Here is a 55,026-nt window from a genome sequence, read left to right as displayed (position 1 = left end):
GCGGGCAAGCCTTGCTCCCACATAGGCCAGCGTTAAAGCGCACACAAACAAAAAGCCCACCTTTCGGTGGGCTTCGTGTTTCAGTCTTCAGGCATCAAATCAGAACAATTTCATCTTCGGCGCTTCTTCTTTCACCGGTTCGTTCTTGCCCGTCTCGGCATTCCAACCACCGCCGAGTGCCTTGTACAGATTGACCTCACTGGTCAGTTGCGCAAGACGGTCAGTGATCAGCGATTGTTGCGCGCTGAACAACTGGCGTTGGGCGTCGAGGAAGGTCAGGTTGCTGTCGACGCCGATGCGGTAGCGACGCTCAGCCAGGCGGTAGTAGTCCTGGTTGGCGGCGACAAAGTCAGTCTGGGCCTGCAACTGTTCGTTGTAGGTCTGGCGCGCGGCCAGGCCGTCGGAGACTTCCTGGAACGCCGTCTGAATCGACTTCTCGTACTGCGCGACGTTGATGTCTTTCTGGATCTTGGCGTAGTCCAGGCTCGCACGCAGGCTACCGGCGTTGAAGATCGGCAGGTTGATTTGCGGCGCGAAGGTCCAGGTGCCCGAACCACCCTTGAACAGGCCGGACAGGTCCGGGCTCAGGGTGCCAGCGTTGGCCGTCAGGCTGATGCTCGGGAAGAACGCGGCCCGTGCGGCGCCGATGTTGGCGTTGGCAGCCAGCAGGTTGCGTTCGGCCTGGAGGATATCCGGACGACGCTGCAGCAGGTCCGACGGCAGCCCGGCCGGCACTTCGCTGAGCAGGTCATCGCTCAGCGGTTGCGAGTTCAGGTTGGCCGGCAGGCCGGTGCCCAGCAGCAGGGTCAGGCTGTTTTCGTCCTGTGCGACCTGGCGGGTGTAGCGGGCCAGTTGCACACGGGCGTTTTCCACGGCGGTGCGGGCCTGGCTCAGGTCCAGGGCCGAGGCCACGCCGACTTCGGCGCTGCGCGAGGTCAGCTTGAAGCTTTGTTCGTAGGCACCGAGGGTTTCCTGGGTCAGCTTGAGCAGTTCCTTGTCGGCTTGCCAGGTCAGGTAGGCATTGGCGACGTTGGCCACCAGGCTGATCTGGGTGCTGCGACGGGCTTCTTCGGTGGCGAAGTAGCTTTGCAGCGCTTGCTCGCTCAGGCTGCGAACCCGACCGAACAGGTCCAGTTCATAGGCGCTGATGCCCAAGGTCGCCGAATACGAACTGCTGATCGCCGCTTCACCGGTTTGCGAAGCCCGTGCCGGTACCCGCTGGCGGCTGCCGGAGCCGGTGGCCGAGACCGCCGGGAACAGGTCCGCACGCTGGATACGGTATTGCGCGGCATAGGCATCGATGTTCAGCGCCGCGACACGCAGGTCGCGGTTGTTTTCCAGGGCGACCTGGATCAGCTGTTGCAACGCCGGGTCATGGAAAAACTGTTTCCAGCCTTGCTCGGCGGCGGCCTGGCCGGGCGCATTGGCCGCCTCGTAGGCCGGCCCTTGCGGGTATTGCGCCGCGACCGGTGCTTCGGGCCGCTGATAGTCGGGGATCAGCGAGCAACCGCTGAGCACGACGGCGGCGATGGTCAGGGAGAGTAGCGACTTGCTCATTGGCCAGCCTCTTTGGAAGTTTCAGGAGTGTCGTGCTCGTCGGTGTTTTTTCGACGGCCTATCGACGACACGGTCACGAAGAACAATGGCACCCAGAAGATCGCCAGGATGGTAGCGGTGATCATACCGCCAATCACCACGGTACCGATGGCGTGTTGGCTTCCCGAGCCGGCACCCGTGGAAATGGCCAGTGGCACCACCCCGAGAACGAAGGCCAGGGACGTCATGATGATCGGGCGCAAACGCATGCGGCAGGCCTCAATGGCGGCCTCCTGCAAACTCCTGCCCTGTTCATGCAGGTCTTTGGCGAACTCGACGATCAGAATGGCGTTTTTCGCTGCCAGACCGATGGTGGTCAACAGACCTACCAGGAAGTACACGTCGTTGGAAAGACCACGCAGGCTGGTCGCCATCAACGCACCGACAATCCCGAGTGGCACCACGAGCACGACCGCAATCGGAATCGACCAGCTTTCATACAGCGCCGCCAGACACAGGAACACCATCAGAATGGACAGCGCGAACAACGCTGGTGCCTGAGAGCCTGCCAATCGTTCTTCGTAAGACAGGCCTGTCCAGGAAATACCAACACCGGCTGGCAGCTTCTTGGCCAGTGCTTCGACTTCGGCCATGGCTTCACCGGTGGAGTAACCTGGTGCCGGAGTCCCGAGGATTTCCATGGCTTCCACGCCGTTGTAACGAGCCAGCTTCGGCGATCCGTAGACCCACTCACCCTTGGCGAATGCGGTGAACGGCACCATGGTCCCGGCGCTGTTGCGTACGTACCACTTCTTCAGGTCTTCGGGGCTCATGCGCGCGCCTGGCTGGCCTTGCACGTACACCTTCTTCACCCGACCACGGTCGATGAAGTCGTTCACATAGCTACTGCCCAGGGCAATCGACAGGGTGTTGTTGATGTCCGACAAGGTGATGCCCAGCGCGCTGGCCTTCTCGTCATCGATCTCCAACTGGTATTGCGGTTCGTCGTTCAGGCCGTTCGGACGCACCTGGGCCAGCACCTTGCTCTGGGATGCCATGCCCAGGAACTGGTTACGGGCTTCCATCAACTTGTCATGACCGATACCGGCACGGTCCTGCAGGAATACGTCGAAACCGGTGGCGTTACCCAGTTCCATCACCGCCGGCGGTGCGAAGGCGAACACCATTGCGTCGCGGAAGGTGAAGAAGTGTTGCTGGGCGCGGCCAGCGATCTTGAACACGGAGTTGTCAGCGTTACGCTCTTCCCACGGTTTGAGCATGATGAATGCCAGGCCGGAACTCTGGCCTCGACCGGCGAAGTTGAAGCCGGTCACGGTGAACACCGAGGCCACGCCATCACCTTCACCGCCGTCCTTGCTCGGACGCAGCAGGAACTCCCGCATCTTGTCCACCACCACCTGGGTACGCTCGGCGCTGGACCCGGCCGGTGTCTGCACTTGGGCAAACAGCACGCCCTGGTCTTCTTCAGGGAGGAACGAGGATGGGATGCGCATGAACAGCCAGATCATGCCGGCGAAGATGATCACGTAGACCAGCAGATACGGCGCCTTGTTGCGCAGAATATTGCCAACGCCACGTTCGTAGCTCATCACGCTGCGATCGAAGTTGCGGTTGAACCAACCGAAGAATCCGCGTTTTGGTACGCCGTGCTCGCCTTTTGGAATGGCTTTAAGCATGGTGGCGCACAGGGCAGGAGTGAAAATAAGCGCCACCAGTACCGACAGGGCCATGGCCGAGACGATGGTGATGGAAAACTGCTTGTAGATCACACCGGTGGAGCCGCCGAAGAACGCCATCGGCAGCAGTACTGCCGAGAGCACCAGGGCGATACCCACCAGTGCGCCCTGGATCTGCCCCATGGATTTCTTGGTGGCTTCCTTGGGCGACAGGCCTTCTTCGCTCATCACCCGTTCGACGTTTTCCACCACGACGATGGCGTCGTCCACCAGCAAACCGATGGCCAGCACCATGCCGAACATGGTCAAGGTGTTGATGCTGAAACCGAACGCCGCGAGGATCCCGAAGGTCCCCAGCAGTACCACCGGCACGGTCATCGTGGTGATGATGGTGGCGCGGAAATTCTGCAGGAACAGGAACATCACCAGGAACACCAGCGCGACCGCTTCGACCAGGGTTTCAACCACACCCTTGATCGACTCGCTCACTACCGGCGTGGTGTCGTAGGGGAACACCACTTCCAGGCCTTGCGGGAAGAATGGCTTGAGGTTTTCCACGGTCTGGCGCAGAGCCTTGGCCGTATCGAGGGCGTTGGCACCGGTCGCCAGTCGCACCGCCAGGCCGGAGGCCGGGGCGCCGTTGAACTGGGCATTAATGGCGTAGCTCTCACCGCCCAGGCCAACATCCGCCACATCGCCGACGCGCACTTGCGAGCCGTCCGGATTGACCTTGAGCAAAATGGCCTTGAACTGCTCGGCGGTCTGCAGGCGGGTCTTGCCGATGATGGTGGCGTTCAATTGTTGACCGGGCATGGCCGGCAGGCCGCCGAGTTGGCCGGACGAGACCTGGACGTTCTGCGCGGAAATGGCCGTGCTCACATCCACCGGGGTCAGGTTGAAGTTGTTCAACTTGGCCGGGTCGAGCCAGATCCGCATCGCGTATTGGGCACCGAAGACCTGGAAGTCACCAACGCCCTTGGTGCGCGAGATCGGGTCCTGCATGTTGGACACGATGTAGTTGGACAGGTCTTCCCGGGTCATGCTGCCGTCGCGCGACACCACGCCGATCACCATCAGGAAGTTTCTCACTGACTTGGTCACGCGGATGCCCTGTTGCTGCACTTCTTGCGGCAGCAGCGGGGTGGCCAGGTTCAGCTTGTTCTGGACCTGGACCTGCGCGGTATCGGAGTTGGTGCCTTGCTCGAAGGTGGCAGTGATGGTCATGCTGCCGTCGGAGTTACTTTCCGACGATACATAACGCAGGTTGTCGATGCCGTTGAGCTGCTGCTCGATGACCTGAACCACGGTGTCCTGCACGGTTTGCGCGGACGCGCCCGGGTAGGTCACCTGGATCGCAATGGCCGGCGGCGCAATGCTCGGGTACTGGTTGATCGGCAACTTGAGAATCGATAGAGCCCCGACCAGCATGATCACCAGGGCGATCACCCAGGCGAAAATCGGACGGTCGATAAAGAATTTCGACATGGTTTACTCCCCTTTGCCGCCGGCGGCTTTTTCAGCTGCCTGTGCGGGGGCCGGGTTCTTGGTATCGACGTTGGTGGCCTCGGTGGCTTTGACTTCCACGCCCGGGCGTACGAACTGCAACCCTTCGGTGATCAGGCGATCGCCGGCCTTGAGCCCGTCTTCGATCAGCCATTGGCTGCCAACGGTGCGGCTGGCCTTGAGCTGACGCAGTTCGACCTTGTTGTCAGCGCCAACGACCAAGGCGGTCGGCGTACCCTTGAGGTCACGGGTCACGCCTTGCTGCGGGGCGAGGATCGCCGCGCTGTTCACGCCGGCCTGCAGTTGTGCATGGACGAACATGCCCGGCAGCAGGGTGTGGTCAGGGTTGGGGAACACGGCGCGCAAGGTCACCGAACCGGTGGTCTGGTCAACCGACACTTCGGAAAATTCCAGCTTGCCCTCGTGCGGGTACAGGCTGCCATCTTCCAGGGTCAGCTTGACCATGGCGGCGTTATCGCCGGCCTTTTGCAGACGGCCGCTTTCCAGCTCACGGCGCAGTTGCAGCAACTCGACCGAACTCTGTGTCACGTCGACGTAGATCGGGTCCAGTTGCTGGATGGTTGCCAGGGCATCGGCCTGACCATTGCTCACCAACGCGCCCTCGGTCACCGAGGAACGACCGATACGGCCGGAGATCGGCGCGTAGACTTTGGTGTAGCGCACATTGATCTGGGCAGTTTGCAGATTGGCTTCCGACTCCAGGCGGTTGGCCACGGCGGTGTCGTATTCCTGACGGCTCACCGCCTGTTCGTCCACCAATTGCTTGTAGCGATCGGCAATCGACTTGGTGGAACGCAGGTTGGCCTCGGCGCTCTTGAGAGTCGCTTCATAGACGGCTGGGTCGATCTGGTACAGCTGCTGGCCGGCCTTGACGTCGGCGCCTTCCTTGAACAGGCGCTTGAGAATGATGCCGTTGACCTGTGGCCGCACTTCCGCGACGCGGAACGCGCTGGTGCGCCCCGGAAGCTCCGACGTCAGGGTGAAAGGCTGGGTCTTGAGGGTTACGACGCCGACCTGAGGAGGCGGAGGAGCAGGTGCAGCCTCTTCCTTTTTGCATCCGCTGAGCAGCGATGCCAGGGCGATGGCAGTAACCAGGGCAGTAACAGCTGGCTTGAATTGCATGGAAATCCTCGGGTCCAGGCGCGCAACTGGCGCACTCGAAAGGTGGAAAGGTAAAAAGGCGCACTATTTCAATTAGTAGGATGCTAAGAAATATACTTACGTACATGGTTGTTTGTAAACAGCCAAATTGCGTAACATCCGGATTTACAAAAGCCTGACAAAGGCCAGCGTAGATCGGGGACGCGTTCCAAGAGACGTCGCCTCATATTTTGTTCCGTTGATTCTTACGCATTGCTGACGTGTTGCTGTCGCGTTGCTGACGCATCCTGATTGAGGTGTTTACTGCCATGGTCCGTCGTACCAAAGAGGAAGCCCTGGAGACTCGCAGCCAGATACTCGAAGCCGCCGAAAAGGCGTTTTTCGAGCGAGGCGTGGCGCGTACGACCCTGGCCGACATCGCGACACTGGCCGGAGTGACGCGCGGCGCCATCTATTGGCATTTCAGCAACAAGGCGGACCTGCTCCAGGCCATGCTCGATACCCTGCACGAGCCGCTCGATGAGTTGGCCCGTGCCAGTGAGAATGAGGAGGAGCTTGACCCGCTGGGCTGTATTCGCAAGCTGCTGGTCCGGTTGTTCCAGCAAGTGGCCCTGGACCCGAAAACCCGGCGCATTAATGAGATCCTGTTCCATAAGTGTGAATTCACCGATGAAATGTGCGATTTGCGCCAGCAGCGACGCGAGGTCAGCCTCGACTGCAATGTGCGCATCGCCCTGTCGTTGCGCAATGCGATGAAACGCGGCCAGTTGCCGGATGATCTGGATCCCGAAAGGGCGGCAGTTGCCATTCATGCCTACATCGACGGCATCTTGTACCAATGGCTACTGGCCCCCGACAGCTTCGCCCTGGCGGCTGAGGCCGAGCGCTGGGTGGAGATCGGGCTGGACATGCTGCACTTGAGCCCCAGCCTGCGCAAATGAAACAAAACGCGTAATTGCGTCGGTTTGTGTCAATACGTCCGCGTAAGGATGCTTTTATAAACCGACACTGGCGCGGTTGGTAGGCAATTGGCGGCGAATTTTGTAGGAAATTTGTTTCGCGCGGGTGAATGTGCAGGAAGAATCCGCTCGGCAAGGTCATCCGACCGGGCCGCCAGATGCCTCGCCAGACGGCCCTGGCGAGGCTGTAATACTGTTCTTAAGAAAAACTATGAACCTGTGGCGAGGGAGCTTGCTCCCGCTTGAGTGCGAAGCGCTCACAAGAAAGGGCTGCTACGCAGCCCAGCGGGAGCAAGCTCCCTCGCCACAAGGATTCAGGCAAGCCTTAAGTGAACAGCATTACGGGCGAGGCCGAATGGTTTAGCTCAGCGTGAGTTCCACAGTAAAACCATAGGGCTCTTCACTGGCGGTGCGAGTGATTCGAGTCGTGCATTGGATCGGGCTTGTTCCAATAGAAGTCAATATGTGGGTCCGGACGGGTGTCAGCGTCGGTGAAATAACACCGAAGGATGTATTGACGCGCAAACCAAAGTCAAAGCGAAAGCCAAACTCTTTATCGCCGAATACAATGAAGTGTTTGAATATCTCCCTACTGGGACTGCCCAGGCGTCGGGTATAAGCGAAGTCGAACTTCCAGGTTTGGATATCCCAGGGAAGAATCAGTGTGGGGTGTTGCTCGTGCGCATTCAACGGCAAGTTGTGTTCGCCGACTTCAAAATCCAAATCGGTATGATTGATCAACTTTACGATGAGACGGGTGCGGTTTGGGTTGATGCGCTCCTGTTCCCAGGCTTGAACCTGCTCGTTGACCTTGTCGTTCAGGTTCGCTTTCTCTATCAGTGCCGTGAGCATCGGCATGTATTCTTGCGTATCGAGTGACTTGAGGTATTGGTACAACACGGCCAACGGTGCCCAACTGAATTGAGAGGCGATGAGTTCATAAATGCCATTGTTGGTCTGTTGACTGTTTTCAGGGGAGGCGTTCATTTGAAATCCTTTTCAAAGAGAGTGACTGCAAGCAAGACGTTTTGTCTTGTTGCTGGCGATAATAGGAAGGGTTGAACGGCTTTTAGAAGTTTGGATGTTTGACTGGATATTTAGCGCAAATAAAAAAGCCCTGGCTCTTTCGAGGCAGGGCTTTTGTTTTTTACGACTTACATCACGGGATAATCGATATAACCCACCGGACCTTTACCATAAAAGGTTTCCGGATGCGCCTCGTTCAACGGTGCATCGGCTTGCAAGCGTGCTGGCAGGTCCGGGTTGGCGATGAACGGCACACCGAAGGCCACGGCATCGGCCTTGCCCTCGGCCAGCCAGGCATTGGCGCTGTCCTTGGTGAAGCGTTCATTGGCGATGTACGGGCCGCCGAAAGCCTGCTTGAGTTGCGGGCCGATGCTGTCGTCGCCTTCCTTCTCACGGGAGCAGATGAAGGCGATGCCACGCTTGCCCAGCTCGCGAGCCACGTAGCTGAAGGTTTCCAGGCGGTTCTCGTCACCCATGTCATGGGAGTCGGCGCGCGGTGCCAGGTGCACGCCAACCCGGCCGGCGCCCCAGACTTCAATGGCCGCGTCGGTCACTTCCAACAGCAGGCGGGCACGGTTTTCCAGGGAACCGCCGTAGCTGTCGGTGCGCTGGTTGGTGCTGCTTTGCAGGAACTGGTCGAGCAGGTAGCCGTTGGCGCCGTGGATTTCCACGCCGTCGAAACCGGCAGCCTTGGCGTTCTCGGCACCGACTCGGTAGGCGTCGACGATGTCGGCGATTTCAGCGGTTTCCAGTGCGCGTGGGGTCGGGTAGTCGGCCAGCGGACGCACCAGGCTCACGTGGCCCTTGGGCTGGATCGCGCTGGGTGCCACCGGGGTTTCGCCGTTCAGGTACGACGGGTGGGAGATCCGGCCCACGTGCCACAGTTGCAGGAAGATCTTGCCGCCAGCGCCGTGGATCGCCTTGGTGACGTTGGACCAGCCGCGCACCTGGTCGTTGGACCAGATGCCCGGGGTGTCCGGATAGCCCACGCCCATCGGCGTGACCGAAGTTGCTTCGCTGAGGATCAGGCCGGCGGAGGCGCGTTGCACGTAGTACTCGGCCATCAGCGCGTTGGGCACGCGACCTGCGTCGGCGCGGCAGCGGGTGAGCGGGGCCATGATGATGCGGTTTTTCAACTCGATGTCGCCGAGTTTGATGGGGTCGAAAATAGTCGCCATGAAAACAACCTCGAAAGTGGAAGGGGTTAAAAGTCAGTGAGTCGCCGGGGCCAGGTCGGCATTGCCGCCCTGGCGGAAAGTGATCAGGGTGACCAGCAGCGCCAGCACGGCCAACGCGCCGGCGGCCAGCGGCACGGAGGTCAGGCCCAGGCCATGGTCGATGACACTGCCGCCGACCCAGGCGCCCAGGGCGTTGCCGATGTTGAAGGCGCCGATGTTCAGGGTGGAGACCAGGTTGGGCGCATCTTTGCCGAAGGTCACCACGTTGACTTGCAGGGCCGGCACGGCGGCGAAGCAGGCGGTGGCCCAGAGGAACAGGGTGATTTCGCTGGGGATCAGCGCCACGCTGGTCCAGCTCAATACGGTGGACACCACGGCCATGGTGAGGAAAACGCCCATCAGCGTGTTCGCCAGGCTCTTGTCCGCCAGCTTGCCGCCGATGATGTTGCCCAGGGTCAGGCCCAGGCCGATCAGCACCAGGGTCCAGGTCACGCCGCGGGGCGATACGCCGGTCACTTCACCCAACAGCGGGGCGACATAGGTGAACAGGGTGAACACCGAGGCGGAGAACAGCGCGGTCATGCTCAGGGACAGCCACAGGCCGGCCCCCTTGAGCGCCATCAGTTCCGAGCGCATATCGAGCGTTTCTTCATCGCGCTTGGCCGGCAGGAAGCGGATCAGGCCGATCAGCGCAATTACGCCAATGACAGTCACTGCCCAGAAGGTCGAACGCCAGCCGGCTTCCTGGCCCAGTGCGGTGCCCAGCGGTACGCCGAGTACGTTGGCCAGGGTCAGGCCGGTGAACATCAAGGCCACGGCTGAAGCGCGCTTGTTGGGCGCCACCAGACCGGCAGCCACCACCGAACCGATACCGAAGAACGCGCCGTGGCACAGGGCCGTGACGACCCGGGCAAACATCAGCACGTTGTAGTCGCTGGCAATGGCGCAGAGCAGGTTGCCGACGATGAAAATCCCCATCAACACCACGAGGGCGGCCTTGCGCGGCAGTCGCGCAGTGGCCAGGGCCATGAACGGCGCACCGATGGCCACGCCCAGGGCGTAGCCGGTCACCAGCCAGCCGGCGCCAGGAATCGACACGCCCAGGTCGGCCGCCACGTCGGGCAACAGGCCCATGATGACGAACTCGGTGGTGCCGATGGCGAAGGCGCTCAGGGCCAGAATCAGGAGTGAGAGGGGCATGATGAGGTCCTTGTCAGGTCAGAGCTCTTGGCTCATTTGCTTGAGGAACTGCTGGATCACTTCCTCGTTGCGCTTGAAGAAGTGCCATTGACCGACCTTCTGGCTGGTGATCAGCCCCGCCCGTTGCAACACCGCCAAATGCGCAGACACCGTCGATTGCGACAGGCCGCAACGCTGGTCGATCTGTCCGGCGCAAATGCCGAATTCGTGGTTGTGCAACTGTTCCGGGAACTGGACCTTGGGGTCTTTGAGCCAGTTGAGGATGTCTCGCCGTACTGGGTGCGCCAGGGCTTTTATTATTTCGTCGAGGTCAAGGGTCATGGGTGGCAAGCTCGGGGTTGATAAAACGCTATATCGCGATGGAGCGAACCTTAAATCGTTATTTCGCGATATACAAATATGGATTTGATCTGAATGCCGAACAAATCGCTATATCGGGTTATAACGATATTGGCGGGGTGGTGCTAAGCTGCGGGCCATGAACTATCTCGCGCACCTGCACCTCGGCGGCCCTGGCCGGGAACAACTGCTCGGCAGTCTCTACGGCGATTTCGTCAAGGGACCGCTGCAAGGGCTCTACGACCCACGGATCGAAGCGGCGATCGCCTTGCATCGGCGCATTGACATGTACACAGACCGCCATCCCTTGGTGGACATCGCCCTGTCGCGCTTTTCCACGGTGCGACGGCGCTATGCCGGAATCGTGCTCGACGTGTTTTTCGACCACTGCCTGGCCCGGGACTGGGCGTTGTACGGCGAAGGGCCGCTGGTGGATTTCACGGCCCGGGTGTACCAGGTGCTCGGCACCGAACCGCAGTTGCCGGGGCGCCTGGCGCACATCGCACCGCATATGGCGGCGGATGACTGGCTGGGGTCTTATCAGGAGTTCGAGGTGCTTGGGCAGGTGCTGCGCGGCATTTCCCGCCGGCTGTCCCGGCCCGAGGAACTGGCCGGGGCGATGCCGGAGCTGATCAGGCTCTATGAGCCGTTGAGCGAGGATTTTCGGTTGTTCTACCCACAGCTGCAGGATTTTGCTCAAAACCAAGTCACGCCGCAGGACTAATTGTGGGAGCGAGCTTGCTCGCGATAGCGGAGTATCAGCCAGCGCATCTGCTGAATGTTAAGCCGCTATCGCGAGCAAGCTCGCTCCCACAAGGGGGGGCTGCGCTGAGATCGGATCAGGCCGCAATCGCAGCAGGTCGCATCGGCGCTTGCTGTTTCTCTGGAAGCACCCCGAACAATGCCTTGTGCACCGCCTGTTGCGCCTGGAATGCCAGTGCCGCGCGTTCCTGGCCGTGGCAGGCAATCGGTTCCAGCAGATGGATTTCCACCTCACCCCGATCATTGGCAAACAAGCGCATCAGGTGCGACAGCAAATCATCATCGCCAATGAACGGTGCCAGCGAATCCGGTTCACCGTTGCGCAGGTAACGGATCGCCACCGGCTGCAACGCGACATCGGCGTCGATGGCCGCTGACAGCAGGCGACCGTGGAAGGTGCGCAAGGTCTGGCCATCGGTGGTGGTCCCTTCGGGGAACATCAACAGCGAATGGGCCTGTTCCAGATGGCGGCTCATCTGCTTGCGGATCAATTGGCTGTCACCCGAACCGCGCCGGATAAACAGGCTGCCGGCCTTGGCTGCCAGCCATCCGGCCACCGGCCAGGTGCGCACTTCGGCCTTGGACAGGAACGACAGCGGCGTGAGCATCCCCAGCAACGGGATGTCGGTCCAGGACACATGGTTGCTGACCCACAGCATCGGCCGTTGCGGCAGGTGACCGTGGACGGTGACTGAAAAGGGCAGGGCACGGCTCAGCCGTGCCATGAAGAACCGCGACCAGCGCTGGCGGCGGACCATCGAGTTGGCGATCCCCAGGCGTTCGAACAGACCGAAGACACTGGCCATGCTCAGGCCCAGCGCCACCACCAGCAATACTCGCGCGATTCGCGCGTACACCCGCAGCCGGCTCATCAGACCGCTGCCTTGAAGTGGCGGGCGTAGCGCGGGCAGAGCTCGTCGCGCTTGAGCAGGATGAACACGTCGGCCACCTGGAAATCCTCGTCCCAGCACGGCTCGCCGCAAATCTTCGCGCCCAGGCGCATGTAGGCCTTGAGCAGCGGTGGCATCTCGGCGATGACGTTGGACGGCACGTCCAGGGTCGGCAAGGGTTTTTTCGGTACGGCTTGCAGGTGTTCGGTGCACAGGTAGCGTTCGCGCAGGCGCTGCATGATCGCCTGGGCCTGGATCCCGCCGTCCTGCATCGGAATGCTCGCGCAGCCCATCAGGTAGCTGTAGCCGCCTTCGTTCAGGACTTCGGCCAGCTCGCCCCAGAGCACCGCGATGGTGCCACCGTTGCGATAGGCCGGGTCGACGCAGGTACGGCCGATTTCCAGGATCGGGCCCTTGAGATGGACCAGGCCGTGGAGGCTGAATTCTTCTTCGCTGTAGAACCGACCCAGGCTGCTGGCGGCCTGGTGGTCGAGCAGGCGAGTGGTTGCCACGAGGCGGCCGGTGTTCAGGTCGCGTACGCCGATGTGGGCGCAGTGAACATCATAGTCATCCATGTCCAGACCCATTTCCGCGCCCTTGAGCTTGGCGTTGAATTCGCCGCTGAAGACGTTGAAACGCAGGGCCTGTGCTTCTTGCAAGGCTTGGGCGCCGATCAGGCGTTCGGCTTGCAGGCGGCGTTCATTGCCGGTGTCGCTGATGCGGGCGATCTGGGTCATAGCGAATCTCCGTGCGGGCTGTTCAGTTGCAGCCAATCGACTTTCTTTATGCAGCCATGTTGTGCAAAGTCAGGCTATGTAGCCCCGGTGTCATCGCCATGAAGCTTTGGTGATGCTTATATGACAGCCCTCGAGGAGCTCCCCATGCCCTGGCACACCCTGATCGAACGCGGCGAGCGCCTGCCCGCCCATCCGGACCTGGCCGAAGGTTATGCCGCGTTGTTGCAACGCCTGGGGCCGGTGACGCCGTTCGAGCTGGCCGTAACCGGAGCGCGGTTGATGGCGACACCGGGGCTGGCGTTCCTGGTGGGGTATCAGGCGGCGCTGCGGGTGCTTTGGCCCAGTGCGCCGCAGAGCCTCGGCGCCTTGTGTGCCACCGAACAGCGCAGCCTGCGCCCGGCGGACATGCAAACCCGCCTCGACGACTTGCGCCTGAGCGGACGCAAGGATTTCGTCACCGCGGGCGATGCCGCCGAGTGGCTGTTGATTGCCGCTCGCTGCGAAGCACCCGGTGAAACGCCACGGCTGAACCTGGCAGTGGCCTATGCGGGCGAGCCCGGCGTGACCCTGGAAAAACTCCCCGCCATTGCCCTGATGCCGGACATCAGCCATGGCCGCGTGCTGCTCGACGGCGCGTTGTGCGAGTTGCTGGCAGGCGACGGTTGGGACGCCTACGTCAAACCGTTCCGCACCCTGGAAGACCTTTATGTGCTCAGCGCGATGACTGCCTGGTTGTATGGCGTCGGGCAGGAATGTGCCTGGCCCCAGGCGTTGCAATTGCGCCTGCTGGCGTTGCTCGCCGGCTGCGCGCAGGTGAGTCGGCATAACCCGTCCAGCGCTGCCGGGCACGTGCTGCTGGGCGGGTTGTTCGCTCAGTTCCAGGGGCTCGACGGCGAACTCAACGTTGCCCTGGCCGCCGGACCTGCGGCGTGGCGCGAGATGTGGACACGGGATAAAGGGGTGATGGAGATTGGAGCGGGGGCGCGGGCCAAGCGGCTGGCCAAGGCGTTGGGCTAGTCCCTCAAGCGACTGCCCCCTGTGGGAGCGAGCTTGCTCGCGATAGCGGAGTGTCAGCTAAGCATATGGCGACTGACAAACCGCCATCGCGAGCAAGCTCGCTCCCACAGGGGAGCACACAAGCCTCGAAACTGTCATCAAGTCTGAATAGGCTCTGAAGGTTCAATCCTGCGAGCCCCGAGCATGTCCAAAGGCTGGTTCCTGATCCCGCTGCTGTTGCTCAACCTGAGCGCCCACGCCGAAGACTGGCCCGGCGAGCAATGGCCAAGTGGCCCGACCCCGAGCGGGCCGGCCATCGAAGCCTTGGAGCGATACGCCTTCCCACCCCGGGACGATGCGAGCCGCGAGGGCATCCGCACCGATGCGCTGCTGGTGATCCAGGACGGTCGGCTGGTCTACGAACGCTACGCCGGGCCGACCACTGCCCAGACCCCGCACCTGACCTGGTCCATCAGCAAAAGCCTGCTGGCGACGGTGTTTGGCGTGGCCTACGGGGAAAAGCTGTTTGGCCTGCAAGACCCGGCCGCCAAGTACTACCCACCACTGAGCCGGCACCCGGGCCTGACCCTGGCCGATCTTTTCCACTGGGCCTCGGGCCTGGATTGGCAGGAAGACTACGAATACGCGCCGCTCAACTCTTCGGTGGTGGCGATGCTCTATACCCGCGGGCGTCATGACATGGCGGCGTTCACTGCGCAGCATGAAAGCGCCAGCCCGCCGGGGCAGGCGTTCCGTTATTCCAGCGGTGACAGCAACTTGCTGGCGGCGGCCTTGAAAACCATCGTCGGCCCGGTGCGCTACCCCGACTTCCCCTGGACGGCCTTGTTCGAGCCCCTCGGTATCCGCCACGCCATCTGGGAAACCGACGCCAGCGGCACGTTCGTGGGATCGTCCTATGCCTACCTCACCGCGCGAGACCTGGCGCGTGTCGGGTTGTTGATGCAACGGGACGGTCGCTGGGGCGAACGGCAACTGCTACCCAAGGCATGGGTCGCGTTCAATCGCCAACCTTTTGCCCACTTCCAGGCCGGCCAGGACGAAGCCGTGCCCGGCGGGCATTGGTGGCTCAACCGCGCCGCCGATCCGGCAATCCAGCCTTGGCCCGATGCGCCGCCGGATACCTTTGCCGCGTTGGGTCATTGGGGCCAGGCGCTGTACGTCATCCCCAGCGCCAAACTGGTGATCGTGCGCTACGGCGACGACCGCGACGGCAGCTATCGCCATAACGAACTGCTCAAGCGCGCCATGGAGGCGTTCACCGGGACGGTGCAGCCATGAAGCGCAGAGTGTTGCTCAGCCTGTTGTCGATGCTGCTCATCGCCCTGTTCACTTGGGTCTGGCTGGAGCGGGTGGCATTGCGGGCCTTCCCCGACATCATCAGCGCCTACACCGCCAAGGAATATTGCTCATGCCGCTATGTGATGGAGCAATCGGCCGACTACTGCCGTGGCTATGTGAAGCAGTCGGTGCCTATCAGCGAATTTCTCGAGACCGCTGAAGCGAAACGCATCACTGTCAGCGGGTTGGGGCGTAGCAACAGCGCGCGGTGGGTGGGGGAGCGGCAGGGGTGTCGGTTGGAGCCCTGAACTAACCGTTGGCAACAAGGCCTTGCTCCCACAGATAAACCCCTTCACCCCAGGAAGCCTTGCTCCCACAGATAAAACCCTTCATCTCAGGTTCTCTGTATTCCTGATCGTTGTTGCAACAGACAGTTTGCAAGCGCCCTCGGCCCGGTTAAGGTTCGCCACAGGTTTATCTACCCTCCGAGTGTGTATGTTCAAGCGGTTTTTCCCTCACGCTGCCGCCAGCTTGCTGCTGGCCTGCGCCGCGCTGCCAGCCCAGGCCGACTGGTACCTGGACGGCGAGTCGTCGCGGCTGTCGTTTATCAGCAGCAAAAACGGCAATGTTTCCGAGGTCCAGCGTTTCCTGGTGCTGCACGGTCAAGTCCAGCCCGAGGGCTTGGCGCGCCTGGAAGTGGAGCTGGAGTCCGTCAACAGCGGCATTCCCCTGCGCGATGAGCGCATGCGGGCCGAGCTGTTCGAGATCAAGCAGTTTGCCGAAGCCACCGTCACCGCCAAGATCGACCTGGCGCCGATCCAGGACCTGGCCAGCGGCGCGCAGTTGGAATTGCGCCTGCCGCTGACGGTGAACCTGCACGGCAAGCAGCACGAATACAACGTCGAACTGCTGGCGACGCGCCTGGACGAACGCCGCTTCCAAGTGGTGACACTGGAACCGGTGGTGCTCAACGCGGCGGATTTCGATCTGGCACCGGGGCTGGAAAAGCTGCGAAACCTGGCCGGGTTGTCGGCCATCAGCCTCTCGGTGCCGGTGAATGCGGTGCTGATCTTCACGGCGCGCTGACATGAGCGGCCCGGTATTTCCCTGGCGTGAAGGCAATCGCTTCGAGCTGTTGATCGATGGCCCGCAGTTCTTCCCGCGCATGCTGGTGGAAATCGCCCGTGCCCAGGAACAGGTCGAGCTGGAACTCTATCTGGTGGAGGCGGGCACATGCGCCGAGGCGATGGTCCAGGCGCTGGTGCAGGCCGCCGAGCGTGGCGTTCGCGTGCGGTGCCTGTTCGATGACTACGGCAGCCTGGCGTTTACCCTGGCCCTGCGCAAGCGTCTGACCGAGGCCGGGGTGGAGTTGCGTTTCTACAATCGCCTGAGCTGGCGTCGCTGGGTGCGCAACCTTTACCGGGATCACCGCAAGCTGCTGTTGGTGGACCAACGCCTGGCCGTGGTCGGCGGCACCGGGGTGACCGATGAATTCTGGAACCCCCTCGACGACCGCAGTGAGTGGCACGAAGTGATGGTGGAAATCGTCGGCCCGCTGGTGCTCGACTGGCAGTTGCTGTTCGACCGCCAGTGGCTCGCCAACCGCCATCGGCGAGCCTGGAAACCGGCGTCCAACTTCGGCTTGCCGCGCCTGCCGCGCGTACCGCCAGTGGGCGAGGGCATGGGTCGGGTGGCGTATGCCGACGCCCGCCAGCATCGCGACATCCTGCAATCGCTGTCGCGGGCATTGAACAGCGGCCAGAAACGCATCTGGATGGCGACGCCGTATTTCCTGCCGACCTGGAACGTGCGCCGTTCCTTGCGCAAGGCCGCCGCCCGCGGCATCGATGTGCGCCTGCTGCTGACCGGCCCGCGCACCGATCATCCGTCCGTGCGCTACGCCGGGCACCGTTACTACCCGCGATTGCTCAAGGCCGGCGTGCAGATTTTCGAATACCAGCCATGTTTCCTGCACCTGAAGATGGTGCTGGTGGACGACTGGGTCAGCATCGGCTCCTGCAACTTCGATCACTGGAACCTGCGCTTCAACCTGGAAGCCAACCTCGAAGCCCTGGATTCCAGGCTCAGCAGTGCAGTGGCGGCCAGTTTCGAGCGGGACTTCACCCAGAGCCTGCAAGTCAGCCTCGACGCCTGGCAGCGCCGGCCATTGTGGAAGCGCTTCAAGCAGCGGCTGTGGGGGTTGGTGGATCGGGTAGTGGTGAACTTGCTGGATCGACGCGGCTAGCCCGAACACCCAGATACAACTGTGGGAGCGAGCTTGCTCGCGATGGCGGTCTGACATTCAACATCTGAGTTGAATGTTAAGCCGCTATCGCGAGCAAGCTCGCTCCCACATGGGGTTTGTGTTGCCTGGGGATCAGAGCAACTCAAAACTCTGCTGCTTCACGTCCTGGGAATCCAGGCCGATCTGCACGTTGAACTTGCCCGGCTCTGCCGCGTACTTGAGTTGGGCATTGAAGAACTTCAGGTCGTCTTCGGTGATGGTGAAGTGGATGACTTTCTTCTCGCCGGCCTTGAGCATCACCTTGCGGAAGTTCTTCAGTTCCTTCACCGGGCGAATGATCGAGCCGGTCACGTCCTGGATGTACAGCTGCACCACGGTTTCGCCGTCCCGCTTGCCGGTGTTTTCCAATGTCACGCTGGCATCGAGCTTACCGGTCTTGTTCAGCGTGGTCGACGACAGGGCCATGTCCGACAGGCTGAACTCGGTGTAGCTCAAGCCGTAACCGAACGGATAGAGCGGGCCGGTGGTGTCATCGAAGTACTGCGAGGTGTAGTTGCCCGGCTTGCCTGGCGTGAATGGCCGGCCGATGCTCAGGTGGTTGTAGTAGGTCGGAATCTGCCCCACCGAGCGTGGGAAGGTGATCGGCAGCTTGCCCGACGGGTTGTAGTCGCCGAACAGCACATCAGCGATGGCGTTGCCGCCTTCGGTGCCGCTGAACCAGGTTTCCAGGATCGCATCGGCCTGCTGCTTCTCGTCCAGCAACGCCAGCGGACGGCCATTCATCAGCACCAGCACCAGCGGTTTGCCGGTGGCCTTCAGGGCCTTGATCAGTTCGCGTTGGCTGGCCGGGATGTTCAGGTCGGTACGGCTCGACGATTCATGGGACATGCCACGGGACTCACCCACGGCGGCCACCACCACATCGGCATCCTTGGCGGCTTTTACCGCTTCGTCGATCAGCACCTGGGCCGGACGCGGGTCGTCTACCACTTCCGGAGCATCGAAGTTGAGGAAGTTCAGGTAGTCGAGCACCTTCTTGTCGCCGGTGATGTTGGCGCCACGGGCGTAGATCAGCTTCGAGTCAGCGCCCAGGGCGCGGGTCATGCCGTCGAACAGGGTGACCGATTGCGCAGGACGCCCGGCCGCGGCCCAACTGCCCATCATGTCGATCGGAGCCTTGGCCAACGGGCCGACCAGGGCGATTTTTGCTGTCTTCTTCAGGGGCAGGGTCTGGTTGCGGTTTTCCAGCAGGACCAGGCTGCGGCGCGCCACGTCACGGGCGTCGGAGCGGTGCATGCGGCTTTCGGCGTAGGTGTCGGCCGGGTCGTCCTCGGCCTTGCCGATGCGCAGGTACGGGTCCTTGAACAGGCCCATGTCGTATTTCGCCGCGAGCACTTCGCGCACCGCGTTGTCGATGTCGCTCTGCTCGATTTCACCGGCCTTGAGCAACCCTGGCAGTTCCTTGCCATAGAGCGAGTCGTTCATGCTCATGTCGATGCCGGCCTTGATCGCTAGTTTCGCCGCTTCGCGACCGTCCTTGGCAACGCCGTGCTTGATCAGTTCGAAAATGGCGCCGTGGTCACTGACCGCCAGGCCCTTGAACCCCCATTCCTTGCGCAGCAGGTCGTTCATCAGCCAGGTGTTGGCCGTGGCCGGCACGCCGTTGATGGAGTTCAGCGCGACCATCACCCCACCGGCCCCGGCGTCGATGGCGGCGCGGTAGGGTGGCAGGTAGTCCTGGTACATTTTCAGCGGACTCATGTCCACGGTGTTGTAGTCCCGGCCGCCTTCCACTGCGCCATACAGGGCGAAGTGCTTGACGCTGGCCATGATGCTGTCGGCCGCGTTGGCGCCGTTGCCCTGGAACGCCTTGACCATCACCCCGGCGATGCGCGACACCAGGTAGGTGTCCTCGCCGAAACCTTCGGAGGTGCGGCCCCAGCGTGGGTCGCGGGAAATATCGACCATCGGCGCAAAGGTGATGTCCAGGCTGTCGGCGGCCGCTTCCTTGGCCGCGATGCGGCCGGAGTGGTAGATCGCGTCCATGTCCCAGCTCGAGGCCAGGGCCAGGGGGATCGGGAAAATCGTGCGGTGGCCGTGGATCACGTCATAGGCGAAGAACATCGGGATCTTCAACCGGCTGCGCATGGCCGCGTCCTGCATCGGACGGTTTTCATCGCGCGTGATGGAGTTGAACGTGCCCCCGATGTTGCCGGCGGCAATTTCCTTGCGAATCATCTCCCGGGGCATTTCCGGGCCGATGCTGATCAGGCGCAATTGGCCGATCTTCTCTTCGAGGGTCATCTGCTTCATCAGGTTGCTGATGAAGGCGTCCTTGTTCTCTATGGGGGCTGGCAGGTTGTCGGCTAATACGGATTGACTGGCCAGACTGACAAACAGGCCCAGCAAACACAGCTTCTTCATGAATAATTTTCTCGCAAGCCTAAAGGGCGGTAATCACGACACGCCGATCAGCCAAAATGTGAGGAGCGGCTATTGTTGTTCAGTTAAATGCAGCACACTTTCGAACCCATTGGGCTGAACTTAGTTTCGCACTGCGCATCTTTTAGCCCATCGACCCGTTTCAATCCAGTGCGGCGGCAGATTATGCCCCAGGCGCCGGTGAGATAGGTGGCCGTGTTTTTCCAATGTCATGCAACGGAGAGCTCCACTCGATGAATCCACGACTGAACCACCTTCGCAGCTTGCCGATGCTGGCCCTGATGCTGCTCACCACGTTGCTGGCCGGTTGCGGCATCAATAACATCCCGACCCTGGACGAACAGGCCAAGGCCGCCTGGGGCCAGGTGCAGAACCAGTACCAGCGCCGCGCCGACCTGATTCCCAACCTGGTGGAAACCGTCAAGGGCTACGCCCAGCACGAGCAGGAAACCCTGACCGCGGTGATTGAAGCGCGGGCCAAGGCGACGTCGATCCAGGTCGATGCCAGCACCCTGGACAACCCGGAAAAACTCAAGCAGTTCCAGCAGGCCCAGGACCAGCTGACCGGCGCGTTGAGCCGGTTGATGGTGGTGTCCGAGCGTTACCCGGACCTCAAGGCCAACCAGAATTTCCTGGCGTTGCAATCGCAGCTTGAAGGCACCGAGAACCGCATCGCCGTGGCCCGCCGCGACTTCATCCTGGCCGTGCAGAAGTACAACACCGAAATTCGCACGTTCCCGGGGCGCCTGTGGCACAGCGTGATGTACAGCGACCTGCCGATCCGCGAAACCTTCGAGGCCACCAGCCCCAATGCCGAAAAAGCCCCTGAAGTGAAGTTCTGAAAAAACTGTGGGAGCGAGCCTGTGGGAGCAAAGCTTGCTCGCGATGAACGATAACGCGGTCATTAGCAAGACCGAGGTGCCTTCATCGCGAGCAAGCTCAGCTCCCACAGCCGCTCGCTCCCACACAGGAGTTCCAATGCGCGTGTTGAAATTTGGCCTGGTGCTGTTGCTCTGGGTGTTTGCCATCACGGCCCAGGCCGAGCTGAAGTTTCCAGCATTGACCGGGCGGGTGGTGGACGCCGCCCAGATGCTCGAACCGTCGGTGCGCGCGCAACTGGAAGCGCAGCTCAAGGCCCATGAACAGGCCACCGGCGAACAGGTAGTGGTGGTCACGCTGGCGGATTTGCAAGGCAGCAGCATCGAAGACTTCGGTTATCAACTGGGGCGCCACTGGGGCATCGGGCAGAAGGATAAAAACAACGGCGCACTGCTGATCGTCGCTCGGGATGACCGTAAACTGCGCATCGAAGTGGGCTACGGCCTGGAGGATCGCCTGACCGATGCGCAGAGTTCGGTGATCATCAACCAGGTGATCACCCCGGCCTTCAAGACCGGCAACTTCAACAAAGGCATCAGCGACGGCGTCGCGGCGATGCTGGTGGTGCTGGGCGGCAGCCCGTTGGACGAGCCGGCACCGGCGTACAGTGCAGACGGGCAGCAAGAGCCGAGTGATTTCGTCGAGCGCCATCCCGGGCTGTTCATCTTTCTGGTGATCCTGTTTATTTTGACGATATGGGTCTGCCAGATGCTCGGTATCCTGCCGACCGGAAGCGGTGGCTCCAGCCGTTCGGGCGGTTCCGGTGGAGGCTTCGGCGGCGGAGGCGGCGGGGGCTTCAGTGGTGGCGGTGGCAGTTTCGGGGGCGGCGGTTCGTCGGGCGGCTGGTGATAATAATAATGAGCAGGCACTTTTAACATGGCATTACTGACTGAACACGAACAACGCAAAGTCGCCGAGGCCATCGCCCGGGTCGAGCGGTATACCGACGCTGAACTGGTCACGGTGCTGGCCGCCCGTGCCGACGACTACGCCTATATCCCGCTGTTATGGGCCAGCCTGCTGGCCCTGGTGGTGCCCGGTGTGGTCCATTACCTCTCCGGTTGGTTGACGATGCACAGCCTGTTGCTGGTGCAGTGGGTCAGTTTCATTGTGCTGTGCCTGGTGTTTCGCATCCCCAGGATCACCACGCACCTGATCCCCCGTTCCGTGCGTCACTGGCGGGCCTCCAACCTGGCGCGCCGGCAATTCCTCGAACAGAACCTGCACCACACGGTGGGCAGCACGGGGATACTGATCTTTGTCTGCGAGGCTGAGCGGTACGTGGAAATCCTGGTGGACGAAGGCATTTCCAAGCGCCTGGACAACAAATGCTGGGATGCCATCGTCGCAGCGTTCACCCAGCAAGTTCGCCAGGGGCAGACCTTGCAGGGTTTCGTGACCTGCATCGAAGCGTGCGGCGAATTGCTCAAGGAGCACGTGCCCGTGACCCAGGAACGCAATGAACTGCCAAATCGGTTGGTGGTGCTGGGCTGAAAATTCGCTGCCAGCACAAGCCTGTGGGAGCAAAGCTTGCTCGCGATGAACGATAACGCGGTGAGCCTGCACTATCGCGGCGTATTCATCGCGGGCAAGCCTTGCTCCCACAGAGGCTACTGCTTGCCACACGAACTTTTCCGTGCCCTCGCTGCCCATCCCCCCTAAAATACCCGCCATTCCCGATTTGCCCCGCCCCGAGGCCGTTTTTTCATGTCTGCCACCGCAACGCCCGTCCGTCCCGCGCCGGATCACCACGCCCAGTTCATCGAGCTGCTGCGCACCAGCCTTGAACAGAACGCTTTCATCAAACTGGTGCTGGCCAAGTACGTGGGTGAAGAAGCGGACCTCCAGCGGCTGATCATCAAGCAGCTGACGGTCAAGGATCAGCCGTGCCTGTCCTTCGTCTACCGCTACAAGACCCGCGACATCACCAAGAATTTCCCTGTGGCCGAAGGGGTGGAAACCATTGCTGCGCTGTTGCCGGCATCGTTCAAGAACGCGCATTTGCTGGCGGTCACCGACGAGGCGCAGCTGGAGTACAGCAAGAAGGGCAAGAGCTCGCTGTTCAAGAGCCAGCCCCAGCAACTGCGAGAAGTGCCATCTGCCGAGCACAACCGCGAGAAAAATCGCTTTCTCGACCTGAGCCGGCCATTTTTGGCCGACCTGGGCGTGACCAACCACAAGCACGAGCTGATTCCGGCGATGTCGCGCAAGTGGAAGCAGATCAACAAGTTCATCGAGGTCTTCAGCCATGCGCTGACGTCTTCGCCGCTGGCCCTGGACAAACCGGTGCGGGTCTCGGATTTCGGTTCGGGCAAAGGCTACCTGACGTTTGCCATCCACGATTACCTGCGCAACACCTTGCAGGCCGAAGGCGTGGTGACCGGTGTCGAGCTGCGCGAAGACATGGTCAAGCTGTGCAACGAAGCCGCCGCGCGCCTGGAACACCCGGGCCTGAGTTTTCAGCACGGTGACGTGCGCAGCGTGGCGCCGAGCGCGGTGGATGTGATGATCGCCTTGCACGCCTGCGACATCGCCACCGACTACGCGATCCACATGGGCATTCGCTCGGGCGCCTCGATCATCATGTGCTCGCCGTGCTGCCACAAGCAGATCCGCTTGCAGATCCAGAGCCCGGCCTTGCTCAAGCCGATGCTGCAATACGGCCTGCACCTTGGCCAGCAGGCGGAAATGGTCACCGACAGCTTGCGGGCGCTGTTCCTGGAAGCTTGCGGCTACGAGACCAAGGTCTTCGAGTTCATCTCCCTGGACCACACCAACAAGAACAAGATGATCCTGGCCGTCAAACGCGCCGATCCGGTGGACCCCACCGAGCTGCTGGCCAAGATCCAGGAGCTCAAGGCCTTCTACCACGTTACCGAGCACTGCCTCGAAACGCTGCTACGGGCCGATGGTTACCTCGCCTGAGGCTGGTGCCCCAAATACTGTGGGAGCAAAGCTTGCTCGCGATAAGGGCGACACGGTTTAACGGCTAGAACCGCGTCATCGTTCATCGCGAGCAAGCTTTGCTCCCACAGGACTCGCTCCCACAAGGGCTGAGGTGCATCCCGTCAGGTAATCAGCGCTTATCCCTCATCTACCGACGTAGCGGGCTACCTTTAATGCGTTAACCACTCACGCATCCCCCAAAGGAGCCCTTCCCATGGCCGCGAAGAAAATCCTCATGCTGGTCGGCGATTACGTCGAAGATTATGAAGTCATGGTGCCGTTCCAGGCCCTGCAGATGGTCGGCCACACCGTGCACGCCGTGTGCCCGGACAAAACCGCTGGACAGACGGTGCGCACGGCGATCCACGATTTCGAAGGCGACCAGACCTACAGTGAAAAACCGGGGCACTTGTTTGCCCTCAACCATGACTTTGCCAACGTCCAGGCCGCCGACTACGACGCGCTGCTGGTGCCGGGTGGGCGAGCGCCGGAATACCTGCGCCTGAACGAAGCGGTCCTGCAACTGGTGCGCGATTTCGATCTGGCGGGCAAGCCGATTGCCGCGGTGTGCCATGGTGCGCAATTGCTGGCGGCGGCGGGCATCCTCGAAGGGCGTGAATGCAGCGCCTACCCGGCGTGTGCGCCGGAAGTGCGGCTGGCGGGCGGGACCTATATCGACATTCCCGTGACCCAAGGCCATGTCCAGGGCAACCTCGCAACCGCACCGGCCTGGCCTGCGCATCCGAATTGGCTGGCGGGGTTCCTGACCCTGCTGGGCACGGCGATCACTTTGTAGTAACGCACTGGCAAGGCAAGCGCGGCGGGTCTTTACTCTCGGAGCATGTCTTCATTGCCAGGAGAAAAATCATGTCCGGATGGTACGAAATCAGCAAAAGCAGCAGTGGCCAGTTTCGGTTTGTACTCAAGGCGGCCAACGCCGAGACAATCTTGACCAGTGAGCTGTACACCACCCGCAGCGGTGTCGACGGTGGCATTGCTTCGGTGCAGAAAAACAGTCCGTTGGCCGAGCGTTATGAACTCAAGAACACCAAGGACGGCCATCCGTATTTCAACCTCAAGGCGGCCAACCATGAAGTGATTGGCAGCAGTGAGGCTTATTCATCGGACGCGGCCCGGGACAAAGGCATCGCCAGCGTCAAGGCCAACGGACCGACGACGGTCATCAAGGACAAGACCGTGGCTGCGCTCTGAACCCATCCCTATGGGAGCGAGCCTGCTGTAACGAGTGGGCTTTTGTGGCGAGGGAGCTTGCTCCCGCTGGACCGCGAAGCGGTCCCCATCGGTTCCAAGGCCAGGCAGCAGGCTCACAAAATGACGACTGCTGCGCAGCCGAGCGGGAGCAAGCTCCCTCGCCACAGTCATGCGCTGACCTGGCATTGAGTTTCCAGGTCATGTAGTCCGAGACTAAACCTCCACCGGCACCGACAATTTCGGATCACCCAGCGGGTGGCTCTTCGCGTCGAAGAAGCGCAATTGCACCTCCAGCCCCTGGAATACCTTGGCGTAATGCCGCTTCTGATGCTGGATGAACGCCTGGCTACGGGGATAGATCGAAATCGCCAAGGTTTTCGGTGCGGCCAGGCGCAAGGCTTGCACAATGTGGTTGTCCTGTTCGCCCAGGGCATGGCCGAACAGGCACAGGTTGTCGCCATGCTGCAGCAACTGGTCGTAGCAGAACGACAGGTAATCGCTGCTGCGGATGGTCTTGAGCTTGTCCTGGCTCGGGCCTTCATTGACGAACAGCGGCACATCGTCGAGGGTCTTGATCGTGTTGTTGATGGCGAAACTGCCCAGCAAGGTGCCTTCGGTGGAGGTGAGCTTGCGCGCCGTGCCGTCCTGGTTGCGCACCAGGTGCAGGCCGCCGTGCAGGTACAACAGGCGTGGTTTGTCGGTGGTCGCCTGGCTCAGGTCGAAACTGTGGTCATCGCCGAAGAACAGGTCGCTGATGCTCTCGGGCGCCTGCTGGATCGCCCAGTAGTTGAGCAGGTCGTAGTTGGTGGTGAACACCGTGCGGTAGCGGCCCAGCTCCTGGTTGAGCGCCGCCAGGGTCGACGGTTGCACCAGCCGCCACGGGATATGCACCGCATGCACGGTGTTGATCAGCGCTTCCTTGATCGCGTAATAGCGATTGCGCGGCGCGGCAGAGCTGACGGCCAGGGCCTTGTTGACCCGACTGGTGGTTTTCAGCGCAGCGAGCACCTGTTCGAAACTGCGCGTCTGCATCGCATCGAACACGCTCAGCTCCGACGGGCTCAGGGGTTTTTCCTCGACGGTGCGGGCATTTTCGAACAGCGAGTCATAGCCGAAATCATCCCACACTGCGCGGCTGGCCCCATTGCCCACCAACAGGCCGCTGAAGGCGGTGTCGGCGCGCAAGGCCTCCCAGTCTTCGAGCCGGGTGTCGTATTCCTGGAAATCGGTCATCGCAAGGATCATCTCAAAACGTGGCAAAGGCAGGGCGCGACTTTATCACGACCCAGTCTTGAGCCAGATCAAGATGCGTCATGACTACTCGGTCATTCTGTAGGCCCTGCCGATCCGGCCTCAACCAGGAGCGTGACCCCATGAGCAGCACTTTTTTTATTCCCGCCGTGAACATCATGGGGCTGGGCTGCCTCGATGAAGCGATGATCGCTATCCGCAACTACGGCTTTCGCAAAGCCCTGATCGTCACCGACGCGGGGCTGGCCAAGGCCGGCGTCGCCACCAAGGTGGCCGAGTTGTTGGCGATACAGGACATCGACTCGGTGATTTTCGACGGCGCCAAGCCCAACCCAAGCATCGCCAACGTCGAGCTCGGGCTGGGGCTGCTGAAGGAGAGCCAGTGTGATTTCGTCGTGTCGCTGGGTGGCGGCTCCCCCCACGACTGCGCCAAGGGCATTGCCCTGTGCGCCACCAACGGTGGGCAGATTCGTGATTATGAAGGTGTCGACCGTTCGAGCAAGCCGCAGTTGCCGCTGATCGCCATCAACACCACGGCGGGCACCGCCAGCGAAATGACCCGTTTTTGCATCATCACCGACGAGACACGCCACGTGAAAATGGCGATTGTCGATCGCAACGTCACCCCATTGATGTCGGTGAACGACCCGGCACTGATGGTGGCGATGCCCAAGAGCCTGACGGCCGCCACCGGCATGGATGCACTGACCCACGCGATCGAGGCTTATGTCTCCACCGCCGCCAACCCCATCACCGATGCCTGCGCCCTGAAGGCCATCACCCTGATCAGCAACAACCTGCGCCTGGCCGTGCGTGACGGCAATGACCTGACCGCGCGGGAGAACATGGCCTACGCGCAGTTTCTCGCGGGGATGGCGTTCAACAATGCATCGTTGGGTTTCGTGCATGCGATGGCGCATCAGCTGGGTGGCTTCTACGACCTGCCTCACGGCGTGTGCAACGCGGTGCTGTTGCCTCATGTGCAGAGTTTCAACGCTTCGGTGTGCGCCGTTCGCCTGACCGACGTGGCCAATGCCATGGGCGCCGATACACGCGGTTTCAGCCCGGAAGAGGGGGCCCGGGACGCCATTGCGGCGATCCGCAAACTGGCCCATGACGTGGACATTCCGGCCGGTTTGCGGGACCTGGGCGTACGCCTCAACGACGTACCGGTGCTGGCCGCCAACGCCTTGAAAGACGCCTGCGGCCTGACCAACCCACGGGCGGCGGACCAGCGGCAGATCGAAGAGATTTTCCGTAGCGCGTTTTAAACGACCCGCGGCGGCATGCACTTCACACAGAGCATCGCCGCCGCCCCCAGCAGTGCGCACAACGCCGCCAGCGGCCAGGCCTGTTGGCTCAACAACAGGCTGGCCATGGCACCGATCACCGAGGCCATCAGCTGGTGCAGGAACCCACTCAACGCCATGGCATAAGCGCCGGCCACCGGTGAGCCTTCGTTGGCGAGGGACAGGCTGATGGGGTAGATCAACGACTGGCCAAACACCGCGAAGCAATACGGCAGCCAGAAGAGCAGCGCGATGCTGCTCAAGGTGAGGCTGCCTGCCAGCATGGTCATGCTCCCGCCCAGCACCAGGGCGATGCCCCAGCCCATCATTCGCCGTTGACCGCTACGCAGTACAAAAGCGTTCACCGCCAGCGCCCCAAGCAAGTACGCCGCACTGACCGGCCAGCCCAGCAGGCCGTATTCAATGGGCGACCAGTGGAAGGTCTCCTGCAGGATCAGCGGCGCGGCGGTGTTGAAGGCGACGATCACGCCGTAACCCAGCCCACCGGCCAAGGCCGGCAGCAGGAACGCGCGTTGTCGCAGGATGTGCCCGTAGATGCCCCACGCCGATTGCCCGTTGCCGGCTTGCACCAGCACCGGGAACCTGGCCCGGGACACCGCCGCTGCCATGGCCAGGCTGACGGCACCCAAGCCATGGAAAATCGCCTCCCAGCCAAAAGCGGCCTGGATCAGCGAGCCCAGGTACTGGCCGATACCGAGGGCAATCACAAAGGCGATCGATATCCAGGACAGCGCCTTGGCCAACAGGTCGCCGCTGAAGCTGTCCCGAATCAATACCCGCGCCATCACCGAGATACCGCTGGCGCCGATGCCCTGGATCAACCTGAGCGTCAGGAACGCCTCCACGGTTGTGCCCAGCGGCAGGGCCAGATTGCCCAAACCGTACAACCCCAAGGCCGCCAGCAAGACCGGCTTGCGCCCCAGTCGCTGGCTCAGGCTGCCCCACAGCAACATCGGCAGCGCCATGCCGATCAGGTACACCGACAAACCCCAGGAAACCCGGGACGCATCGGCGCCCAGGTCCCGGGCGATATCGGGCAGGGCCGGCAAGTAGATGCTCATGCCCAGTTGGGCCAGGAAAACGGTGGCGCAGGTGACGATCAGGGTTGTACGGTTCTTCATCGAGCGTCCTGTCTCAAGGGCGGATGTCACGCCCGTGGGTCAGCAGCAGTTCGGTGACCTTTTCGCAAAACGAGCGAATCACGTTCGGCTCCATGTCGGCGCGCAGGGTAATGCGAATGGCGGCCTTGCCTTGCGGCACCACGGGGAAAAAGACCGCTGAAGTGAAATACCCCAGTTCGGCCAGTTCGACGGCCAGGCTGTTGGCCAGGGTCGCTTCACCGCAGGGCAGCATGCGGATTGCCATGGGATTGCCACGCTGTTCAGTGCGCACGAGGCTGTCGAAGAGGCGGATATTAGCTTGCAAACGCTCCTGCAGGGCGCTGAATTCTCGACTGTGGTGCAGGCGGATCGACGCCATGCCGGCGCCGATGGCCGCTGCGTTCAGGCTCTGGGACCAATTGCTCGGCCCACCGTAACGCTGCACCAGCGTCTTGTGCCGTTCACTGCCAAACATGACCAGCCCGCCACTGGCGCCGAATGACTTGGCCAAGGAAGCAACGATCAGGGTGCGTTCATCCACGGCCGGGACGCGCGAACGGACCAGGCCTGCGCCGGACTCCCCGACCGCAGACAATGCGTGGGAGTCGTCCAGATAGAGAAACAGGCCATAGCGCTGCTTGAGATACATCAGGCTGTCCAGGTCCGCCAATCCGCCCATGCTGTAGGCGCTGTCGGCCACGTACGCCACGCAGCGCTGGCGTTTGCACAGGTCTTCGATGAAGTCCATGTCGTTGTGCGGGCAGGTGACGACCTGGGTTTCATCGGCGCAGGCGGCCTTGCTGTGGTTCATCGAGTAATGGGCGTATTTGTCGAACACCATGACCGGCGAACAATGGTTGGTGAACGCGCCGCTGGCCAGCAACGGCAGGATTCCAGCACTGGCCGCACTGCACGACAGGGCACTGAGGCAACTGGCCCCGAACAGCTCCGACAATTGGGTTTCGTACTGGTCCAGGATCGCCAGCTTGCAGCGATTCCTTGAGTTGGCGACCCGCAGGGTTCCGGTTTCCCACAGGGCAGTCATGGCGCCGTCCAGCAACGCGGGGTGATAGTCCAGGCCCAGGTAGGACGTGGTACAGAAATGATGAAAGGTACGACCGTATTGGTCGACCAGCACATTGGGTGTCTTGACCTCGACATTCAGCCCTGAGATTTTTCCGGCTTCGGTGCCCTGCCAGTTCTGGTCTGCCAGGGAAATCACCTTGCGGTAGTGGGTGAAGTGATGGGGCGCTTGAGCAGTCTGGTTCATGGTGCGATTACATTCCTTGGTGAGTGGTGCTGTCCGTGGGGTGTTTCGATAGCGGTGTGTTTCCAGACTTTACAGATTGTTGTGCAGGGCTTTGAATCGGCTGTTTCCGGCGTGCTTGAGTGTCACTGGAGATTTCTGCGTAGGACTTTGCCTAGGACCTTGGACGGGGAATCCATCAGTGGTGTCGGAGCTTCGGAGCACCCTGGATTTGCCCCAAGCCCGCTGGGTTATCACTCTTTTTTGGAAGGTAGCTTGCTGATGCTCTCAGGCCTCAATCATCTGACCCTCGCTGTCACCGACCTGGATCGCAGTGTGGTTTTTTATGGCGAGCTATTGCAGCTGCGTCTCGAAGCCAAGTGGGACCGCGGGGCCTATTTGTCGCTGCCGGGTTTGTGGTTGTGCCTGGCTTTCGACCCGTTGCGCAGGCCCGAGCCGGCAGCGGGCTACACCCATTACGCTTTCAGCATCGCTGCCGAGGATTTTCCGGAGCTGGTGGCGCGGCTGAACTCGGCCCAGGTGTCATCATGGCGAGACAATCGCAGCGAGGGTGATTCGTTCTACTTTCTCGACCCGGACGGGCACAAGCTCGAGGTCCATGTGGGCGACTTGGCGTCGCGGTTGAAGGCCTGCCGGCAGGCACCGTATGCCGGCATGGTGTTTTTTACGGAGTTCTGACGGGTCGGTGTCGAATCGAGTGGCTGACCTACTTGGCGTTTCATCCCCTACGAATGATTGCCTGCGCTATCCTCATCGGTACTGGGCGCGTCGGTCTCGCTCGTTGTATCGGCGTCAAGAACTGACCAACACTCGCTTCGCTCACCGTTGCATTATCCGGATGACCTCCAGCCCCATGGACACTCGAAGTTCCGCGCCGCTGGCCAGCTACATCGACCTTATGCTGGACGCTGTGTGTGCCGTCGACGGCCAAGGGCGTTTTGTGTTTGTCAGTGCTGCCTGTGAACAGATTTTTGGCTACACCCCGCAGGAGCTGATCGGCCAGCCGATGATCGACCTGGTGCACCCCGCCGACCGCCAGCGGACCCTTGAGGCGGCGCGGGAGATCATGGACGGCGAGCCCAAGCTCAATTTCGAGAACCGTTACCTGCGCAAGGACGGTCGGGTGGTGCACATCCTGTGGTCGGCGCGCTGGTCGCCGGCGGACCAGCTGCGCATTGCCGTAGCCCGGGACATCACCGAACGTAAGCAGGCCGAGTCCCGACAGGCGGCGTTGTATGCGATTTCCGAGGCAGCCCATGCCGCGGCAGACCTGCTGGCGCTGTTCAAGCGCATCCACCTGATTATTGGCGAGTGGCTGCCGGCGCTGAATTTTTCGGTGGCGCTGTATGACGAACAATGTTCGCAACTTAACTTCCCTTATCACGTCGACGACCGGGAAGGGCAGCCCGAATTGCCGGGCACGGTCACGGGGCGTTTGTGCGCCGAGGTGATCCGCAGCGGCCAGCCAATCCTCCTGACGCCCGGTTGCAACGACTTGCCGCCGGGGTTCGACGACCTTGTGGCGCAGCCGGATGCGCCGTGTTGGCTGGGCGTGCCGCTGAACTCGCAGAGCGGCACGATTGGCGCGCTGATCGTCAAGAGTGCGCCGCACAACGAGCGCTACACCGAGCAGGACAAGGAACTGCTGCAATACGTCTGCGCACAGATCACCGTCGCCATCGAGCGCAAGCAATTGCACGCCCGGTTGCAGCACATGGCTCAGTACGATCAATTGACCCAGGTGCCCAACCGCGAATTACTCCGGGAGCGGTTCAAGTGCGCATTGGCGAGCGCTCGCGCGTCGTCCGGGCGCATGGCCTTGCTGTACATCGACCTGGACCGTTTCAAGCAGATCAACGACACCTATGGCCACGGGGTTGGCGACATGCTGTTACAAGCGGTGGCCAATCGTCTCAAGGGCTGTATCCGCGACACCGACACCGTGGCACGTATTGGCGGGGACGAGTTCGTGGTGCTGCTGCACAGCATCCAGGCCTTGGAGGATGCCCAGCGCGTGCAGGAAAAAATCCGCCATGCATTGGCCCAGCCGCTGCGTCTGGACGGGCACTGCCTGAGCATCGAACCGAGCATCGGCGTGGCCTGTTTCCCCGACCATGGCAATGAAGATATTGCCCTGTTCCGCCACGCCGACGAGGCGATGTATGCGGCCAAACGCCAGAATCACAGGACATTCGGTATCTGAAAGCGCGCCACCGTTCGTCGTGGCACGAGCACCTTTCTCAAACCTTCAACCCGTATCCAATTCGAATGTGAGAAGAGAACTGCGCGCCCTGCATCCACGAATTGGGGGCTGGACCATGCCCGCTTCAGGCGGTATTTATCTGGCAAACATTGCTCATGATCGAACGAAGATGTCCGAAGCGGGTCGCAGAAGTGGGAGAACCACCATCACGACCGTCGATAGAAACCGTCGAAAGTCGAGTCGCACGTTTCGCTGTATTCATGGCTGGTTCTGATTCAACGGTGGATAAACCACCAGAACTTTCATCAGAGGAGGGCGCGACCATGAGCCGTATGGCCAGCTTTTTTCGCACCACCAGTGTTGTCGTGTTGATGGGCCTGGGCGCCAACAGTGCCTGGGCCCAATCGCCTGCCGAATTCATCAACGATGCTTCCGCCAAAGGCATGGCCGACATCGAGACAAGTCGCATGGCCCACGGGAAAGCCGAATCCAGGGAGGTCAAGGACTACACCATCATGGTGATCAATGACCGCACCACGGCCAATCAACACCTGGCGAAGATCGCCAAGAAGCTCGACTTGCCTGTCGCCCCCCGGGAGGAGGTGGCGGACAAGGCCAAGGCCCTGATGCCGCAGGTCAAGGAAGGCGAGTCGTTCGAGGCTGCGTATGCCGCCACCCAGGTCAAGGCCACCGAGGAGGCCATCGCGCAGATCCAGCAGGAGGCCCAGACCACCGAAGTGCCGGAGATCAAGGCCTTCGCCGATGAAACCCTGCCTAAACTGCAGACCCATCTCGAAATGGCCAGGGCGCTGCAGGCCAGCCGCTGATCCGCTGCGTTTTTGTATTCAGGGCCGGGACGTTCGCGTCCCGGCTGATTTTTGCCCGCCAAAATGAGAACCTTCCAGCGCGTCTGCGTCAGCACTGGTTCAGGTCTACTTTGTTCTTTTCTTCCAGCCCTTCAAGACTCTTGGCTTCACCCTGGCCCATGGCCTGGTAATGCTTTCTCAGCGCTTCCAGTTGCTTGAGGTCCAGCGACTCAAGGCCGAGCATGGCATTCTGTGCCTCCTTGGTCGCTCGCAATAACTCATCGACCTTGAGATGCAAGATGTCGGTATCGCGGTTCTGCGTGTTTTGAATCAGGAACACCATCAGGAAGGTAATGATCGTCGTTGATGTATTGATGATCAGTTGCCATGTGTCATTGAAGTCGAAAAGCGGTCCGCTGAGGGCCCAGAGCGCCAACAACACGATGGCCCCCAGAAACGTCTTGGGGCTCCCCGCCCAAAGGGCCAGTTTTTGAGCGATTTTTGCGAAGGTCATTGCTGTGTTCCTTATGGATGCACCTGTCTGGTGTGACAGCAACGAAACGGTGAAAATTCTGCTTACATTTTCAGGCGCCGCTGTTCGGCAAGTTTTTCGTGCAGCCTGAAAATCATCGCAACCAATTGCCGCGTTGGCAGGTCACTCCTTAAGGTCCTCAGCTTCGGAGTCCACCATGAGCCTCGCACGCACTGTTTGCCTTGCCTGCTGTTTGTTCGCCCTGCAAGGCTGCTTCGACAACTCGGGTAACGAGACCAAGGACAACACCGATGGCACCAAGTCCTCGGTGCAGATGAAAGAGTCGGGAACGGAAAACAAATAGTCGTCTAGCTCAACCCTGTGGGAGCGACTTGCTCGCGATGGCGTCGGCTCAGCGATATCACGGGCGCCTGACACACCGCTATCGCGAGCAAGCTCGCTCCCACAGTCGGTGGTGGCGTCTCAGCGCCCTTGTTGCAACACCTTCAGCGCTGCCGAAGCCAGGAACCCGGAACGGCTCTTCTCTTCAGGATGGTGCAACACGTATTCATCAATACGATTGAGCAGATAGCCGGGCAACGTGATGTTGAGTTTCTGCGCCTTGCCCAGGTACTTGGTCACATCGATGTCCACCAGCGCCCAGGTGCAGCCGGCATATGCCGGATTGGCGGCGTGCAAGGTGACGGTGTTGGCCGACGGAATCGGCGAGCCGTCTTCAGCCAGAATCTCGAAGTGACCCTCGATGGCCTCACGCGCCATCGCCATGGCCTCGTCCAGGTCGTCGCCTGCGGAAAAACAACCGGGAATGTCCGGCACTTCAACACCCCAGGCGTGCTTGTCATCGCCCATGGAAATCGCAATCGGGTAAAGCATATTCATCGTCCTCCGCGAACGTCGCGCAACGGGCCGGCTGAAGCAGTGCCTGTTGCAAAATACTGATGGCCGTTTTCTTGAGCAGGTCCTTCTTCGGATGAGGAACCGTGACCAATCCCGGTTTGGTCGGGTGCTTGAAGTGATGGTGGCTGCCCCGAACCCGCACCAGATACCAACCGTCTGCAATGATCTGGCCTATCAAAAATCGGCTATTCACAACACCTCCGTGTCGTGCGCTTGGTAGGTACTATACCTACTGAAAATGAATGATCAACACTATAACCACCGAAGGTGACCTCGGGAGGCATGCGCAGTCACTGCAACGAAGTCTAGAAGCGGCGTCGCACAAGGGCGGCGGCGAGGCGGGGCGGGTTTATTTCGGGATGTGAAGCCGGACGTAATGCTTGTGTGGCGAGGGAGCTTGCTCCCGTTGGGGGGCGAAGCAGCCCTCGAGTTTTAGCTGTTGCAGAAAAAAGTGCAAAAAAACCGGCCATGTTGGACCGGTTTTTTTGATCTTGAGATGCTGCTGCAGATTGGTGTTGAGTCGTTATGTATTACGCAACGTCCGACAGTAGGCTCTCGTAAGGAATTCGCAATCCGTCGTGCAGGCGTTTAATCATCGCCAGACTCAACTTGCGTTTGCGGTTCAGCACTTCAGACACACGGCCGCTCGAACCAAGGAACGGTTCCAAGTCACGCGGAGTCAAGCCTTGTTGATCCATTCGGAATTTAATTGCCTCAATTGGATCGGAGGGGGGCATCGGGTAGTGCTCGTCCTCGTATTTTTCGATTAACAAGGCCAGGATTTCCAGTTCATCGCCTTCAGCCGAACCGACTTCCGCACCCCAGAGCTGTTCGATGCGAGTAAACGCTGCATTCAAGTCATCCTGGTTGCGAATGGGTTTGATGTTCATCATACGGTCTCCGCGTTGATTTGGTCGTACTGGGCGTGGGTGCCGCCGAATCGTACAAAACCAAGCTGTCGCTGATAATCGATTGCCAGAATTACTCGGTATTTGTTACCGCCGATGTTGAATACAACCCTGGCGTTTTTGAGAATACTGGCTGTTCTGAGTTCAGCCTTAATCTCTTGAGGCGTTCGATAGGTCGCTTTCTCCATGTGTCGATACCATTCAACCAATGGCGTCTGGGAATCGGCATAAGCTGGATTGCTTTCCCAAAATTCCCGCAAGGTACCTCTCGCGATAATTCGCACCTATTTTCTCCCATTTTGGGAGGAGTCTAGTCTGACTGGGCCGGCGTTGCAATTGGGTTTGTTGGGAAGGTTGATGAACGATTTGCTCGACCCCTAGCACCCCATGCTAGTGCGCTGTTATCAGTTGCGAGGTAGACAATGGATAACGGCCACGCAGCCTATGATCTAGAAGGAAAAATGTATTCGTGGCGAGGGCGTTTGCTCCCGCTGGGGGGCGAAGCAACTCCTGGATTTACAGTCCAAATACCAGGAGCCACTTCGCGAAACTACGGTCGCTATGACTGCTGCACAAACGTCAACCGTACCGCAAAACCAATCAGAAGACTGCCAAACAACCACTGCTGCACGCGCTGGGCCGAAGGCGAACGCTGAAGCCAGCGACCGAGTGCGACACCCGCCAATGCATAGGCGCTATCGAATAGCAGGCCGACGCCGACCAGTACCATGCCCAGAGTCGCGAATTGCCCCAGCACTGGTCCGCCTTGTGGATCGATGAACTGCGGCAACAGCACTGAGCAAAACAGCAAGGCCTTGGGGTTGAGCAGGTTCGTCAGCAGCCCACGCCGAATCGCCTGGTGCCAACGCCGCTTTCCGGCCTCGACAGCGGCGCTTTCAAAACTCGGCAACAAGGTGGTCCGCAGGCATTGAAAACCGATCCATAACAAGTAGGCAGCCCCGGCCAGGCGCACCACATCGAATGTCCATGGTGCTGTCTTGAACAAGGCCGAAAGCCCCAACGCCGCCAATGCAACATGACACCCACGAGCAACCCCCAGGCCCACCGCCGTCGCCAGCGCCGCGCCCCTGCCCTGACGGGCACCGGTTTGCAGCAGCAGAATCATGTCCGGCCCGGGCAACACGTAGACCACCATCAAGGCCATCAGGAACAACCAGAGCTCTGCCACGTGACACCCCTTTGAGCGACGATTTGATAGCGTCAGTCTAGAGCCGAGAGGTAGGGCAGGTGGTTGCGAAGTCAACTTCTAAAGCGTTGCTAATTGGCATAACCTGCCACTTATTCGTGCCATTAAATCGGAATCTGCCAATCCATGAAACTGGACGCCTTCGACCGCAAAATCCTCGCCGCGCTGCAACGGGACGGCCGCCTGAGCAACGTACAACTGGCCGAAGAAATCGGCCTGTCCCCGTCGCCCTGCTTGCGCCGCGTGCGGATGCTCGAAGAAGCCGGTGTCATTCGCGGTTATCAAGCCATCCTGGACCGTGATGAAGTGGGCCTCGGATTAACGATCTTTGTCGGCGTGAAAGTTGAACGGCACAACGACGAACAAGCCGAAGCGTTTCGCCAGGCCGTCACGGCGTTGCCGGAAGTGATCTCGGCGTTTCTGGTGTCAGGCGAATCGGATTTTCTGTTGCAAGTGGTGGTGCCGGATTTGCGGGCCTACGACCGTTTTCTCACTGGGCGGCTGCTGAAACTGCCGGGTGTGAGTGATATCCGGAGCAACTTTGCGATTCATACGGTGAAGACGCCGGGGGCGTTGCCGTTGGGGCATTTGCCGGGGACTGAGCAATGAACGACACAAGTGGGCGGCCAAGATACAAAAAGCCCCGCTGCGAAAAACGCCGGGGCTTTTTGTTTTGTCGTTAGGTGGGAGTCGGTCGGGGACTTGAGAAACCGCCGCCATCCTTTCCTAGATTCGGGTGGCGGCCGTACGTGGGCTAGGAACCGGGAATCAAGGCACCCGGCACACCCGAGGGTGTCCCACGCACAGCCGCCATAAAACATCATCGCAAACACAAAAAACGCCTGCAATTTTATGGGCGCTGTGCGCCTTGAACTCAACGGGTTCCTAGGCCCGGTCGCTGAATTTGCAGCGACGTCTGGAGAGTAGCCACCGAAGGACAAGGGCAACAAGGCGAAAGCTCGCCGAAAAGCAACGTAAGCGCACCCCCTACGCAATTCTCGGATTTTGCCTACAAATCTCCCGGGTCCATGCAATACGTGGCGAGGGAGCTTGCTCCCGCTGGGCTGCGCAGCGGCCCCTCTTGTGAGCGCTTCGCACTCAAGCGGGAGCAAGCTCCCTCGCCACGGGACTCATTTGTTCTCAGGACTATGTCCGAGGTTGCCTCTACCTAAAAACAAGCGCCAACAAGACGATCAACTGACCGAAAAACAGTTGATTCTCTGTCGTACGCAACTCTCTGATCTTGCCTACAAACGAAGCGGGAGTTACCCGCTATCCACAGCAGGGTAGATAGGAAATAGTGCCCCGCAGAACGGACTGCACGATTAGTGATAAGCCATTGACGTCCGACAGATTTTGCCGGCTTCGCAGAAAACGACGCTTGGTGCGGCGGCTCAAACCTTGGAAGGATGATCAATGCTTCAGAACGACCGCGATAATTTAGAACTCGATAAACTATTGGTCGAAACCCGAAAGCTGTTGGCTGAGACTCGCAAACTTACGGCCGAGGAAACGAAGCTGAAGCACGAGGCCTTCTGGTACCTGTACGCAGTAGGGGCAGGGGTTGCGACCGCCCTTGTCGCCGTTGCGGGTTTTGGGATTAAAATTTGAGCGCTGGTTCGCCACAATGCGCCAATACCCACCCAACATTACTGGTACTTGAGCTTCGCAAGCATACGGCTCACATTGCTCGAAATGGTTCAGGCTCAGCGCGACCCACGACCTCGGAGGAGAAAGAAACATGCCTACACCTCGTAGTTATCAAGCAAGCATCGAGCAATTGCATCAAGAGGTAGAGGCGTTAGCTGAAGAGATGAGACGCCCGGCTCCGACCACGCTCCGCGTTACGTTGCTGCCGTTCAGCATCGGTGCTGCGTTCGCCTTGACTCTGTTTGCCGTCGTCGCTTTTATCGCAAAACATGTTTGATTCTCTGTCGCCCAAATACTTTTTTCGGCATAGCCCAATCCGGTTCGGTCGGCACCCTTGCCGCCTACCAGTTCCCCTCTTGGCGAGGGCGCGGTGAAATCTTCTTCATGAGCGCTCATTCATGCCCTTGGCGTACTGCTCTTCAAAGCGCCTGCTGCACAACGCCTCGCAATAGCCTTCAGCATGCGCCGACGAATAAGCCCGCTGACCGGCCGAATCAAATACCAATACGACGTAAAACTTCGCAACGCATCCGCGTCGAGGCAATGCACCCGTGTCTGCGTGGTGACCCTCGTCAAGCCCGGTCGCAGCAACTGGCAGGTGAAGCTAATGACCAGCTTCACATTCCCCGGCTCATTGAATAGCTCGAACGCTTCGGCATCCGCGACAACGACTTGGCCGTAGTCAGCTTTCCACAGCTTGCCGGCGAGCCCGTAAGCGACCTCTACATCGCCGTTGCGCTGAAGCAACGTGAAATTATCCATGCCGAAAGAAGCGCGTTGATCAGCCTCTGGGTGCCGGGATCGACCCAGCAGGCGCATGGGGAGTTCGCGAAGCTTGATTGCATACCGAAAAAAACGATCGTCTTCGGGGCGATGGGCGAGGATTGCCGCCATGGCATGGGAAGGGTCTACGGGGATGTCCATGGTATGCAATTCACTGAACTGATACGTAGGCAGATATGAGTCAATCAGGTGCATCCTTGCTCTCCTTCATAGGTACTCGGGTGCCAATCCCACAAAATTCCAGACCAAAAAAAACCGGCCACCAAGAGCCGGTTTTTTTAATCCCTCGCCAAAAAAACATACGACGCAGGACCAGAATTCGATTGGAGCGGGTGAAGGGAATCGAACCCTCGTTATCAGCTTGGGAAGCTGGAGTAATGCCATTATACGACACCCGCTCAGAGCGGCTGACTTTGTACCAGATGTGGGCACGGATTTGAAGTTTTTCTTCACGCAACGTGCGGTCAGTCGTCTATGCGAGCCTCAAACCAGAGCGGTCGTTGGCGGGCAAGCCCCGTTGCTGAAGGCGCAGGACGGGGCTTGCTCGCCAGGACTCGGTTTCAGATGGCCAGTGCATGGTAGCCCTGTACGTAGCTATAGCGCGGTCGGCTTTCGTGGTGTTCCGGTGTGAGGAAACCCAACAAGGCGTTACGGCTGTCGCGGCAGGCGGCTTTGTGTTCCATGTCCAGGAAGTGCCCGGTGGCTTGCAGTGTGCTGAAGCTGCTGTACTGCACGTGATCGGCAAAGAGCCTGGCGTCGTCGGCCGCGGTGTATTCGTCCCATTCGCCGTTCAGGAACAACACGGGCACGTTGATTTTTTTCGCGGCGTTGACGTAGCACAGCTGGTCGCTGTGGAGCACATCGCTGATGTGGAAGTGCATCTGCCCGTACTCATGCTCGGCCAAACTGCTGACATGGCGATAGTTGAAGCGCTTGAACAGCGGCGGCAAATGCTTGCCGATGGTGCTGTTGACCAAGTGTCCGACACGGTCGCCGTCCAGGCTGCCGAGGTAATCCACACCGCGTTCCAGGTAGTCGCGCATCGGCGCATTGAGCACCGGCGAGAACGAACTGATCACCGCTTTTTCGATGCGCCGTGGCCGTTGCGCCAAGGCGGTCAGCGTAGCGGCGCCGCCCCAGGAAAACGACAGCACGTGCTCGGCGGCGAAGTGGTCGATCAGTTCCAGAAGAATCTGGCCCTCGATCTCTTTCGTCAGCATTTGCTCATGTCGGTTGTGAGCTTTTGACTTGCCCGCGTAGGGTTGGTCGTACAGCACAACATTGAATTGCGGGTAGAGGTTTTTGGCGGTCTGTGCAAACGACGCGGTGGTGGCCATTGAGCCGTTGACCAGGATGATGGTCTTTTGTGCGGCGTCTGCGCGATAGAACTCCGTGTAAACCCGATACTGACCCTGTATATCCAGCACAGCGATTTCTGGCCTCATGTCATAAGACTCCTGGCAAGCGGGTATGCGCGCAATGAGATTGCACGGGCAATGTGACAGGTAGGCATACGCCTGGAAGATAAAGCCCATGTCGATCCAAAAAAAACGGTCGACGGGTATTGTTATAGGCGGGCAGTTCGCCGGCGGGACAAGGCGGAACCTGAGGGTTCCAGCCGGCAAAAAGTTTCTTGGAAGTATGTTGTGACTCATCGGTCACATTTCGGCCGACGACCTGATTCAAGCAGGGGGACGACCGTTGCGCAAGTACCTATCGGAAAATTGTTCGACACTTCTGCCCAGCGGTAGCAGGTTCAGATGAGATGGACTTCTTCAAGGCTCAAGGCGCGGTACTGGCCCGGCTCGAGATGGGCGTCCAACGTCAGCGGGCCCATGCGCTCGCGGTGCAGGCGCAGCACCTTGTTGTTGAAGTGGCCGAACATGCGCTTGACCTGGTGATAGCGCCCTTCAACGATGCTCAAGCGCGCCGATCTGGGCCCCAGCAGCGTCAGCTCTGCTGGTTGGGTGGTGAGGTCTTCGAAGGCAAAGTACAGGCCCCGGGCAAAGGTGTCGGCGTATTCGGCCGTGATGATTTGCTCGGTTTCGACGTAGTAGACCTTGGGCAGTTTGGTCTGTGGTTGGGTCAGGCGCCGCGACCAGGCGCCGTCATTGGTGATCAGCATCAGCCCGGTGGTGTTGAAATCCAGGCGCCCGGCGATGTGCAGGTCGTCCTTGTCCGGTTCGTCCAGCCAGTCGAGGACAGTGGGGTGTTGCGGGTCGCGAGTCGCACTGACACAGCCGGGCGGCTTGTGCAGCATGAAGTAGCGCGCCGGCCGGCCTGCTTGCAGCACTTCGTCGTCGACTTCTACACGGCTGAATTCACGGACTTGTGCATGGGGATCGCTGACGGTCTGGCCGTCGATCCGCACCCGGCGCTCCACCAGCAACAGGCGCACTTGTTGGCGATTGAATCGCGGCAGATTACTGAGGAAACGGTCGACGCGCATGGGCAGTTCAGGCAAGGCAACGGAGGGCGGGCATCTTACGCGATCGGCTGGGGCTTGGCGCGCAACTGGGCTTCGACCTGGGCGCAGCGTGGGCACAGGCAGGACTGATCACGCAGCTCGGCTGGCAATGCCTCGAGCACGGCCGGGTCGATGCTCACGCCGTAACACCAGCAGGCCCGGTCGGCGGTTCGTGGGTCGGCCAGGGTGCAGTCATTGGCACCGCCGCAGGCCGGGCAAAGATCGGGTTTATTCATAACTGGAGTGAGGCATTTCCACGCAGGTTCGATTGCACCCGGTCTGCCGGGCGCGTTGCAGCGCATGATCGGTCCGCGACAGCAGGCTGTGCAAGGTGTCTTCGTCCTGCAAGGTGGTGAGGCCGAGGCTGACGGTGACCAGCAATTGCTTTCCACTGCAGAAATAGCGCTGCTTTTCGATGTGCTGACGAATTTTCTCAGCGATTTTCAGACCGGTCTGTCCGTCGGTGTCCTTGAGCAGGACGACAAAGGCTTCCGTGCTCCAGCGGCACACGATGTCCGAATACCGCAGGCTTTGCGTCAGGTCGCGGGCGAACCCGGTCAGCAGTTGATCGGTGGCGATATGACCATGGGTGGTGTCCAACCGCTTGAAATCGTCCAGTTCCACCAGCAGCGCAGTCAACGGTTTGGGCTCGCGCTGGGCTTCGTGCAGGGCTTGCACGGCCAGCAGGTCGAAACCACGGCGATTGGGTAGTTCGGTCAGGCTGTCGAGGGTGGCCTGGGCGTCGATGCGTTGTTGGTAGCTGTTGATCAACCGATAAAGGATTGCCAGGACTGCCAGCGTCACGAGTATGCCGATCAGCAGGTTCACGTACAGCGTCTTGAGGATGTTATCGCGTACCGAGGCATGGGCTGCGTAATAGCCCAGCAACGCAATGATCAGGAAACCTATACCGAGCAGCGCCACCACCGCCAGGAGCGGCTTGCGCTGGGAATACAACGGCGAACGGAGCGACATGGCGATTCCCTTGGCGCAGACCCAATGAAATCAGTTTAGTGGCCTTGTGGGAAAAGACATTCGGATTTGCAGGTTTGTAGGACCATGGGGAGGGAGCAAGCTCCCCCGCCACAGGTTCAGCCTTATTCCAGGCTACGCAGATAAGCCCGCCACCCCCCCAGGTGACTGATGTCCCGAGCGCCGTCCAGGCCGTACGATTCGCAGATGAATCCGCTTTCCCAGCGACCATCGGCCAGTTGCACCTTGCCCAGCCCCAACGGTGCGGGGATGCCAGTCAGGAATGAACCCAGTTCGCTGCTCGGCAGTTCCCAGACCTCCACCTCGATTGCCACGCCGCCCTCGCTGACCCGAAGTATGCCGGGGCGCAGGGGTGGGCCCCCGGCCAGGGCGTAGAGGCGGTAATCCGCTGAGCTTTGGGTGGCCTCGATCAGACGCGCACCGCGTTGCTTGAGTTGCCCGTTCAGCGCCAACCCGTCCAGGTGTGCGCCACACACCACCAGCCGCGCCCGGTCGTGGCGCGCCGGCTTGGCGGGCACGGGCAAGGCCTTGTCCTGTTGACGCTGCAGGGCATCGGCCACGCTCAAGAGGTATTGGTCGGTGAAGGCTCGACCGAACAACGTCACGCCCCAAGGCAAGCCGTTGCCCATGAACGCACTGGGAACGGCGACGGCGGCGTAGTCCAGCAGGTTCATGAAATTGGTGTAGTAACCCAGCTCCGAGTTGCGCAGCACCGGTTCGGCGGCCAGTTCGGCGAGGGTCACCGGCCGGCCGATGGTCGGTGTGAGTACGCAATCGAGCGCGTCCATGGCCCGGTCGCATTGGGCTTTGAGTGCTTGCAAACGGTAGCGGGCGCGGAAGGTTTGTACTCCATCCACCGTAGGCGCTTTCGCCAGGACGGTGCGGATGACCGGCAGTACGGCTTCCGGCTCACGCTCCATCAAGGGGCCGGCAACGCTGTAGCGTTCGGCCACCCAGGGGCCTTCATACAGCAGCCGTGCGGCTTCCAGGAACGGCGACAAGTCCAGTTCCATGGCTTCGCCGCCCAGGCGTTCGAGTCGGTCGATGGCTTCCTGAAACAGTTGCGGACCTTCCTGGCAGCCGAAAAATGCCAGGTCCTGCTGGCGCGGCACACCGAAGCGAAAGCGCCGGGGCGCGCCGAACGCGGCGCCGTCGTTCCACTGCGGGTTGTGGCGGCTGTAGTCGTCACGAGGGTCTGGACGGGCTGTCAGCGCCAAGAGCTGGCTGGCTTCCTTGGCCGTCGCCGTGAAGGTGGTGACGCAGTCCAGCGTGCGACAGGCCGGGACCACGCCCGCCGTGGAGATCAACCCCAGGGTGGCCTTCAACCCCACCAGGCTGTTCAACGCTGCGGGCACCCGCCCGGAGCCGGCGGTGTCGGTGCCCAAGGCAAAGCTCGCCACGCCCAGGGCCACGGCCAGCGACGAGCCGGCGCTCGAACCGCCTGCCGGATAGTCGGGCAACACGCTGTTGCGGCAGGCGCCGTAGGGCGAGCGAGTGCCATTGAGCCCGGTGGCGAATTGGTCGAGGTTGGTCTTGCCCAGAGGGATCGCGCCCAGTGCCAGCAACTGCTCGACAATGGTCGCCGAACGGTCTGGCACGTAGGCAAACGCGGGGCAGGCGGCGGTGGTTGGAATGCCGGCCAGGTCGATGTTGTCCTTGATGGCAAACGGCACTCCGTACAGCGGCAGGCTCTCCAAGTCGCGGCTTTCCAATGCGGTCAGGTAGGGTTCCAGCTCCTCTGCCGTCAGCAGGTGGATGAACAGGTGATAGTCCGGGTTCAGCGCCGCGGCTTTTTCCCGCAGGCCCAACAGCAATTGGCGTGGCGTCAGTTCGCCGCTGCGGTAGGTATTGCGCAGGTCGTCCAAGCGAAGAGAGAAGTTCATGGTGTTAATCCTTTGATTGAGTTCAGTCACGGTCCAGCACCACGACGCGCTGTCCGGCGCGCACTGCAGAACCGGGTTGGACACGCACCTCGCGCACCACGCCGGCCGAGGGCGCAAGCAGCGGGATTTCCATTTTCATCGACTCGAGAATAACCAGCACATCGCCGGCGGCGACCCGTGCACCAACGTCTACCTGCACCTGCCAGAGGTTGCCGGCGATGTGGCTGTCGACACTCAGTTGACCGTCAGTCAGTTGCGAATCTTCGCTCGGCGCGATGGCCGGTTCTTCACTGTCGAAGTGCGCCTGGCCGCTGGCGATCCAACGCTCGCGCTCGGCGTCGAAGGCGCCTTGTTGCCGTTGGCGGAACGCGGCGATGCCGTCGGCTTCCTGCACCAGGAAACGCTGGTAGTCGGCGAGGTTGAGCTGGCTGTGCTCGATCTCCAGGTCGAAGCGGCCCAGGGGGAACTCGCGGCGGATGCGCAGCAGTTCGTCGGCGCTGACCGGATAGAAGCGGATCTGGTCGAAGAACCGCAGCAGCCACGGCTTGCCGTCGAAGGCGGCGACGTCCCGATAACGGTTCCACATCTGCAACGTGCGCCCGACGAACTGATAGCCGCCAGGACCTTCCATGCCGTACACGCACATGTAGGCGCCGCCGATGCCCACCGAGTTTTCTGCGGTCCAGGTGCGGGCCGGGTTGTATTTGGTGGTTACCAGTCGATGGCGCGGGTCGAGCGGCGTGGCGACCGGCGCGCCGAGGTAGACGTCCCCCAGGCCCATCACCAGGTAGCTGGCGTCGAACACCGTGCGTTGCACTTCATCGAGGTTGGGCAGGTCGTTGATGCGCCGGATGAACTCCAGGTTGCTCGGGCACCAGGGCGCGTCCTTGCGCACCGTGGTCATGTATTTTTCGATGGCCAGCTGACAGGCCGGGTCATCCCAGGACAGCGGCAGGTGGACGATGCGCGACGGCACTTGCAGGTCCTGGGCGGCGCACACCGCGTCCCACTCACCGGCGACGATATTCAGTAGATCGGCCAGGGGCATTTGCTCGGGTTGGTAGTGCACTTGCAGCGAGCGAATGCCCGGCGTCAGGTCGATCACGCCGGGCAGGTGTTTGTGTTCCAACGCCTGCATCAAGGCATGGGCGCGAAAGCGCAGCACCAGGTCCAGTTCGGGGGCGCCGATTTCCAGCAGCAGGTGGGTGTCGCCAGATAGCCTTGCCACCAGGCGGGTATCGTCCTGGCCGATATCCAACACCACAGGCGACACCACTCCCTGTGGGAGCGAGCTTGCTCGCGATAGCGGCGGGACATCCAGAATCGATGGGACTGACAGACCGCTATCGCGAGCAAGCTCGCTCCCACAGGGGGACCATTGCAGGGCCAGTGAGCGGGCGGTGGAGATATCTACCGGCACAAACCGCACCTTGTCTCCCGCCTTGAGTTGCCCCAACTGCCACAGGTCCGCTTCGATCACCGTCACCGGGCAGACGAAACCGCCCAGGCTTGGGCCGTCGGGGCCGAGGATGACGGGCATGTCGCCGGTGAAGTCCACGGCGCCGATGGCGTAGGGGTTGTCATGGATGTTGGAAGGGTGCAGCCCGGCCTCGCCACCGTCGGCGCGGACCCATTCGGGTTTCGGCCCGATCAGGCGCACGCCGGTGCGGCTGGAGTTGAAGTGCACTTCCCAGGCCGTGTCGAAGAAGGTCTGGATGTAGCGCTCGGTGAAGTATTCGGGCGCGCCGTGCGGGCCGTAGATCACGCGGATCTGCCGCACGCTTGGCAGTTCCAGGATCGGCGCGCTCGTTGGCGGCAGCGTCGTGTGTTCGTCCAGCGGCGCCAGGTGCAACACGTCGCCGGTACACAGCGCTCGTCCGCCGTGGCCGCCAAACTGGCCGAGGGTGAAGGTGCTTTTACTGCCCAGGTAATCCGGCACTTGCACGCCGCCTTGCAGGCACAGGTAGCTGCGCGCCCCGGCGCCAGAGATGTTGCCGATCGCGAGGGTGGCGCCGGCAGCAATCGACAACGGTGTGTTCATCGGCACCGCTTCGCCGTCGAGCGTGAGGGCAATCACCGCACCGGTCACCGCCACTCGGGCAGCGCAGTTGAAACGCAGCAGCGGCCCGTTCATGGTGATTTCCAATGCCGCCGCACCTTCTTCGTTGCCCAGCAGGCGATTGCCCAGGCGTAACGAACGGCTGTCCATCGGCCCCGACGGCGGCACCCCCACCGCCCAATAACCGAGGCGGCCGGGATAGTCCTGGACGCTGGTCTGGGTGCCGGGGCTGAGCACTTCAACGGTGTTGGCGCGATAGACCAACGCCTCCAGGCAGCGGGTCCAGGGTTGGCCGCTGGCAAACGGTGTGTCGAGGAGAATCTGTTGCAGGTAGTGGCGGTTGGTCTCGACGCCGTACAGCAGGCTTTCGTCCAGCGCTTGGTGCAAGCCCAGGCGTGCCTGCTCGCGGGTCGGCGCCCAGCGAATGACCTTGGCGATCATCGGGTCGAAGTAGGGCGGGATCTGGCAACCGGCCTCGACCCAGGTGTCGATGCGCAGTGCCTTGCCGTCGGCCTGGGGAAATTTCACGGCGGTCAGCAGCCCCGGGCTTGGCTGGAAATCCCGACCTGGGTCCTCGGCATACAAGCGCGCCTGGATCGCGTGGCCCTCGGCTTTCAAACCTTGGCCGAGCTCGTTCAGTGGCGGCAGATCACCGGCCGCCAATTGCACCATCCAGCGCACCAGGTCCACGCCCCACACCTGCTCGGTGACGCCGTGCTCCACTTGCAGGCGGGTGTTCACTTCCAGGAAATAGAAGCGCCCGGCGTCGCTGTCGAACACGAATTCCACGGTGCCGGCGCTGCGGTAGTTCACGGCCTGGGCCAGTTGGATCGCCGCCGCGCAGAGTTCGTCGGCCATGCCCTCGGGCAGGTTCGGCGCCGGGGTTTCCTCGAGGACTTTCTGGTTGCGCCGTTGCACCGAGCAGTCGCGCACGCCCAGGGCGATCACCTGGCCCTGGCCATCGCCGAATACCTGCACTTCCAGATGCCGCGCGCGTTCGATGTACTTTTCGATGAACACCCCGGCGTCGCTGAAGTTGTTCTGGCCCAGGCGCTTGACCGCTTCGAAGGATTCGCTCAGGTCGGCGGCGCTGCGACACACACGCATGCCGATACCGCCACCGCCCGCGGTACTTTTGAGCATCACCGGATAGCCCAGCTGTGTGCCTGCCAAGAGCGCGGCGTCGAGGCTGTCGAGCAGTTCGGTGCCTTCGAGCAGTGGCACTCCGTGCCGGCGCGCCAGGTCGCGGGCGGTGTGCTTGAGGCCGAACACACGCAGTTGGTCTGGCGTCGGACCGATGAAGGCAACACCGGCAGCTTCGCACGCTTGCGCGAAGGCGGCGTTTTCCGAGAGAAAGCCGTAGCCGGGATGGATCGCTGTCGCGCCGCTGCTTTTGGCGATCGCCAGGAGCTTGTCCACCGCCAGATATGTATTGGCCGCCGCGCCTTCGCCCAGGCAGTGGGCTTCATCGGCCTGGAGGATATGCAAGCTGGCGGCGTCGGCCTGGGAATACACCGCAACGCCCTCGACCTTCAGCTCACGCAAGGTCCGCAGGATGCGGCAGGCGATGGCGCCACGGTTGGCGATCAGGATTTTTTCGAACATGGCATTGCCCCCTCAGGCATGCGTGCTGCCTGAACTGGGATGCGGGCCGTCCCGCAGTTTTCGATGGCCGCCGGGGTCGTCCCTGGCGACAAACCTCCAAACACCACTGCCCCCTTGTGGGAGCGAGCTTGCTCACGATAGCGGTGGTACATCCAACCTTGATGTAACTGATAGACCGCTATCGCGAGCAAGCTCGCTCCCACAGGGGATCAGGGCGTTATTTGATGCACTGCCCCGACCGGCTCTGGCACAACACAAACAACCAGCGGCGCAGGCGGGTAAGTTTCAGTTCCATATCAAGAGCTCCGCTGGCGTGGGGTTGTAGGCGTTGCAGGGGTTGTTCAGTTGCGGGCAGTTGGAGATCAACACGATCACGTCCATTTCGGCCTGCAGGTCGACGTATTTGCCCGGCGCCGAGATGCCGTCTTCGAAGGTCAGGCCGCCGTCGGCGGTGACGGGCACGTTCATGAAGAAGTTGATGTTCGGCCCGATGTCGCCCTTGCCCAGCCGCCCGTCGTGGGCGCAGGCCCGCAGGTAGTTGTCACGGCAGCTGTGCATGTAGCGTTTTTCCAGGGCGTAGCGCACGGTGTTGCTTTCCTGGGCGCAGGCGCCGCCGAGGGTGTCGTGGCGCCCGCAAGTGTCTTCGACGATGGTCAGCATCGGGTGGCCGAGGTTGGAATACAGCACGCTGCCGGTGCTCAGGTAAACGCTGTTCTGCCGGCGCAGGGTGCGCTGCACGTCGTAGCGTTCCTTGGGGTTGACCAGGCTGTAGAACAGCGTATCGACCGCCTGGTTGCCTTCCAGGTCGAGGATGCGCAGGGTCTGGCCCTTCTTGACCTCCACCAGCCACGGTTCCCCGGCGGGGATGGTGGCGCGATAGATGGCGGCGTCAGGCTGCTTTTTTACGGTGGCGATGGCGAGTGACATGGCAGCGATCCTCAGGCGAACAGGCGGTCGGTGTTGATGAAGCCGCGCTGGTTTTCCGGGCGCGAATGGCGACAGTGCTCGGCGACGCTGGCGTCAGCGTTCATCCAACTGAGCTTGAGCGGTTGCGGGGCGTATTGCGGGTTCGGGTCCATCGGGTGTTGCAGCGCTGTCAGCACCATCAGGGTGTCCATCGGCGCGTACAGCTCGATGTAGTCGCCGGCCTGGGAGTTGCCTTCAACGAAGTGAAAGCCGCCGGCCTCATCGACATCGACCCGGCTGAACAGGTTGAGGGTCATCAGCAGGTCGGACAGGCCCAGCCCCCATTTACCCAGCTCCACCAGCAGGTTGTCGGTGCCGTTGCGAAAGAAGCCGTTGCGCAGTTCCTGGTAGCGGCCCTGACCATATTTTTCAGCGGCTTCCTCGGCGCAGAGCACGCCGCCGAGGCTATCGCTCCAGCCGCAGGTGTCGGCGGTGATGGCCGCCAGCACCCGGCCCATGTCGGAGTAGAGGCAATGGCCGGCGGTGAGCTTGGCGGTGTGTTGGCATTTGAGGCTGTCGGGCAGGTTCAGGCGTTCGGTTTTTTCGTTGGCATTGAGCATCGTCAGGCTCACGTTGGCCCCGCCGCGCAGGTCGGTCAGGCGCAGCAGTTGGCCGCGCTTGAGCACGAAGGAACGGTGGCCGCCGCCGGGCAGCATTTCTTCGGCGAAGGGTGTAAACAATTGGGTCGAGTCGGTCATGGGAGAAACTCCTTTCAAGCGATACGCAACGTGCCGGCCAGTTCGGCGGGCAGGGCGTCGACGGCGGCACGGGCGGTGCGGCGGTCGCTGTTCAATGGAATGTCGTAGGTAATGCGTGCGCCATAGGCGCCGGGGGCGTGCGGGTCGGTGCGGACCTTGTCGAACACCAGCAGGCGTGTGCCGAGGCTGAAACCTTCGGACAGGTCATGGGTGACCATGAACACCGTCAGCCGGGTTTCGCGCCACAGCTCCAGCAACAGGGCGTGCATGTCTTTGCGAATGCCCGGGTCGAGGGCGCCGAAGGGCTCGTCCAGCAGCAGGACACGCGGCTTCATGATCAGTGCCTGGGCGATCGCCAGCCGCTGTTGCATGCCTCCGGACAGTTGCGCCGGGTATTTATCCAGCGCATGGCCCAGGCCGACCTTGTCCAGCAGTTGTGCGGCTTCTTCGCGGGCCTGGCGCTTGGCGCTGCCGAACAGCCGCCCCAAAAGTGCTGAGCGCGGCAACTCCAGGCCCAGGGTCACGTTGTCCAGCACGCTCAGGTGCGGGAACACCGAATAACGCTGGAACACCACGCCCCGGCTGGCATCCGGCTCGCCGGCCAAGGGCGCGCCGTCCAGGAGAATCTGTCCGCGGCTGGCGCGTTCCTGGCCCAGCAGCAAGCGCAGGAAGGTCGATTTGCCGCAACCCGAGGCACCCACCAGGGTGCAGAACTCACCCTCAGAGACGCTCAGGTTCAAACGCTCCAGGACCACCTGGTCGGCATACTGTTGCCAGACGTTGTTCACCGTAATGAAGCTCATGCCTTCGCCCCCTCGTACCAGGGGAACGCTTGCCGGGTCAGGCGCTTGAGGCCCCAGTCCATCAGCCAGGCGAGCAGGGTGATCCACACCACATACGGCAAGATCACGTCCATCGCCAGGTAACGACGCACCAGGAAAATCCGATAGCCCAGCCCATCCGTAGAGGCGATGGCTTCAGCGGCGATCAGGAACAGCCAGGCCGAACCCAGCATCAGCCGCAGGGAAATCAACAGGCGCGGCAGCAGTTGCGGCAACACCACCCGCAGCATCAGGGTCCAGGTCGACGCACCGAGGGTCTGGGCCTTGATCAGCAGTTCGGGCGGAATTTCCCGGGCGCGCTGTTCCAGGTCGCGCGCCAGGCACGGTGTGATGCCAATCACGATCAGCATCACTTTCGACAGTTCGCCCAGACCGAAGACGATGAACAGGATCGGCAGGATGGCCAGTGGCGGCACCATCGACACCACGGTGAGCAACGGTGACAGCGGTGCGCCAAACAGTGGCAACGTACCGGCGGCAATGCCCAGGCACAGCCCGGCCAGGGCGCTGATGCCCAGGCCGATGGCCAACCGGCGCAGGCTCGACACGGTGTCTTGCCAGAGCAGGTAGTCGCCGCTGCGGGCATCGGCTGTGAAGGCCAGGCGTTTGACCGCATCGGCCATTTGCACAGCGCTGGGCAGGAGCTTGTCGTTGGGGTTGTCCGTCAACCGTTCGGCCGAGCCCATGAAGTAGGCGAACAACACCAGCGCGAATGGCAGGATCACCAGCAACAAGCGGCTGGGACGATCCGGGTAGCGGTTGATCAGGCGCATGCCAGGTCCTCCGGTTTACAGCTTGGCGTCGGCGGCCAGCTGCACGTAGGTCGGATCAAAGCGCAGCTTGAGGTTGGCCTTGTCGCCGCGGGTCACGCCATTGGCGAACGCCATGCCGACCGCGTTGGTGTCCTTGGCGCCTTCACCCAACAAGCCGTGCTGGAACGAGAACTCGGCCACCTTGCCCATGGTGGCGGGCAGTTGCTCGCTGGTGGCGAAGGTGAGCGCTTCCTTGGGCGTGGCGAACAACTTGGTGGTGTCCAGTTGCGCCTGGAAACCTTTGAGGTCGGTGCCTGACGCTTTGGCCATGTGTTCCAGCGCCGTCTTGCTCGCGGCGTTTTTTGCGTTCATCAGTGCCACCACTTCAAACCAGGCGCCGGTCAACGCTTTGCCCAGGGCGGGGTTGTCCTGGAGGGTCTGGGTGTTGACCACCATCATGTCCATGATTTCGCCGGGAACCTGGCTGGAATTGAACACTTCGCTCACACCTGGCTGGGCCTTGATGTCCGAGAGCATTGGGTTCCAGGTGGTGACGGCCTTGACCTGGTCGGTGTTGAAGGCGGCAGAGATATCAGCGTCGGAGGTGTTGACGACTTTCAAGTCTTTCTCGGCGAGACCAACCGAATCCAGGGCGCGGGCCAGCAGGTAGTGGGACACCGACAGTTCCACCAGATTGACGTCCATGCCCTTGAGGTCGGCGACTTTCTTGTCCTCGCCCTTGAGGACGATGCCATCGTTGCCGTTGGAGAAATCGCTGATGATCAGCGCGGTGCTGTCCACGCCACCGGCGGCGGGAATGGTCAGGGCGTCCATGTTGGTCATGGTGCAGCCATCGAACTGACCGGCGGTGTACTGGTTGATGGATTCGACGTAATCGTTGAGCTGCACCACATCGATCTGGATGCCGTATTTTTTCGCCCATTTATCGACGATGCCTTGGCTACCGGCGTATTCCCAGGGCATCCAGCCGGCGTAAATGGTCCAGCAGACGCTGAAGTGGTCTTTTTGGGCGGCGGCGGATGAGAAGCTCGCGAGGGCCGAGAGGGCGGCGAGGAGCAGGGCTGACAGACGAAGCTTGAGCATGGTGGTTCTCCAGTTGATCAAGGGCGGACAGGAGCAACGCGGCACCGCGAACGGTGGCTTGTCTCCCGGGCTTTTGTCCCGCCGTGTAACCTCAACTGGAGGTCGCCAACTCTCGGACCAGCCACTCGCCAGAAGCGAGCCGGAACCCTAGTCAGCCATTGCAAATTGTGGTGCCGCGAACCTGTGATGACTCCTGCACGGGATTTGTTAAAGCGAGAGCCGTGCCAATTCGAGCAAAGGCCCGGGTTAGAGAGGGCAGGTGTAGGGGAGGGATACCTGAGGACGGGTTTGTGCTTGCTTGTGGTGCCGTCGCGCACCGGAAGAGGGCGACGAGCGACATGTTTCTAGTTGTTGCCAGGTCGCACCAGATTCCGATTTTGCTGTCTGAATATGCGTCAGTCACACAAAGTTGGCTGCCGCCCATCAGCGTCGCTGATGTGGCCCATTCGCGGTCCAGGAGGCCGCCATGTATCGACGACTGCTGCTCATTGCGTTTCTCGGTTTGACTCTTTCGGCATGCGTGCCTTATTACGACGGAGACTCGAGCTACTACCGTTCCGAGGTCTACACCTCACCATCGCCGGTCTATTACGGTGGCGGGAGTTATTATTCGGCTCCGCGTGGCTATTACGCCCCGCGGTATTACCAACCGGCGCCGCGCTATTACTCGGCACCGCGTTACTACCAACAAGGCCCACGCTACTACTCGCCACCGCGAGCGGCGTACCGGTCTTATCCGAATCGGGGTGGCTGGGACGGCCATGACCGGGGCGGCTGGAATGACGACCGAGGCGGTCGAGGCGGACGTGATCATCGGGGACGCGGCGATCACGATGGACGGGGCAGTCACCGCTGATCGTTGGGCAACAAGAAGCGGCGCATTGAGCGCCGCTTTTTTTGTGCCTGCAATAAACCCGATGGGATAACTTGTGGGAGCGAGCTTGCTCGCGATTACGGTGTGTCAGGCACTTCGATATTGCTGGCCCACCGTAATCGCGAGCAAGCTCGCTCCCACAGGGATCTTTTTCCTGGATCGTTACTCGTTGGACAAATCCGCCAACGGATGCCGCCCTTCCCACGCCTTGTGGAAATGCGCTTCCACCGCCGCTTCGGGCACATGGTTGATGTCCGGCCAGTGCCAACGGGGCTTGTGGTCCTTGTCGATCAGCCGCGCGCGCACGCCTTCGCTGAATTCCGGATGGCGACAGCAGTTGAGGCTCAAGGTGTATTCCATCCGGAACACGCCGGCCAAGGACAAATGCCGGGCACGGGCGATCTGTTCCCAGACCAGATAAGCGGTCAAGGGCGAACCTTCGGTCATGGTCTTGGCGGCGCGGGCGATCAGGGGATCCGAGTGGTCCACCAGCAGGCTGAGGGCTTTCCAGGCGCAGCGCACATCGCTGACATCCAGCCATTCATCGATTTTCTGCCGACGTGGCAGCCATTGGGCTTCGGGCATTTGGCCGACCGCTTCCTGTTGCAGGGCCTTGAGCAGGCTGTTGAGCTGCATCTCGGTCTGTTCCTGCCAGTTGAGTTGCAGCAGGCCTTCGATCAGGTCGTCCTGTTGTTCATCCAGCAAAAAGCGGTCGGCCAGGTCCAGGTCGATAGCGTCCCGGGCATTCATGTGGGCGCCGGTCAGGCCGAGAAACAGGCCGAGCTTGCCGGGCAGGCGCGACAAGAACCAACTGGCGCCGACATCCGGGTACAGGCCGATGCTGATTTCCGGCATTGCCAGGCGACTGCTTGGCGTGACGATGCGGGTACTCGCCCCTTGCAGCAGACCCATGCCGCCACCCAGTACATAGCCATGCCCCCAACACAGCAGGGGTTTGGGGTAGGTGTGCAGGTTGAAGTCCAAGCGGTATTCCGCCGCGAAGAATTGTGCAGCCAGCGGCGGTACTTCACCGGGATGGGCACGGCAGGCCTCTACCAGGCTGCGTACTTCACCGCCAGCGCAGAACGCCTTGGCGCCGTTGCCGCGCAATAACACACACACGACCTGCGGCTCCCGGGCCCAGGCATCGAGACGATCACGCAAGGCGTTGATCATCTGCAGGGACAAGGCATTCAGGGATTTTTCGGCGTCCAGGGTGGCGATGCCGATACGGGCACCGTCGATGCCGGTGAGCTCTTCGAAGTGCAGATTCATCGTGACCTCGATCAGAAATTTGAATAATCAGTATGACCGCTGCGTAGGAAAGTGCTGGTTCTGCGTCAGATCAATTGACAAGCCATGTAGGCTTTCCTAGGGTGCGCCCATTGTTTTTACCGGATGCAACCATGACTGCCGACGACCGTATCAAACTCGAACCGAGCTGGAAGCAGGCACTGCGTGCCGAGTTCGACCAGCCCTACATGGCAGAGTTGCGCGAATTCCTGCGTCGGGAATACGCCGCCGGCAAGGAAATTTATCCACCGGCACCGCTGATTTTCAACGCCCTTAATTCCACGCCGCTGGACAAGGTCAAGGTGGTGATCCTCGGCCAGGATCCCTACCACGGTCCGGGCCAGGCCCATGGCTTGTGCTTTTCGGTACAGCCGGGTGTGCCAGCGCCGCCGTCGCTGGTGAACATCTTCAAGGAGTTGAAGCGCGACCTGAACATCGATATTCCCAACCATGGCTATCTGCAAAGCTGGGCCGACCAAGGCGTGTTGCTGCTCAACACTACCATGACCGTGGAGCGTGCCAACGCCAACGCCCACGCAGGCAAGGGCTGGCAGCATTTCACCGACCGGGTCATCGAAGTGGTCAGCGAACACCAGCAGAACCTGGTCTTCCTGTTATGGGGCGCCCATGCCCAGGGCAAGCAGAAA

At 61.1% G+C, this 55,026-nt stretch carries 53 protein-coding genes, 1 tRNA gene, 2 pseudogenes and 1 riboswitch (1 of these 57 running past the window's edge); of the genes and pseudogenes, 23 read left to right on the top strand and 33 right to left on the bottom strand.

Annotation, left to right across the window (positions count from 1 at the left end):
• Window positions 1–99: 99 nt before the first annotated feature.
• From adeC to AB4Z20_RS11870, 3 genes are read right to left on the bottom strand one after another with little or no spacing between them, the layout of a single operon-like run.
• Window positions 100–1,557, bottom strand: a complete 1,458-nt coding sequence (gene adeC / locus AB4Z20_RS11880; protein WP_053119222.1) for an AdeC/AdeK/OprM family multidrug efflux complex outer membrane factor — start codon at window positions 1,555–1,557, stop codon at window positions 100–102.
• Window positions 1,554–4,718, bottom strand: coding sequence for an efflux RND transporter permease subunit EmhB (gene emhB / locus AB4Z20_RS11875; RefSeq protein ID WP_214512138.1), 3,165 nt, complete (start codon window positions 4,716–4,718; stop codon window positions 1,554–1,556). The genes adeC and emhB overlap by 4 nt, the downstream gene beginning before the upstream one ends.
• Before the next feature lie 3 nt (window positions 4,719–4,721).
• Window positions 4,722–5,879, bottom strand: coding sequence for an efflux RND transporter periplasmic adaptor subunit (locus AB4Z20_RS11870; RefSeq protein ID WP_214512137.1), 1,158 nt, complete (start codon window positions 5,877–5,879; stop codon window positions 4,722–4,724).
• A 287-nt stretch (window positions 5,880–6,166) separates the two neighbouring features.
• On the opposite strand from AB4Z20_RS11870, the gene AB4Z20_RS11865 reads away from it, so the two are divergent.
• Entirely contained in the window at window positions 6,167–6,799 is a 633-nt protein-coding gene (locus AB4Z20_RS11865; protein ID WP_214512136.1) for a TetR family transcriptional regulator, read from the top strand.
• A gap of 378 nt (window positions 6,800–7,177) precedes the next feature.
• Here AB4Z20_RS11865 and AB4Z20_RS11860 read toward each other — a convergent pair whose 3' ends face one another.
• The 4 genes from AB4Z20_RS11860 to AB4Z20_RS11845 form a co-directional block, all read right to left on the bottom strand.
• On the bottom strand, window positions 7,178–7,804 hold the full coding sequence (locus AB4Z20_RS11860; RefSeq protein WP_253472137.1) for a hypothetical protein: 627 nt from the start codon (window positions 7,802–7,804) through the stop codon (window positions 7,178–7,180).
• A gap of 167 nt (window positions 7,805–7,971) precedes the next feature.
• A complete protein-coding gene (locus tag AB4Z20_RS11855) occupies window positions 7,972–9,021 on the bottom strand; it encodes an alkene reductase (RefSeq protein ID WP_442089923.1) in 1,050 nt (349 codons plus the stop codon).
• 33 nt (window positions 9,022–9,054) lie between these two features.
• Entirely contained in the window at window positions 9,055–10,221 is a 1,167-nt protein-coding gene (locus AB4Z20_RS11850) for an MFS transporter (RefSeq protein ID WP_214512133.1), read from the bottom strand.
• An 18-nt stretch (window positions 10,222–10,239) separates the two neighbouring features.
• On the bottom strand, window positions 10,240–10,542 hold the full coding sequence (locus tag AB4Z20_RS11845) for an ArsR/SmtB family transcription factor (protein WP_003198672.1): 303 nt from the start codon (window positions 10,540–10,542) through the stop codon (window positions 10,240–10,242).
• Window positions 10,543–10,699: 157 nt separating this feature from the next.
• Here AB4Z20_RS11845 and AB4Z20_RS11840 point away from each other — a divergent pair, with 157 nt between their 5' ends.
• Window positions 10,700–11,284: an acyl carrier protein phosphodiesterase gene (locus tag AB4Z20_RS11840; RefSeq protein ID WP_253472141.1), complete on the top strand. Its 585-nt coding sequence runs from the start codon at window positions 10,700–10,702 to the stop codon at window positions 11,282–11,284.
• A 115-nt stretch (window positions 11,285–11,399) separates the two neighbouring features.
• On the opposite strand, the gene AB4Z20_RS11835 is transcribed toward AB4Z20_RS11840, so the two are convergent.
• Both AB4Z20_RS11835 and olsB read right to left on the bottom strand, forming a co-directional pair.
• Complete coding sequence (locus AB4Z20_RS11835) at window positions 11,400–12,194, bottom strand: lysophospholipid acyltransferase family protein (protein ID WP_253472143.1); 795 nt, start codon at window positions 12,192–12,194, stop codon at window positions 11,400–11,402.
• A complete protein-coding gene (gene olsB / locus AB4Z20_RS11830; protein WP_003198679.1) occupies window positions 12,194–12,949 on the bottom strand; it encodes an L-ornithine N(alpha)-acyltransferase in 756 nt (251 codons plus the stop codon). Before olsB ends, AB4Z20_RS11835 begins: the two co-directional genes overlap by 1 nt.
• Window positions 12,950–13,093: 144 nt before the next feature.
• On the opposite strand from olsB, the gene AB4Z20_RS11825 reads away from it, so the two are divergent.
• The 5 genes from AB4Z20_RS11825 to AB4Z20_RS11805 all read left to right on the top strand — a co-directional run bounded on the left by AB4Z20_RS11825 (window position 13,094) and on the right by AB4Z20_RS11805 (window position 17,489).
• The gene (locus tag AB4Z20_RS11825) at window positions 13,094–13,966 is read left to right on the top strand and encodes an acyl-CoA dehydrogenase family protein (RefSeq protein WP_253472145.1); all 873 of its coding nucleotides are present in this window, start codon (window positions 13,094–13,096) and stop codon (window positions 13,964–13,966) included.
• Window positions 13,967–14,149: 183 nt separating this feature from the next.
• Window positions 14,150–15,244: a serine hydrolase domain-containing protein gene (locus AB4Z20_RS11820; protein WP_258690518.1), complete on the top strand. Its 1,095-nt coding sequence runs from the start codon at window positions 14,150–14,152 to the stop codon at window positions 15,242–15,244.
• Window positions 15,241–15,552: an amidase gene (locus AB4Z20_RS11815; RefSeq protein WP_442089920.1), complete on the top strand. Its 312-nt coding sequence runs from the start codon at window positions 15,241–15,243 to the stop codon at window positions 15,550–15,552. The genes AB4Z20_RS11820 and AB4Z20_RS11815 overlap by 4 nt, the downstream gene beginning before the upstream one ends.
• 187 nt (window positions 15,553–15,739) lie before the next feature.
• Complete coding sequence (locus AB4Z20_RS11810) at window positions 15,740–16,330, top strand: YceI family protein (RefSeq protein WP_214512127.1); 591 nt, start codon at window positions 15,740–15,742, stop codon at window positions 16,328–16,330.
• A 1-nt stretch (window position 16,331) separates the two neighbouring features.
• The gene (locus AB4Z20_RS11805) at window positions 16,332–17,489 is read left to right on the top strand and encodes a phospholipase D-like domain-containing protein (protein ID WP_258690520.1); all 1,158 of its coding nucleotides are present in this window, start codon (window positions 16,332–16,334) and stop codon (window positions 17,487–17,489) included.
• Window positions 17,490–17,621: 132 nt separating this feature from the next.
• Here the strand turns inward: AB4Z20_RS11805 and bglX are convergent, their stop codons facing one another.
• Complete coding sequence (gene bglX / locus AB4Z20_RS11800) at window positions 17,622–19,913, bottom strand: beta-glucosidase BglX (RefSeq protein ID WP_367861392.1); 2,292 nt, start codon at window positions 19,911–19,913, stop codon at window positions 17,622–17,624.
• A 251-nt stretch (window positions 19,914–20,164) separates the two neighbouring features.
• Here bglX and AB4Z20_RS11795 point away from each other — a divergent pair, with 251 nt between their 5' ends.
• From AB4Z20_RS11795 to AB4Z20_RS11770, 6 genes are all read left to right on the top strand, one after another.
• Window positions 20,165–20,773 (top strand): LemA family protein, encoded by a 609-nt coding sequence (locus AB4Z20_RS11795; RefSeq protein WP_003198691.1) that lies wholly within the window; start codon window positions 20,165–20,167, stop codon window positions 20,771–20,773.
• 136 nt (window positions 20,774–20,909) lie between these two features.
• On the top strand, window positions 20,910–21,659 hold the full coding sequence (locus AB4Z20_RS11790; protein ID WP_442089919.1) for a TPM domain-containing protein: 750 nt from the start codon (window positions 20,910–20,912) through the stop codon (window positions 21,657–21,659).
• Window positions 21,660–21,686: 27 nt separating this feature from the next.
• Complete coding sequence (locus AB4Z20_RS11785; RefSeq protein ID WP_253472157.1) at window positions 21,687–22,304, top strand: TPM domain-containing protein; 618 nt, start codon at window positions 21,687–21,689, stop codon at window positions 22,302–22,304.
• Between the two features lie 213 nt (window positions 22,305–22,517).
• On the top strand, window positions 22,518–23,735 hold the full coding sequence (locus AB4Z20_RS11780) for a class I SAM-dependent methyltransferase (protein ID WP_320390023.1): 1,218 nt from the start codon (window positions 22,518–22,520) through the stop codon (window positions 23,733–23,735).
• Between the two features lie 235 nt (window positions 23,736–23,970).
• Entirely contained in the window at window positions 23,971–24,552 is a 582-nt protein-coding gene (locus AB4Z20_RS11775; protein WP_253472161.1) for a DJ-1/PfpI family protein, read from the top strand.
• Window positions 24,553–24,623: 71 nt separating this feature from the next.
• The gene (locus AB4Z20_RS11770) at window positions 24,624–24,968 is read left to right on the top strand and encodes a YegP family protein (RefSeq protein ID WP_057449704.1); all 345 of its coding nucleotides are present in this window, start codon (window positions 24,624–24,626) and stop codon (window positions 24,966–24,968) included.
• A 213-nt stretch (window positions 24,969–25,181) separates the two neighbouring features.
• Here the strand turns inward: AB4Z20_RS11770 and AB4Z20_RS11765 are convergent, their stop codons facing one another.
• Window positions 25,182–26,201: a DUF4917 family protein gene (locus AB4Z20_RS11765; protein WP_442089916.1), complete on the bottom strand. Its 1,020-nt coding sequence runs from the start codon at window positions 26,199–26,201 to the stop codon at window positions 25,182–25,184.
• A 140-nt stretch (window positions 26,202–26,341) separates the two neighbouring features.
• On the opposite strand from AB4Z20_RS11765, the gene yiaY reads away from it, so the two are divergent.
• A complete protein-coding gene (gene yiaY / locus AB4Z20_RS11760; protein WP_253472165.1) occupies window positions 26,342–27,490 on the top strand; it encodes an L-threonine dehydrogenase in 1,149 nt (382 codons plus the stop codon).
• Here the strand turns inward: yiaY and AB4Z20_RS11755 are convergent.
• Entirely contained in the window at window positions 27,487–28,650 is a 1,164-nt protein-coding gene (locus AB4Z20_RS11755) for an MFS transporter (protein ID WP_214512118.1), read from the bottom strand. The two genes, yiaY and AB4Z20_RS11755, sit on opposite strands and share 4 nt — an antisense overlap.
• A 13-nt stretch (window positions 28,651–28,663) precedes the next feature.
• On the bottom strand, window positions 28,664–29,899 hold the full coding sequence (locus tag AB4Z20_RS11750) for an aminotransferase class I/II-fold pyridoxal phosphate-dependent enzyme (RefSeq protein WP_442089914.1): 1,236 nt from the start codon (window positions 29,897–29,899) through the stop codon (window positions 28,664–28,666).
• 258 nt (window positions 29,900–30,157) lie between these two features.
• On the opposite strand from AB4Z20_RS11750, the gene fos reads away from it, so the two are divergent.
• The 3 genes from fos to AB4Z20_RS11735 all read left to right on the top strand — a co-directional run bounded on the left by fos (window position 30,158) and on the right by AB4Z20_RS11735 (window position 32,926).
• Window positions 30,158–30,574 (top strand): fosfomycin resistance glutathione transferase, encoded by a 417-nt coding sequence (gene fos, locus AB4Z20_RS11745; RefSeq protein WP_442089931.1) that lies wholly within the window; start codon window positions 30,158–30,160, stop codon window positions 30,572–30,574.
• Between the two features lie 175 nt (window positions 30,575–30,749).
• On the top strand, window positions 30,750–32,099 hold the full coding sequence (locus AB4Z20_RS11740) for a diguanylate cyclase domain-containing protein (RefSeq protein ID WP_442089913.1): 1,350 nt from the start codon (window positions 30,750–30,752) through the stop codon (window positions 32,097–32,099).
• 323 nt (window positions 32,100–32,422) lie between these two features.
• Window positions 32,423–32,926, top strand: coding sequence for a DUF4142 domain-containing protein (locus AB4Z20_RS11735; RefSeq protein WP_027911683.1), 504 nt, complete (start codon window positions 32,423–32,425; stop codon window positions 32,924–32,926).
• Window positions 32,927–33,014: 88 nt separating this feature from the next.
• Here AB4Z20_RS11735 and AB4Z20_RS11730 read toward each other — a convergent pair whose 3' ends face one another.
• Window positions 33,015–33,419 carry a low affinity iron permease family protein gene (locus AB4Z20_RS11730; protein WP_057449713.1) on the bottom strand — a complete coding sequence of 135 codons (405 nt, stop codon included), beginning with the start codon at window positions 33,417–33,419 and terminating at the stop codon, window positions 33,015–33,017.
• Between the two features lie 175 nt (window positions 33,420–33,594).
• On the opposite strand from AB4Z20_RS11730, the gene AB4Z20_RS11725 reads away from it, so the two are divergent.
• Complete coding sequence (locus AB4Z20_RS11725; protein ID WP_258690530.1) at window positions 33,595–33,741, top strand: hypothetical protein; 147 nt, start codon at window positions 33,595–33,597, stop codon at window positions 33,739–33,741.
• A gap of 119 nt (window positions 33,742–33,860) precedes the next feature.
• On the opposite strand, the gene AB4Z20_RS11720 is transcribed toward AB4Z20_RS11725, so the two are convergent.
• The 5 genes and pseudogenes from AB4Z20_RS11720 to AB4Z20_RS11700 all read right to left on the bottom strand — a co-directional run bounded on the left by AB4Z20_RS11720 (window position 33,861) and on the right by AB4Z20_RS11700 (window position 36,392).
• Complete coding sequence (locus tag AB4Z20_RS11720) at window positions 33,861–34,271, bottom strand: type II toxin-antitoxin system HicB family antitoxin (protein ID WP_018606974.1); 411 nt, start codon at window positions 34,269–34,271, stop codon at window positions 33,861–33,863.
• Window positions 34,272–34,311: 40 nt separating this feature from the next.
• Window positions 34,312–34,488: pseudogene (locus tag AB4Z20_RS11715) on the bottom strand (type II toxin-antitoxin system HicA family toxin); the annotation flags it as partial.
• Between the two features lie 337 nt (window positions 34,489–34,825).
• Window positions 34,826–35,185 carry a helix-turn-helix domain-containing protein gene (locus AB4Z20_RS11710; protein ID WP_018606969.1) on the bottom strand — a complete coding sequence of 120 codons (360 nt, stop codon included), beginning with the start codon at window positions 35,183–35,185 and terminating at the stop codon, window positions 34,826–34,828.
• A complete protein-coding gene (locus AB4Z20_RS11705) occupies window positions 35,185–35,487 on the bottom strand; it encodes a type II toxin-antitoxin system HigB family toxin (RefSeq protein WP_442089911.1) in 303 nt (100 codons plus the stop codon). Before AB4Z20_RS11705 ends, AB4Z20_RS11710 begins: the two co-directional genes overlap by 1 nt.
• A gap of 275 nt (window positions 35,488–35,762) precedes the next feature.
• Window positions 35,763–36,392 carry a LysE family translocator gene (locus tag AB4Z20_RS11700; RefSeq protein ID WP_253472196.1) on the bottom strand — a complete coding sequence of 210 codons (630 nt, stop codon included), beginning with the start codon at window positions 36,390–36,392 and terminating at the stop codon, window positions 35,763–35,765.
• A gap of 144 nt (window positions 36,393–36,536) precedes the next feature.
• Between AB4Z20_RS11700 and AB4Z20_RS11695 the strand changes: the two genes are divergently transcribed.
• From AB4Z20_RS11695 to AB4Z20_RS11685, 3 genes are all read left to right on the top strand, one after another.
• A complete protein-coding gene (locus AB4Z20_RS11695) occupies window positions 36,537–37,019 on the top strand; it encodes an Lrp/AsnC family transcriptional regulator (RefSeq protein ID WP_024616088.1) in 483 nt (160 codons plus the stop codon).
• A gap of 807 nt (window positions 37,020–37,826) precedes the next feature.
• The gene (locus AB4Z20_RS11690) at window positions 37,827–38,021 is read left to right on the top strand and encodes a hypothetical protein (protein WP_442089908.1); all 195 of its coding nucleotides are present in this window, start codon (window positions 37,827–37,829) and stop codon (window positions 38,019–38,021) included.
• 130 nt (window positions 38,022–38,151) lie between these two features.
• Window positions 38,152–38,337: a hypothetical protein gene (locus AB4Z20_RS11685; RefSeq protein WP_253472198.1), complete on the top strand. Its 186-nt coding sequence runs from the start codon at window positions 38,152–38,154 to the stop codon at window positions 38,335–38,337.
• 119 nt (window positions 38,338–38,456) lie between these two features.
• Here the strand turns inward: AB4Z20_RS11685 and AB4Z20_RS11680 are convergent, their stop codons facing one another.
• From AB4Z20_RS11680 to AB4Z20_RS11620, 13 genes and pseudogenes are all read right to left on the bottom strand, one after another.
• A complete protein-coding gene (locus AB4Z20_RS11680; protein ID WP_442089907.1) occupies window positions 38,457–39,038 on the bottom strand; it encodes a hypothetical protein in 582 nt (193 codons plus the stop codon).
• Window positions 39,039–39,167: 129 nt separating this feature from the next.
• A tRNA-Gly gene (locus AB4Z20_RS11675) sits at window positions 39,168–39,241 on the bottom strand.
• Window positions 39,242–39,403: 162 nt separating this feature from the next.
• Complete coding sequence (locus AB4Z20_RS11670; RefSeq protein WP_024616094.1) at window positions 39,404–40,288, bottom strand: alpha/beta fold hydrolase; 885 nt, start codon at window positions 40,286–40,288, stop codon at window positions 39,404–39,406.
• A gap of 311 nt (window positions 40,289–40,599) precedes the next feature.
• Window positions 40,600–41,292, bottom strand: coding sequence for a pseudouridine synthase (locus AB4Z20_RS11665; protein WP_253472202.1), 693 nt, complete (start codon window positions 41,290–41,292; stop codon window positions 40,600–40,602).
• 35 nt (window positions 41,293–41,327) lie between these two features.
• Window positions 41,328–41,546, bottom strand: coding sequence for a cysteine-rich CWC family protein (locus AB4Z20_RS11660; protein WP_018606955.1), 219 nt, complete (start codon window positions 41,544–41,546; stop codon window positions 41,328–41,330).
• Window positions 41,539–42,156, bottom strand: a pseudogene (locus AB4Z20_RS11655) (GGDEF domain-containing protein); the annotation flags it as partial. The gene AB4Z20_RS11660 and the pseudogene AB4Z20_RS11655, both read right to left, overlap by 8 nt.
• A 251-nt stretch (window positions 42,157–42,407) precedes the next feature.
• Entirely contained in the window at window positions 42,408–44,186 is a 1,779-nt protein-coding gene (gene atzF, locus AB4Z20_RS11650; RefSeq protein WP_442089906.1) for an allophanate hydrolase, read from the bottom strand.
• A 22-nt stretch (window positions 44,187–44,208) separates the two neighbouring features.
• Window positions 44,209–47,850, bottom strand: coding sequence for an urea carboxylase (uca, locus tag AB4Z20_RS11645; RefSeq protein ID WP_253472206.1), 3,642 nt, complete (start codon window positions 47,848–47,850; stop codon window positions 44,209–44,211).
• Between the two features lie 285 nt (window positions 47,851–48,135).
• Window positions 48,136–48,777, bottom strand: a complete 642-nt coding sequence (locus AB4Z20_RS11640; RefSeq protein WP_253472208.1) for an urea amidolyase associated protein UAAP2 — start codon at window positions 48,775–48,777, stop codon at window positions 48,136–48,138.
• An 11-nt stretch (window positions 48,778–48,788) separates the two neighbouring features.
• Window positions 48,789–49,514, bottom strand: a complete 726-nt coding sequence (locus AB4Z20_RS11635) for an urea amidolyase associated protein UAAP1 (protein WP_253472210.1) — start codon at window positions 49,512–49,514, stop codon at window positions 48,789–48,791.
• Window positions 49,515–49,528: 14 nt separating this feature from the next.
• Window positions 49,529–50,317 carry an ABC transporter ATP-binding protein gene (locus AB4Z20_RS11630; RefSeq protein ID WP_214512102.1) on the bottom strand — a complete coding sequence of 263 codons (789 nt, stop codon included), beginning with the start codon at window positions 50,315–50,317 and terminating at the stop codon, window positions 49,529–49,531.
• On the bottom strand, window positions 50,314–51,129 hold the full coding sequence (locus tag AB4Z20_RS11625; RefSeq protein ID WP_258690533.1) for an ABC transporter permease: 816 nt from the start codon (window positions 51,127–51,129) through the stop codon (window positions 50,314–50,316). Before AB4Z20_RS11625 ends, AB4Z20_RS11630 begins: the two co-directional genes overlap by 4 nt.
• A 15-nt stretch (window positions 51,130–51,144) precedes the next feature.
• The gene (locus AB4Z20_RS11620) at window positions 51,145–52,212 is read right to left on the bottom strand and encodes a putative urea ABC transporter substrate-binding protein (RefSeq protein WP_253472214.1); all 1,068 of its coding nucleotides are present in this window, start codon (window positions 52,210–52,212) and stop codon (window positions 51,145–51,147) included.
• Window positions 52,213–52,272: 60 nt separating this feature from the next.
• Window positions 52,273–52,374, bottom strand: a riboswitch (guanidine-I (ykkC/yxkD leader).
• Between the two features lie 304 nt (window positions 52,375–52,678).
• Between AB4Z20_RS11620 and AB4Z20_RS11615 the strand changes: the two genes are divergently transcribed.
• Complete coding sequence (locus AB4Z20_RS11615) at window positions 52,679–53,068, top strand: hypothetical protein (RefSeq protein ID WP_214512099.1); 390 nt, start codon at window positions 52,679–52,681, stop codon at window positions 53,066–53,068.
• Between the two features lie 180 nt (window positions 53,069–53,248).
• Here AB4Z20_RS11615 and AB4Z20_RS11610 read toward each other — a convergent pair whose 3' ends face one another.
• On the bottom strand, window positions 53,249–54,361 hold the full coding sequence (locus tag AB4Z20_RS11610) for an enoyl-CoA hydratase/isomerase family protein (RefSeq protein WP_253472216.1): 1,113 nt from the start codon (window positions 54,359–54,361) through the stop codon (window positions 53,249–53,251).
• Window positions 54,362–54,492: 131 nt separating this feature from the next.
• Here AB4Z20_RS11610 and ung point away from each other — a divergent pair, with 131 nt between their 5' ends.
• Window positions 54,493–55,026, top strand: the 5' portion of a protein-coding gene (ung, locus tag AB4Z20_RS11605) for a uracil-DNA glycosylase (RefSeq protein WP_258690535.1). It continues 159 nt past the right edge of the window; 534 of the gene's 693 nt are visible here — the first part of the coding sequence; its start codon is at window positions 54,493–54,495; the stop codon falls past the right edge of the window.

The organism is Pseudomonas sp. KB_12, assembly GCF_052114545.1.
GTDB classification, from domain to species: domain Bacteria; phylum Pseudomonadota; class Gammaproteobacteria; order Pseudomonadales; family Pseudomonadaceae; genus Aquipseudomonas; species Aquipseudomonas brassicacearum.
Note: the sequence above shows the minus strand (reverse complement) of the source record. Positions and strands in the feature narration are given on the sequence as shown.

Bases quoted from the DNA above. Each gene is read 5' to 3' on its own strand.
- adeC (WP_053119222.1), bottom strand. From the start codon at position 1,557: ATGAGCAAGTCGCTACTCTCCCTGACCATCGCCGCCGTCGTGCTCAGC.
- emhB (WP_214512138.1), bottom strand. From the start codon at position 4,718: ATGTCGAAATTCTTTATCGACCGTCCGATTTTCGCCTGGGTGATCGCC.
- AB4Z20_RS11870 (WP_214512137.1), bottom strand. From the start codon at position 5,879: ATGCAATTCAAGCCAGCTGTTACTGCCCTGGTTACTGCCATCGCCCTG.
- AB4Z20_RS11865 (WP_214512136.1), top strand. From the start codon at position 6,167: ATGGTCCGTCGTACCAAAGAGGAAGCCCTGGAGACTCGCAGCCAGATA.
- AB4Z20_RS11860 (WP_253472137.1), bottom strand. From the start codon at position 7,804: ATGAACGCCTCCCCTGAAAACAGTCAACAGACCAACAATGGCATTTAT.
- AB4Z20_RS11855 (WP_442089923.1), bottom strand. From the start codon at position 9,021: ATGGCGACTATTTTCGACCCCATCAAACTCGGCGACATCGAGTTGAAA.
- AB4Z20_RS11850 (WP_214512133.1), bottom strand. From the start codon at position 10,221: ATGCCCCTCTCACTCCTGATTCTGGCCCTGAGCGCCTTCGCCATCGGC.
- AB4Z20_RS11845 (WP_003198672.1), bottom strand. From the start codon at position 10,542: ATGACCCTTGACCTCGACGAAATAATAAAAGCCCTGGCGCACCCAGTA.
- AB4Z20_RS11840 (WP_253472141.1), top strand. From the start codon at position 10,700: ATGAACTATCTCGCGCACCTGCACCTCGGCGGCCCTGGCCGGGAACAA.
- AB4Z20_RS11835 (WP_253472143.1), bottom strand. From the start codon at position 12,194: ATGAGCCGGCTGCGGGTGTACGCGCGAATCGCGCGAGTATTGCTGGTG.
- olsB (WP_003198679.1), bottom strand. From the start codon at position 12,949: ATGACCCAGATCGCCCGCATCAGCGACACCGGCAATGAACGCCGCCTG.
- AB4Z20_RS11825 (WP_253472145.1), top strand. From the start codon at position 13,094: ATGCCCTGGCACACCCTGATCGAACGCGGCGAGCGCCTGCCCGCCCAT.
- AB4Z20_RS11820 (WP_258690518.1), top strand. From the start codon at position 14,150: ATGTCCAAAGGCTGGTTCCTGATCCCGCTGCTGTTGCTCAACCTGAGC.
- AB4Z20_RS11815 (WP_442089920.1), top strand. From the start codon at position 15,241: ATGAAGCGCAGAGTGTTGCTCAGCCTGTTGTCGATGCTGCTCATCGCC.
- AB4Z20_RS11810 (WP_214512127.1), top strand. From the start codon at position 15,740: ATGTTCAAGCGGTTTTTCCCTCACGCTGCCGCCAGCTTGCTGCTGGCC.
- AB4Z20_RS11805 (WP_258690520.1), top strand. From the start codon at position 16,332: ATGAGCGGCCCGGTATTTCCCTGGCGTGAAGGCAATCGCTTCGAGCTG.
- bglX (WP_367861392.1), bottom strand. From the start codon at position 19,913: ATGAAGAAGCTGTGTTTGCTGGGCCTGTTTGTCAGTCTGGCCAGTCAA.
- AB4Z20_RS11795 (WP_003198691.1), top strand. From the start codon at position 20,165: ATGAATCCACGACTGAACCACCTTCGCAGCTTGCCGATGCTGGCCCTG.
- AB4Z20_RS11790 (WP_442089919.1), top strand. From the start codon at position 20,910: ATGCGCGTGTTGAAATTTGGCCTGGTGCTGTTGCTCTGGGTGTTTGCC.
- AB4Z20_RS11785 (WP_253472157.1), top strand. From the start codon at position 21,687: ATGGCATTACTGACTGAACACGAACAACGCAAAGTCGCCGAGGCCATC.
- AB4Z20_RS11780 (WP_320390023.1), top strand. From the start codon at position 22,518: ATGTCTGCCACCGCAACGCCCGTCCGTCCCGCGCCGGATCACCACGCC.
- AB4Z20_RS11775 (WP_253472161.1), top strand. From the start codon at position 23,971: ATGGCCGCGAAGAAAATCCTCATGCTGGTCGGCGATTACGTCGAAGAT.
- AB4Z20_RS11770 (WP_057449704.1), top strand. From the start codon at position 24,624: ATGTCCGGATGGTACGAAATCAGCAAAAGCAGCAGTGGCCAGTTTCGG.
- AB4Z20_RS11765 (WP_442089916.1), bottom strand. From the start codon at position 26,201: ATGACCGATTTCCAGGAATACGACACCCGGCTCGAAGACTGGGAGGCC.
- yiaY (WP_253472165.1), top strand. From the start codon at position 26,342: ATGAGCAGCACTTTTTTTATTCCCGCCGTGAACATCATGGGGCTGGGC.
- AB4Z20_RS11755 (WP_214512118.1), bottom strand. From the start codon at position 28,650: ATGAAGAACCGTACAACCCTGATCGTCACCTGCGCCACCGTTTTCCTG.
- AB4Z20_RS11750 (WP_442089914.1), bottom strand. From the start codon at position 29,899: ATGAACCAGACTGCTCAAGCGCCCCATCACTTCACCCACTACCGCAAG.
- fos (WP_442089931.1), top strand. From the start codon at position 30,158: ATGCTCTCAGGCCTCAATCATCTGACCCTCGCTGTCACCGACCTGGAT.
- AB4Z20_RS11740 (WP_442089913.1), top strand. From the start codon at position 30,750: ATGGACACTCGAAGTTCCGCGCCGCTGGCCAGCTACATCGACCTTATG.
- AB4Z20_RS11735 (WP_027911683.1), top strand. From the start codon at position 32,423: ATGAGCCGTATGGCCAGCTTTTTTCGCACCACCAGTGTTGTCGTGTTG.
- AB4Z20_RS11730 (WP_057449713.1), bottom strand. From the start codon at position 33,419: ATGACCTTCGCAAAAATCGCTCAAAAACTGGCCCTTTGGGCGGGGAGC.
- AB4Z20_RS11725 (WP_258690530.1), top strand. From the start codon at position 33,595: ATGAGCCTCGCACGCACTGTTTGCCTTGCCTGCTGTTTGTTCGCCCTG.
- AB4Z20_RS11720 (WP_018606974.1), bottom strand. From the start codon at position 34,271: ATGCTTTACCCGATTGCGATTTCCATGGGCGATGACAAGCACGCCTGG.
- AB4Z20_RS11710 (WP_018606969.1), bottom strand. From the start codon at position 35,185: ATGAACATCAAACCCATTCGCAACCAGGATGACTTGAATGCAGCGTTT.
- AB4Z20_RS11695 (WP_024616088.1), top strand. From the start codon at position 36,537: ATGAAACTGGACGCCTTCGACCGCAAAATCCTCGCCGCGCTGCAACGG.
- AB4Z20_RS11690 (WP_442089908.1), top strand. From the start codon at position 37,827: ATGCTTCAGAACGACCGCGATAATTTAGAACTCGATAAACTATTGGTC.
- AB4Z20_RS11685 (WP_253472198.1), top strand. From the start codon at position 38,152: ATGCCTACACCTCGTAGTTATCAAGCAAGCATCGAGCAATTGCATCAA.
- AB4Z20_RS11680 (WP_442089907.1), bottom strand. From the start codon at position 39,038: ATGCACCTGATTGACTCATATCTGCCTACGTATCAGTTCAGTGAATTG.
- AB4Z20_RS11670 (WP_024616094.1), bottom strand. From the start codon at position 40,288: ATGAGGCCAGAAATCGCTGTGCTGGATATACAGGGTCAGTATCGGGTT.
- AB4Z20_RS11665 (WP_253472202.1), bottom strand. From the start codon at position 41,292: ATGCGCGTCGACCGTTTCCTCAGTAATCTGCCGCGATTCAATCGCCAA.
- AB4Z20_RS11660 (WP_018606955.1), bottom strand. From the start codon at position 41,546: ATGAATAAACCCGATCTTTGCCCGGCCTGCGGCGGTGCCAATGACTGC.
- atzF (WP_442089906.1), bottom strand. From the start codon at position 44,186: ATGAACTTCTCTCTTCGCTTGGACGACCTGCGCAATACCTACCGCAGC.
- uca (WP_253472206.1), bottom strand. From the start codon at position 47,850: ATGTTCGAAAAAATCCTGATCGCCAACCGTGGCGCCATCGCCTGCCGC.
- AB4Z20_RS11640 (WP_253472208.1), bottom strand. From the start codon at position 48,777: ATGTCACTCGCCATCGCCACCGTAAAAAAGCAGCCTGACGCCGCCATC.
- AB4Z20_RS11635 (WP_253472210.1), bottom strand. From the start codon at position 49,514: ATGACCGACTCGACCCAATTGTTTACACCCTTCGCCGAAGAAATGCTG.
- AB4Z20_RS11630 (WP_214512102.1), bottom strand. From the start codon at position 50,317: ATGAGCTTCATTACGGTGAACAACGTCTGGCAACAGTATGCCGACCAG.
- AB4Z20_RS11625 (WP_258690533.1), bottom strand. From the start codon at position 51,129: ATGCGCCTGATCAACCGCTACCCGGATCGTCCCAGCCGCTTGTTGCTG.
- AB4Z20_RS11620 (WP_253472214.1), bottom strand. From the start codon at position 52,212: ATGCTCAAGCTTCGTCTGTCAGCCCTGCTCCTCGCCGCCCTCTCGGCC.
- AB4Z20_RS11615 (WP_214512099.1), top strand. From the start codon at position 52,679: ATGTATCGACGACTGCTGCTCATTGCGTTTCTCGGTTTGACTCTTTCG.
- AB4Z20_RS11610 (WP_253472216.1), bottom strand. From the start codon at position 54,361: ATGAATCTGCACTTCGAAGAGCTCACCGGCATCGACGGTGCCCGTATC.